63 protein-coding genes and 1 tRNA gene (2 of these 64 cut by a window edge) are annotated in these 56,661 nt (G+C 28.7%); 21 read left to right on the top strand and 43 right to left on the bottom strand.

All coding sequences use genetic code 11. The features are described from left to right. Both thrC and ACTT9L_RS06920 read left to right on the top strand, forming a co-directional pair. On the top strand, positions 1 to 50 hold the end of the coding sequence (thrC, locus tag ACTT9L_RS06915; RefSeq protein WP_440928572.1) for a threonine synthase. Its footprint begins 1,333 nt before the window's first position; 50 of the gene's 1,383 nt are visible here — the last part of the coding sequence; the start codon falls outside the window, past its left edge; it ends in the stop codon at positions 48 to 50. After that, positions 47 to 535, top strand: coding sequence for a redoxin family protein (locus ACTT9L_RS06920; RefSeq protein ID WP_440928573.1), 489 nt, complete (start codon positions 47 to 49; stop codon positions 533 to 535). Before thrC ends, ACTT9L_RS06920 begins: the two co-directional genes overlap by 4 nt. Here the strand turns inward: ACTT9L_RS06920 and rnhA are convergent. From rnhA to ACTT9L_RS06995, 15 genes are read right to left on the bottom strand one after another with little or no spacing between them, the layout of a single operon-like run. Further along, positions 527 to 952, bottom strand: a complete 426-nt coding sequence (rnhA, locus tag ACTT9L_RS06925; protein ID WP_440928574.1) for a ribonuclease HI — start codon at positions 950 to 952, stop codon at positions 527 to 529. The genes ACTT9L_RS06920 and rnhA overlap by 9 nt on opposite strands. Beyond that, complete coding sequence (locus ACTT9L_RS06930) at positions 952 to 1,917, bottom strand: homoserine kinase (RefSeq protein WP_440928575.1); 966 nt, start codon at positions 1,915 to 1,917, stop codon at positions 952 to 954. Before ACTT9L_RS06930 ends, rnhA begins: the two co-directional genes overlap by 1 nt. Before the next feature lie 2 nt (positions 1,918 to 1,919). Beyond that, positions 1,920 to 2,864, bottom strand: a complete 945-nt coding sequence (gene ispH, locus ACTT9L_RS06935) for a 4-hydroxy-3-methylbut-2-enyl diphosphate reductase (protein WP_440928576.1) — start codon at positions 2,862 to 2,864, stop codon at positions 1,920 to 1,922. After that, complete coding sequence (locus tag ACTT9L_RS06940; RefSeq protein WP_440928577.1) at positions 2,854 to 3,789, bottom strand: Brp/Blh family beta-carotene 15,15'-dioxygenase; 936 nt, start codon at positions 3,787 to 3,789, stop codon at positions 2,854 to 2,856. The genes ispH and ACTT9L_RS06940 overlap by 11 nt, the downstream gene beginning before the upstream one ends. Position 3,790: 1 nt before the next feature. Next, on the bottom strand, positions 3,791 to 4,855 hold the full coding sequence (locus ACTT9L_RS06945) for a lycopene cyclase family protein (RefSeq protein ID WP_440928578.1): 1,065 nt from the start codon (positions 4,853 to 4,855) through the stop codon (positions 3,791 to 3,793). Beyond that, a complete protein-coding gene (locus ACTT9L_RS06950) occupies positions 4,842 to 5,693 on the bottom strand; it encodes a phytoene/squalene synthase family protein (RefSeq protein ID WP_440928579.1) in 852 nt (283 codons plus the stop codon). Before ACTT9L_RS06950 ends, ACTT9L_RS06945 begins: the two co-directional genes overlap by 14 nt. Further along, the gene (gene crtI / locus ACTT9L_RS06955; RefSeq protein ID WP_440928580.1) at positions 5,693 to 7,153 is read right to left on the bottom strand and encodes a phytoene desaturase family protein; all 1,461 of its coding nucleotides are present in this window, start codon (positions 7,151 to 7,153) and stop codon (positions 5,693 to 5,695) included. Before crtI ends, ACTT9L_RS06950 begins: the two co-directional genes overlap by 1 nt. A gap of 39 nt (positions 7,154 to 7,192) precedes the next feature. Continuing rightward, on the bottom strand, positions 7,193 to 7,705 hold the full coding sequence (locus ACTT9L_RS06960) for a F0F1 ATP synthase subunit B family protein (protein ID WP_440928581.1): 513 nt from the start codon (positions 7,703 to 7,705) through the stop codon (positions 7,193 to 7,195). After that, positions 7,680 to 8,270: a F0F1 ATP synthase subunit B family protein gene (locus ACTT9L_RS06965; protein WP_440928582.1), complete on the bottom strand. Its 591-nt coding sequence runs from the start codon at positions 8,268 to 8,270 to the stop codon at positions 7,680 to 7,682. Before ACTT9L_RS06965 ends, ACTT9L_RS06960 begins: the two co-directional genes overlap by 26 nt. Before the next feature lie 4 nt (positions 8,271 to 8,274). Continuing rightward, positions 8,275 to 8,502 (bottom strand): F0F1 ATP synthase subunit C, encoded by a 228-nt coding sequence (locus ACTT9L_RS06970; protein WP_006997791.1) that lies wholly within the window; start codon positions 8,500 to 8,502, stop codon positions 8,275 to 8,277. A 17-nt stretch (positions 8,503 to 8,519) separates the two neighbouring features. Then, positions 8,520 to 9,254 carry a F0F1 ATP synthase subunit A gene (locus ACTT9L_RS06975; RefSeq protein WP_440928583.1) on the bottom strand — a complete coding sequence of 245 codons (735 nt, stop codon included), beginning with the start codon at positions 9,252 to 9,254 and terminating at the stop codon, positions 8,520 to 8,522. A gap of 9 nt (positions 9,255 to 9,263) precedes the next feature. After that, a complete protein-coding gene (locus ACTT9L_RS06980; RefSeq protein ID WP_440928584.1) occupies positions 9,264 to 9,539 on the bottom strand; it encodes an AtpZ/AtpI family protein in 276 nt (91 codons plus the stop codon). A gap of 9 nt (positions 9,540 to 9,548) precedes the next feature. Continuing rightward, the gene (locus ACTT9L_RS06985) at positions 9,549 to 12,122 is read right to left on the bottom strand and encodes a chromosome segregation SMC family protein (protein ID WP_440928585.1); all 2,574 of its coding nucleotides are present in this window, start codon (positions 12,120 to 12,122) and stop codon (positions 9,549 to 9,551) included. 8 nt (positions 12,123 to 12,130) lie between these two features. After that, positions 12,131 to 12,709, bottom strand: a complete 579-nt coding sequence (locus ACTT9L_RS06990; RefSeq protein WP_440928586.1) for a thioredoxin domain-containing protein — start codon at positions 12,707 to 12,709, stop codon at positions 12,131 to 12,133. After that, on the bottom strand, positions 12,706 to 13,194 hold the full coding sequence (locus tag ACTT9L_RS06995; RefSeq protein ID WP_440928587.1) for a DUF721 domain-containing protein: 489 nt from the start codon (positions 13,192 to 13,194) through the stop codon (positions 12,706 to 12,708). The genes ACTT9L_RS06990 and ACTT9L_RS06995 overlap by 4 nt, the downstream gene beginning before the upstream one ends. On the opposite strand from ACTT9L_RS06995, the gene ACTT9L_RS07000 reads away from it, so the two are divergent. Continuing rightward, positions 13,195 to 14,181 (top strand): A/G-specific adenine glycosylase, encoded by a 987-nt coding sequence (locus ACTT9L_RS07000; RefSeq protein WP_440928588.1) that lies wholly within the window; start codon positions 13,195 to 13,197, stop codon positions 14,179 to 14,181. Beyond that, entirely contained in the window at positions 14,178 to 15,320 is a 1,143-nt protein-coding gene (locus ACTT9L_RS07005) for an FAD-dependent monooxygenase (protein WP_440928589.1), read from the top strand. The genes ACTT9L_RS07000 and ACTT9L_RS07005 overlap by 4 nt, the downstream gene beginning before the upstream one ends. On the opposite strand, the gene ACTT9L_RS07010 is transcribed toward ACTT9L_RS07005, so the two are convergent. From ACTT9L_RS07010 to ACTT9L_RS07020, 3 genes are all read right to left on the bottom strand, one after another. Further along, on the bottom strand, positions 15,317 to 16,387 hold the full coding sequence (locus ACTT9L_RS07010) for a site-specific DNA-methyltransferase (protein WP_440928590.1): 1,071 nt from the start codon (positions 16,385 to 16,387) through the stop codon (positions 15,317 to 15,319). The two genes, ACTT9L_RS07005 and ACTT9L_RS07010, sit on opposite strands and share 4 nt — an antisense overlap. Positions 16,388 to 16,491: 104 nt before the next feature. Then, positions 16,492 to 17,052 (bottom strand): ribonuclease HII, encoded by a 561-nt coding sequence (locus tag ACTT9L_RS07015; RefSeq protein ID WP_440928591.1) that lies wholly within the window; start codon positions 17,050 to 17,052, stop codon positions 16,492 to 16,494. After that, the gene (locus ACTT9L_RS07020; protein WP_440928592.1) at positions 17,052 to 17,771 is read right to left on the bottom strand and encodes a uracil-DNA glycosylase; all 720 of its coding nucleotides are present in this window, start codon (positions 17,769 to 17,771) and stop codon (positions 17,052 to 17,054) included. The genes ACTT9L_RS07015 and ACTT9L_RS07020 overlap by 1 nt, the downstream gene beginning before the upstream one ends. Before the next feature lie 11 nt (positions 17,772 to 17,782). Between ACTT9L_RS07020 and ACTT9L_RS07025 the strand changes: the two genes are divergently transcribed. From ACTT9L_RS07025 to ACTT9L_RS07040, 4 genes are all read left to right on the top strand, one after another. Further along, positions 17,783 to 19,468, top strand: coding sequence for a tetratricopeptide repeat protein (locus ACTT9L_RS07025; RefSeq protein WP_440928593.1), 1,686 nt, complete (start codon positions 17,783 to 17,785; stop codon positions 19,466 to 19,468). Next, the gene (locus ACTT9L_RS07030; protein ID WP_440928594.1) at positions 19,469 to 20,314 is read left to right on the top strand and encodes a GHMP family kinase ATP-binding protein; all 846 of its coding nucleotides are present in this window, start codon (positions 19,469 to 19,471) and stop codon (positions 20,312 to 20,314) included. A gap of 33 nt (positions 20,315 to 20,347) precedes the next feature. Beyond that, positions 20,348 to 20,421, top strand: a tRNA-Gln gene (locus ACTT9L_RS07035). 3 nt (positions 20,422 to 20,424) lie between these two features. Continuing rightward, on the top strand, positions 20,425 to 21,699 hold the full coding sequence (locus ACTT9L_RS07040) for a CCA tRNA nucleotidyltransferase (protein WP_440928595.1): 1,275 nt from the start codon (positions 20,425 to 20,427) through the stop codon (positions 21,697 to 21,699). Here ACTT9L_RS07040 and greA read toward each other — a convergent pair. The 3 genes from greA to ACTT9L_RS07055 are packed head-to-tail and all read right to left on the bottom strand — an operon-like array spanning position 21,696 to position 23,477. Next, on the bottom strand, positions 21,696 to 22,172 hold the full coding sequence (greA, locus tag ACTT9L_RS07045; RefSeq protein ID WP_440928665.1) for a transcription elongation factor GreA: 477 nt from the start codon (positions 22,170 to 22,172) through the stop codon (positions 21,696 to 21,698). The genes ACTT9L_RS07040 and greA overlap by 4 nt on opposite strands. Before the next feature lie 2 nt (positions 22,173 to 22,174). Next, positions 22,175 to 23,002, bottom strand: a complete 828-nt coding sequence (gene hemF / locus ACTT9L_RS07050; protein ID WP_440928596.1) for an oxygen-dependent coproporphyrinogen oxidase — start codon at positions 23,000 to 23,002, stop codon at positions 22,175 to 22,177. Between the two features lies 1 nt (position 23,003). Then, a complete protein-coding gene (locus ACTT9L_RS07055; RefSeq protein ID WP_440928597.1) occupies positions 23,004 to 23,477 on the bottom strand; it encodes a tRNA (cytidine(34)-2'-O)-methyltransferase in 474 nt (157 codons plus the stop codon). A 92-nt stretch (positions 23,478 to 23,569) separates the two neighbouring features. Here ACTT9L_RS07055 and petA point away from each other — a divergent pair, with 92 nt between their 5' ends. The 3 genes from petA to ACTT9L_RS07070 are packed head-to-tail and all read left to right on the top strand — an operon-like array spanning position 23,570 to position 26,132. Beyond that, positions 23,570 to 24,079 carry a ubiquinol-cytochrome c reductase iron-sulfur subunit gene (petA, locus tag ACTT9L_RS07060; RefSeq protein WP_075485341.1) on the top strand — a complete coding sequence of 170 codons (510 nt, stop codon included), beginning with the start codon at positions 23,570 to 23,572 and terminating at the stop codon, positions 24,077 to 24,079. Positions 24,080 to 24,088: 9 nt separating this feature from the next. Continuing rightward, a complete protein-coding gene (locus ACTT9L_RS07065; protein ID WP_440928598.1) occupies positions 24,089 to 25,351 on the top strand; it encodes a cytochrome b in 1,263 nt (420 codons plus the stop codon). Between the two features lie 37 nt (positions 25,352 to 25,388). Further along, positions 25,389 to 26,132, top strand: a complete 744-nt coding sequence (locus ACTT9L_RS07070; RefSeq protein ID WP_440928666.1) for a cytochrome c1 — start codon at positions 25,389 to 25,391, stop codon at positions 26,130 to 26,132. Here the strand turns inward: ACTT9L_RS07070 and ychF are convergent. From ychF to lgt, 7 genes are read right to left on the bottom strand one after another with little or no spacing between them, the layout of a single operon-like run. After that, positions 26,109 to 27,182 carry a redox-regulated ATPase YchF gene (gene ychF, locus ACTT9L_RS07075; protein ID WP_440928599.1) on the bottom strand — a complete coding sequence of 358 codons (1,074 nt, stop codon included), beginning with the start codon at positions 27,180 to 27,182 and terminating at the stop codon, positions 26,109 to 26,111. The two genes, ACTT9L_RS07070 and ychF, sit on opposite strands and share 24 nt — an antisense overlap. Continuing rightward, a complete protein-coding gene (gene pth, locus ACTT9L_RS07080; RefSeq protein WP_440928600.1) occupies positions 27,182 to 27,742 on the bottom strand; it encodes an aminoacyl-tRNA hydrolase in 561 nt (186 codons plus the stop codon). Before pth ends, ychF begins: the two co-directional genes overlap by 1 nt. A gap of 41 nt (positions 27,743 to 27,783) precedes the next feature. Continuing rightward, on the bottom strand, positions 27,784 to 28,497 hold the full coding sequence (locus ACTT9L_RS07085) for a 50S ribosomal protein L25/general stress protein Ctc (RefSeq protein ID WP_440928601.1): 714 nt from the start codon (positions 28,495 to 28,497) through the stop codon (positions 27,784 to 27,786). A 44-nt stretch (positions 28,498 to 28,541) separates the two neighbouring features. After that, entirely contained in the window at positions 28,542 to 29,474 is a 933-nt protein-coding gene (locus ACTT9L_RS07090) for a ribose-phosphate pyrophosphokinase (RefSeq protein ID WP_440928602.1), read from the bottom strand. A 9-nt stretch (positions 29,475 to 29,483) separates the two neighbouring features. After that, a complete protein-coding gene (gene pgeF / locus ACTT9L_RS07095) occupies positions 29,484 to 30,242 on the bottom strand; it encodes a peptidoglycan editing factor PgeF (RefSeq protein ID WP_440928603.1) in 759 nt (252 codons plus the stop codon). Beyond that, on the bottom strand, positions 30,239 to 31,291 hold the full coding sequence (locus ACTT9L_RS07100) for an SAM-dependent methyltransferase (RefSeq protein ID WP_440928604.1): 1,053 nt from the start codon (positions 31,289 to 31,291) through the stop codon (positions 30,239 to 30,241). The genes pgeF and ACTT9L_RS07100 overlap by 4 nt, the downstream gene beginning before the upstream one ends. After that, the gene (lgt, locus tag ACTT9L_RS07105) at positions 31,278 to 32,048 is read right to left on the bottom strand and encodes a prolipoprotein diacylglyceryl transferase (protein ID WP_440928605.1); all 771 of its coding nucleotides are present in this window, start codon (positions 32,046 to 32,048) and stop codon (positions 31,278 to 31,280) included. The genes ACTT9L_RS07100 and lgt overlap by 14 nt, the downstream gene beginning before the upstream one ends. Positions 32,049 to 32,080: 32 nt before the next feature. Between lgt and ACTT9L_RS07110 the strand changes: the two genes are divergently transcribed. Continuing rightward, positions 32,081 to 32,332, top strand: coding sequence for a hypothetical protein (locus ACTT9L_RS07110; RefSeq protein WP_440928606.1), 252 nt, complete (start codon positions 32,081 to 32,083; stop codon positions 32,330 to 32,332). Here the strand turns inward: ACTT9L_RS07110 and ACTT9L_RS07115 are convergent. Genes ACTT9L_RS07115 through ACTT9L_RS07125 form a run of 3 tightly spaced genes read right to left on the bottom strand, consistent with a single transcriptional unit; the run spans position 32,310 to position 34,717 of the window. Beyond that, the gene (locus ACTT9L_RS07115; RefSeq protein ID WP_440928607.1) at positions 32,310 to 33,629 is read right to left on the bottom strand and encodes an ATP-binding protein; all 1,320 of its coding nucleotides are present in this window, start codon (positions 33,627 to 33,629) and stop codon (positions 32,310 to 32,312) included. The genes ACTT9L_RS07110 and ACTT9L_RS07115 overlap by 23 nt on opposite strands. Next, positions 33,610 to 34,287 carry a response regulator gene (locus ACTT9L_RS07120; RefSeq protein ID WP_440928608.1) on the bottom strand — a complete coding sequence of 226 codons (678 nt, stop codon included), beginning with the start codon at positions 34,285 to 34,287 and terminating at the stop codon, positions 33,610 to 33,612. Before ACTT9L_RS07120 ends, ACTT9L_RS07115 begins: the two co-directional genes overlap by 20 nt. Further along, positions 34,280 to 34,717, bottom strand: coding sequence for a MarR family winged helix-turn-helix transcriptional regulator (locus tag ACTT9L_RS07125; RefSeq protein WP_440928609.1), 438 nt, complete (start codon positions 34,715 to 34,717; stop codon positions 34,280 to 34,282). The genes ACTT9L_RS07120 and ACTT9L_RS07125 overlap by 8 nt, the downstream gene beginning before the upstream one ends. 73 nt (positions 34,718 to 34,790) lie before the next feature. On the opposite strand from ACTT9L_RS07125, the gene ACTT9L_RS07130 reads away from it, so the two are divergent. Continuing rightward, complete coding sequence (locus ACTT9L_RS07130; RefSeq protein ID WP_440928610.1) at positions 34,791 to 35,672, top strand: branched-chain amino acid aminotransferase; 882 nt, start codon at positions 34,791 to 34,793, stop codon at positions 35,670 to 35,672. Here ACTT9L_RS07130 and pgsA read toward each other — a convergent pair. From pgsA to uvrB, 6 genes are read right to left on the bottom strand one after another with little or no spacing between them, the layout of a single operon-like run. Beyond that, positions 35,669 to 36,253 (bottom strand): CDP-diacylglycerol--glycerol-3-phosphate 3-phosphatidyltransferase, encoded by a 585-nt coding sequence (gene pgsA, locus ACTT9L_RS07135; RefSeq protein WP_075485313.1) that lies wholly within the window; start codon positions 36,251 to 36,253, stop codon positions 35,669 to 35,671. The two genes, ACTT9L_RS07130 and pgsA, sit on opposite strands and share 4 nt — an antisense overlap. Positions 36,254 to 36,255: 2 nt before the next feature. Further along, complete coding sequence (uvrC, locus tag ACTT9L_RS07140) at positions 36,256 to 38,091, bottom strand: excinuclease ABC subunit UvrC (protein WP_440928611.1); 1,836 nt, start codon at positions 38,089 to 38,091, stop codon at positions 36,256 to 36,258. After that, positions 38,078 to 38,503, bottom strand: coding sequence for a dihydroneopterin aldolase (locus tag ACTT9L_RS07145; RefSeq protein ID WP_440928612.1), 426 nt, complete (start codon positions 38,501 to 38,503; stop codon positions 38,078 to 38,080). Before ACTT9L_RS07145 ends, uvrC begins: the two co-directional genes overlap by 14 nt. Continuing rightward, positions 38,503 to 38,649, bottom strand: a complete 147-nt coding sequence (locus ACTT9L_RS07150; protein ID WP_440928613.1) for a hypothetical protein — start codon at positions 38,647 to 38,649, stop codon at positions 38,503 to 38,505. Before ACTT9L_RS07150 ends, ACTT9L_RS07145 begins: the two co-directional genes overlap by 1 nt. Then, entirely contained in the window at positions 38,646 to 39,401 is a 756-nt protein-coding gene (locus ACTT9L_RS07155; RefSeq protein ID WP_440928614.1) for an SDR family oxidoreductase, read from the bottom strand. Before ACTT9L_RS07155 ends, ACTT9L_RS07150 begins: the two co-directional genes overlap by 4 nt. Then, positions 39,383 to 41,557, bottom strand: a complete 2,175-nt coding sequence (gene uvrB / locus ACTT9L_RS07160; protein ID WP_440928615.1) for an excinuclease ABC subunit UvrB — start codon at positions 41,555 to 41,557, stop codon at positions 39,383 to 39,385. Before uvrB ends, ACTT9L_RS07155 begins: the two co-directional genes overlap by 19 nt. Before the next feature lie 36 nt (positions 41,558 to 41,593). Here uvrB and ACTT9L_RS07165 point away from each other — a divergent pair, with 36 nt between their 5' ends. Continuing rightward, on the top strand, positions 41,594 to 42,793 hold the full coding sequence (locus ACTT9L_RS07165; protein ID WP_440928616.1) for a pyridoxal phosphate-dependent aminotransferase: 1,200 nt from the start codon (positions 41,594 to 41,596) through the stop codon (positions 42,791 to 42,793). Beyond that, positions 42,793 to 43,449: an NAD(P)H-binding protein gene (locus tag ACTT9L_RS07170; protein WP_440928617.1), complete on the top strand. Its 657-nt coding sequence runs from the start codon at positions 42,793 to 42,795 to the stop codon at positions 43,447 to 43,449. Before ACTT9L_RS07165 ends, ACTT9L_RS07170 begins: the two co-directional genes overlap by 1 nt. Here ACTT9L_RS07170 and ACTT9L_RS07175 read toward each other — a convergent pair. Genes ACTT9L_RS07175 through trxB form a run of 3 tightly spaced genes read right to left on the bottom strand, consistent with a single transcriptional unit; the run spans position 43,441 to position 45,833 of the window. Next, positions 43,441 to 44,463, bottom strand: coding sequence for an NAD-dependent epimerase/dehydratase family protein (locus tag ACTT9L_RS07175; protein WP_440928618.1), 1,023 nt, complete (start codon positions 44,461 to 44,463; stop codon positions 43,441 to 43,443). The genes ACTT9L_RS07170 and ACTT9L_RS07175 overlap by 9 nt on opposite strands. Positions 44,464 to 44,471: 8 nt before the next feature. Continuing rightward, positions 44,472 to 44,885 carry a hypothetical protein gene (locus ACTT9L_RS07180; RefSeq protein WP_440928619.1) on the bottom strand — a complete coding sequence of 138 codons (414 nt, stop codon included), beginning with the start codon at positions 44,883 to 44,885 and terminating at the stop codon, positions 44,472 to 44,474. A 3-nt stretch (positions 44,886 to 44,888) separates the two neighbouring features. Then, the gene (gene trxB, locus ACTT9L_RS07185; protein WP_440928620.1) at positions 44,889 to 45,833 is read right to left on the bottom strand and encodes a thioredoxin-disulfide reductase; all 945 of its coding nucleotides are present in this window, start codon (positions 45,831 to 45,833) and stop codon (positions 44,889 to 44,891) included. 21 nt (positions 45,834 to 45,854) lie between these two features. Here trxB and ACTT9L_RS07190 point away from each other — a divergent pair, with 21 nt between their 5' ends. Further along, complete coding sequence (locus ACTT9L_RS07190; protein WP_440928621.1) at positions 45,855 to 46,799, top strand: mitochondrial fission ELM1 family protein; 945 nt, start codon at positions 45,855 to 45,857, stop codon at positions 46,797 to 46,799. Next, positions 46,799 to 47,461, top strand: a complete 663-nt coding sequence (locus ACTT9L_RS07195; protein WP_440928622.1) for a hypothetical protein — start codon at positions 46,799 to 46,801, stop codon at positions 47,459 to 47,461. Before ACTT9L_RS07190 ends, ACTT9L_RS07195 begins: the two co-directional genes overlap by 1 nt. Positions 47,462 to 47,464: 3 nt before the next feature. Here the strand turns inward: ACTT9L_RS07195 and ACTT9L_RS07200 are convergent, their stop codons facing one another. After that, a complete protein-coding gene (locus ACTT9L_RS07200) occupies positions 47,465 to 48,190 on the bottom strand; it encodes a 20S proteasome subunit A/B (protein WP_440928623.1) in 726 nt (241 codons plus the stop codon). A 112-nt stretch (positions 48,191 to 48,302) separates the two neighbouring features. On the opposite strand from ACTT9L_RS07200, the gene ACTT9L_RS07205 reads away from it, so the two are divergent. After that, positions 48,303 to 49,748: a circularly permuted type 2 ATP-grasp protein gene (locus tag ACTT9L_RS07205; protein ID WP_440928624.1), complete on the top strand. Its 1,446-nt coding sequence runs from the start codon at positions 48,303 to 48,305 to the stop codon at positions 49,746 to 49,748. A 2-nt stretch (positions 49,749 to 49,750) separates the two neighbouring features. Here ACTT9L_RS07205 and carB read toward each other — a convergent pair whose 3' ends face one another. Together carB and carA are read right to left on the bottom strand one after the other, a co-directional pair. After that, positions 49,751 to 52,975, bottom strand: a complete 3,225-nt coding sequence (gene carB / locus ACTT9L_RS07210; RefSeq protein WP_440928625.1) for a carbamoyl-phosphate synthase large subunit — start codon at positions 52,973 to 52,975, stop codon at positions 49,751 to 49,753. Next, positions 52,953 to 54,149 (bottom strand): glutamine-hydrolyzing carbamoyl-phosphate synthase small subunit, encoded by a 1,197-nt coding sequence (gene carA / locus ACTT9L_RS07215; protein WP_440928626.1) that lies wholly within the window; start codon positions 54,147 to 54,149, stop codon positions 52,953 to 52,955. Before carA ends, carB begins: the two co-directional genes overlap by 23 nt. A gap of 126 nt (positions 54,150 to 54,275) precedes the next feature. On the opposite strand from carA, the gene ACTT9L_RS07220 reads away from it, so the two are divergent. From ACTT9L_RS07220 to rpoD, 3 genes are all read left to right on the top strand, one after another. After that, on the top strand, positions 54,276 to 54,737 hold the full coding sequence (locus tag ACTT9L_RS07220; protein ID WP_440928627.1) for a GatB/YqeY domain-containing protein: 462 nt from the start codon (positions 54,276 to 54,278) through the stop codon (positions 54,735 to 54,737). Further along, on the top strand, positions 54,737 to 56,515 hold the full coding sequence (gene dnaG, locus ACTT9L_RS07225; RefSeq protein ID WP_440928628.1) for a DNA primase: 1,779 nt from the start codon (positions 54,737 to 54,739) through the stop codon (positions 56,513 to 56,515). The genes ACTT9L_RS07220 and dnaG overlap by 1 nt, the downstream gene beginning before the upstream one ends. A gap of 66 nt (positions 56,516 to 56,581) precedes the next feature. Next, a protein-coding gene (rpoD, locus tag ACTT9L_RS07230; RefSeq protein ID WP_440928629.1) for an RNA polymerase sigma factor RpoD crosses the window boundary here: on the top strand, positions 56,582 to 56,661 show its beginning. 1,744 nt of this gene lie beyond the right edge of the window; 80 of the gene's 1,824 nt are visible here — the first part of the coding sequence; the start codon lies at positions 56,582 to 56,584; the stop codon falls past the right edge of the window.

Raw genomic sequence — 56,661 nt, forward strand, 5'->3', positions numbered from 1 at the left:
AAAACAATTTAGAAAAAATTAAAAACTATATTAAAGGTAAAATAAAATGAAGATTAAAGAGGGAGAACAACTTCCAAATTCAAAATTTTATTATTTAGACTCAAGTGGAGCAGCAAAAAAAATAACTACAGCAGAAATTTTTAAGAATCATAAAACAATTGTGATTGGTGTTCCTGGAGCATTTACAAAAGTTTGTTCCGCAAAACATCTTCCGGGGTACGTTAATAATTATGAGGAAGCAAAGAATAAAGGGGTTACAAAAATTATTTGTGTTTCAGTTAATGATCCAAATGTAATGAAAGCATGGGGTGATAGTCAAAAAGTTGAAGATAAAATATTTATGGCTGCAGACCCATATTGTGAATTTACTAAATCAATTGGAGCAGAAATAGATAGACACGATCGGGGTCAGGGAATGAGGTCAGCAAGATATACAATGTTAATTGACGACAATGTTGTAAAGAAAATACAAGCAGAAGAAGATACCGCCACTTGTGAAATTTCAGCAGCTCAAAATTTTTTAAAATTAATCTAAATTTGCTGCTTTTTTAGCTAGTAAGTCCACCTCTTCATTAAAAGGGTTTCCATCATGAGCTTTAACCCAATTCCATTGAATATTAAGTGATTTATTTAAATTATATAGATCAATCCATAAATCTTTATTTTTAACATCTTCTTTTTTTGAGGTTTTCCAATTATTAACTAACCAAGTATTAATCCATTCAGTTATTCCATTTTTTACATATTGAGAGTCAGTATATATTTTTATTTCAATACCAGGCCTCATATTTTTCAATGCTTTAATTGGGGCTAACAACTCCATTCTATTATTTGTTGTATTTTTTTCGTTACCACTAATTTTTTTTATTTCTTTTCCATCATTTATAATTGCAGCCCATCCACCATTACCTGGATTTGTTAAACAAGAACCGTCTGTATAAATTGTAATCATTAATTTAAATAATCTTTAAATGAACTTAAATTATTGTGAGAAAGTAATTTTTGATAATATTCATTAGGGTCTTTAATTTTAATCAATGCTGTTTTTGGTGTATTTGAGTAGTCATACAATCTTGTTAATAAATATCTTAATGCTGCACCTCTACACAAAATATTTATAGATTTTTTTTCTTTCATTGAAATTTTTTTAACACTTTCATACCCTTTGATTAAATTTTTAATTTTTTTCTTATTTAAATGGAATTTTCTCTTTTTATGATCAAAACAAAGAGCATTGATGCATATAGCAATTTCATACATAAAATAATCATTGGCGGCAAAGTAGAAATCAATTATTCCAGAAAGTTTATTTTTTTTGAAAAAGATATTATCTATAAATAAGTCACCATGGATAACACCTTTGGGTAATTGTTTAGGCCAATATCTATTAATATCTTTTAGGTTATTGTTTAAGAATACTTTTAAATTTGAAAACTTTTTTGACTTAAATTTAATACTTTCCAACAAAGGTTTTAAATTCTTAATACCCATCGAATTTTTTCGATTAAGCTTCATTTTATTTGTGACCATATGCATTCGAGCAATTGTTTTACCAACTGTATAACAATCATTTATATTTAATATTTTTTTATCTTTACCTTCTAAGAATGAAACAATACATGCAGTTTTATTTTTTAATTTAATAAGATATTTATTATTTCTAGTTTTAAGAGGCTTAGGACAATTTATTTTTGAATTATTTAAATTATCCATCAATTTCATAAAAAAAGGTATTTCTTTTTGTAAAACTCTTTTTTCAAATATAGTTAAAATATATTTTTTCTTTTTTGATTTAAGAAGATAGTTTGTATTTTCTATTCCTTGTTCGATACCTTTAAAACTTATTACTTTATTAATATTAAAATTTTTATTTATAATATTAATTTCTTTTTGATTTATTTTTGTATAGACAGCCATTTTTAATTTAATTTTTTGGGAGCTTTAAATACTACATCTTCTTTAATTATTTCAACTTCATCGATACTTATAGAAAATTTATTTTTTAAATCATTAATAAAATTTTCAACCAATATTTCTGGCGCAGATGCTCCTGAAGATATACCTATAGTATTGCAATTTTCTATTTGATCAAACGGTATTGAGCTTTCCGAATGAATAAGTTGTGAATTTTCACACCCTGATTTTTTTGCTACTTCAACTAGTCTAACAGAATTTGAGGAGTTCCTACTTCCAATAACAAAAAACATATCACAATTTTTTGCAATATTTTTTACTGCCATTTGACGGTTAGTAGTTGCATAACAAATATCTTCTTTCATTGGTTCTTTTAAGTTAGGAAAATTGGTTTTTAAAATTTTTATTATTTCTTTTGTATCATCAACTGACAAAGTAGTCTGAGTAATATATGCCAATTTTTTATCTAATTTATTTTGATAATTTTTAGCATCTTCCTCATTTTGGATTAGATCTATAGAACCTTGGATTAATTGACCCATAGTTCCAATTACTTCTGGATGATTTTCATGACCAATTAAAATTATATGGTAACCAGCTTTATTAAGATTTTCTGCTTCTCTATGAACCTTAGAAACAAGTGGACATGTGGCATCCACATAAGTCATTTTATAATTTTTTGCATCTTCAGGTATTTTTTTTGGAACACCATGTGCTGAAAAAATTACTGGTCTTGATTTATCTTTTATCTCCTCCAGCTCTTCGACAAATATTGCCCCTTTATTTTTTAAATCATCCACAACATATTTGTTATGGACTATTTCATGACGCACATAAACTGGAGCTCCAAATTTTTTTATAGATTTTTCAACTATTTCAATTGCTCTTTCTACCCCGGCACAAAATCCACGGGGTGCAGATAATAATATTTTTAATTCTTTATTTTTCATTTTTTTCTAGAAAATATTCCAGCAATATATGTGGAAAGGTTAAAGACGCCAAACCTATAAATATTATTTTTAAAATTGCACTATCCAAATTGTATGAATTTTCCAACAGATATAGAGCAATAAAAGAAAAAATAGCTGTCAAAATTGTTAATGGTAAAGCTTTTTTAATAAACAATCTAAATCCAGAAACCAAACTATTTGGATCAAGATCAATAGCTAGTGAAATTGAATGTCTAATCGAGTGTAAAAAACAGAAATAAACAGTAAAAGCAATTAGTGGCGATAAATAGTAATTTAAAATTAAAATAGAAAAATAATCTAAAAAAACTACAAATTTTTTGATTTCAAAATTCTTTAGGAAAAGAAAAATACTAGACAGGGTGCTACAAAATATTCCTATTTGAATTACACTATTTGTTTCAATAAAATTTAAACTTGAATAAAATGCCTCATTATCAATTAATAATAATTTAAAAATTGCTATTGTTTCCTGAAAATGAAAATATAAAGGAGCAAGTATAATTAAAAATCCCTTAAAAAAATAAAGTATTTGAGTGAAATAAGATCTATCATTAATCAAAAATTGTGTATCCTCTTTTCCAAAGTGATAGGAAGCGATCATTAAAAAAACAATTAAAGTTATTGATGGTAATATTATCCAAGTTAGTATTACTATTGCTGCAATTAAAAGATACGAGATATAGAATATATAAGTTGATTTTATATTAAATAATCTTAGCAGTTTTTTTCCCTTTATATGATCTAAAGATCCATGGGAAACACCTATAATTAAAATTAAAAGTAAACACAAAATTGATGAAATATTTAAATTATTAAACTTAAATAGCAAAATACAAAAAAGGTTTACAACAAAGAAAAAAATAAATGAATGGTTTAGATTTATTTTTTTTATTTTATTTATCATCTTAAATTAATTCTTTTAAAAATTTCCACTTTGGCATTTTTAGAATTACTTCTAAATCTTCAAAAAAACTGCTTTTATTTGATAAAAAATTGATAGCTGTTTTAGGTTTTGAATTAAAAACTTTAAAAAATATATTTCCCATTTCATTGGAATTGTTTTTAAGAACCCTCAATAAGATTTTATCTAAAAAATCATATTTTGAATTAATTTTAAATAGATTTACATTTTTTATATTTTCTATGTTTTCTCTTATATATCTGCTTTGTTCTTGAATATTTAGGAAAGTATAGCCCGTACTTAATCTAGTCATTCCTCCTGCTGAGCCTATATAAATTTCATTAAATTTATTTACATTTTTTTGTCTAAAAAGTGGGATTGCTCCAGTTTCTTTGAAATTAATTTTACAGTTTCTAATATTTAAATGTTTACTCAAATAATCATCAATTTGTTCATCATAATCTTTTAGTTTTTCATTATTTAGTTCAGATATCCAAGTAGTTTCAACTAAGGCGTTTCTTTTTGTAAATGGTAGCGTATAAAAAAAATGAACTTTATTTCTTTGATCACAAGCAAAGTCCATCAAATTGAATATTTCCTCATCAAAGAAGTCTTTATCTGTTTCTATTTCAACTCCACAAAAGTGTTGCCATAACTCATTCTGTTTATTCTCAAAACTAGGTACACTATTAAATACAATTGAATTTGATTTATCTATTTGATCAATACTTTTAAAAAACTGAATATTTTTATTTAATTTAAGTTTTGAAAGTATTTTTTCGTAGAACATGCCACTATCTATCGTTTGATATGGTGTAGGTTCGCAATCTACATATTTTGTATTATTGGGTGTATTTATTGTAAAATTATTCCAACTCTTTTTGACACATTCATCGAAGTTATGTGAAAAAACCTTCCAAAATGACCAAGTTTTATCTCTTTTATAATCTTCTCTTGGCTCAATAATTGCTAAAGTTTTATCTTTTAATTTATCATAAACTTCCAGCTCATATGCTAATGAAAGGCCTGCGCAACCTCCACCTATAATTATGTAATCAAATTCTTTCATTTAAATTTACTTCTTCATTAATTAAATTATGATCATGATTAATATTATCATCGTTTTTATTTATAAGTGATAACTTAATTAAGTCAAAAATAGATAAAAAAGTTTCAATAATTTTTTCAATATTTGAAACATAAATTTTTCCTGACTTTTTATAATTTTCTATATTTTGTTTATTTAAAATTTTATATCCTATTTTTCTATAAACTCTTCTTGCAACTAAAATAGAAAATCTGAAACTTAAAGGTATTTCTTTTATTGAGTAAAATGAGTTTTCATAAAACTTCTCCGAAAGTTCGATTGTAGTCTTTATGTCCTCAAAACTTTCATTGATATAAAATCTATTACTTTTTTTATCTTCCATAACATCCCTAGAAATATTTGTTAATTGCATAGCAATTCCAAGATCAATAGCTGATTTAAGAGATTGTTCATTGTGAACATTCAATATTTTAGCCATCATTAATCCAACTGTACCAGCCACCCTGTATGAATATATTAATAATTCTTTTTTTGAGTTAAGTTTAACTTTTTCTTTAATATCAGAATTAATACCCTCAAATAAATCGTCAACAATTTTAGTGGATATACTAAATTCATTAATAAGATCCCACATGTTTTTAATGACTGGATCACCGTAATTTTTGTCTACAAAATTCTTTTGAAATTTAATAAAATTATCTTTTTTTATTTCAATCTTGTTTTCATCATCAGCAATATTATCTACTTCTCTACAAAAATCATAAAGCGCGGAGCATTTTTGATAGGTTTTTTTTGGTAAAAAAAAACCTGCCCAATTAAAAGATTTTGCATAAATAGCTAAATAATTCTTTGTTAACATTAAAATAATTTATCTAAAACCTTCGCTGAAGAGAGAACACCTGGAACGCCAGCCCCAGGATGTGTACCCGCTCCAACAAAGTACAAACCATCATATATTTCTGATTTATTATGAAATCTAAAGTATGCGGATTGTGTAAATTTAGGTTGAATTGAAAAACCTGATCCAAATTTTGTATTTAACTCTTTTTCAAAGTAATCAGGTGTTAGATAAAAATCTTCAACTAAATTATTCTTAAGATTCGGCATTAAGTCTTTTTCCATTTTTTCAATTACAAGATTTTTCATTTTCTCACCTTCAGTTTCCCAATTTATTTTTGACTGATTGTTAGGAACAGGCACTAACACATAAAAACAATCATTTCCCTCTGGGGCCATAGTTTTATCGGTCGCTGTGGGTCTGTGAAGATAATAGCTAATATCATTATTTAATTTTTTCTTATCAAATATATCATCAAGATGTTCTTTATATTTGTTTCCAAACTTAATTGTATGATGTTCAACATTCTCATATTTTTTTTTTGTACCAAAATAGTAAACAAATAAACCCATAGAATATTCCATTCGATTTTTTTTCCAATTAAATAACATAGAACTTTCGTTGCTTCTGCTTAACATCTTCTCATAAAATGCAGGTGGATCTGCATTACAAACAACATTATCTGCACCAATTTCATTTTCATTATTTATTTTCACACCACTTATTTTATTATTTTTTGTTATAATTTCAGTTACTTCAGTGTTTTTTAATATTTCTATACCAACCTCATTCATTAACTTTTCAAAACCTTTAATTATATTTCCTGTTCCTCCAACGGAATAGTGTATTCCCCATTTTTTTTCTAAATAAAGAATTAATCCATAAATAGATGTTGTAGTGAAAGGATTTCCCCCAACCAGTAAAGGATGCATGCTAAGCATTCGTCTTAATTTTTCATTTTTTATATAAGATGAAACAAGTGAGTAAACTGATTTATAACTTTTAAGTTTTAAGAGAGCAGGTAATTGTTGCATCATTACAAAAGGCTTATCAAATGGCACATCTGCAAGTTCTAAAAAACCTTTATCAAATATCTTTTTTGTGAAATTAACTAATTTTTCATATCCATTGACATCTTCTTTGCTAAGCTTCTCAATTTGGCTTTTCATTTCTATTTCATCACCAGAGTAATTAAATTTAGTTTTGTCCTCAAAAATAAATTGGTACCAAATTTTAAGTGGGGTTAGTTCTATATAATTCTTGGGATCTTTTTTGAATAACTCAAACAATTCATTAATTAAATATGGCGCAGTAATTACTGTTGGCCCTGCATCATATATAAATCCATTTCTTTTAAAGACCCTAGCTCTACCACCTAGGTCTGGGTGCTTTTCTATTAATTTTACTTTATGTCCTTTTGCCTTAAGTCTTAGTGCTGCTGCGATTCCACCAAATCCTGATCCAATTACTATAGAATTCATTTTAATAATTTATAGCTTTTTTTTAAAATTGTAAGTGTATTATGAGTTTATTTTTTTTAACTCTGCTTTAGTTTCATCTAAATTTTTTTGAAATACTGCATCTAATTTTGACTTGTCTACAGATGTAGTTATTATTTTTTTAACTGAGTCTACGGCAATCTTTATTGATATATCCTTAATTTCTTTTAAAGCCGCTTCTTTCATCTGACTTATTTTATTTTCAGCTAAATTTTTTTTAATTTCTGATGATTTATGAAACTTATCATTCATCTCAATTATTAATCTATCTGCATCTTTTTTGGCGTTCTCAAGAATTTCGTTACTAACAGACTGAGCTGTATCTAATTTTTTTTGTGAGTTATCTAATAGAGTTTTTGCCTCGGTTCTTAATTTTTCACTTTCATCAATTTCATTTTTAATGTCAGATATCATTTTATCTAACATTTCAGAAATTTTTTGAGGAATTTTAAGGTAAATTAACGCTCCAAAAAAAATAATAAATGATACGGCTACCCAAAATGTTGCATCAATTGCCATAGTATTTATCTCCATTTCTTTTGGATAGATCGTCAACAATTGCAGATATACTACTATTATTTACTTCAGCTCCAATTAGTTTTTGCAATAACTCAGACGAAGTCTCAATAGCAATTCTATTTATTTTATCTGGTGCTTTTTTTCTTAATGCATCTATTTCTTTTTCAGCCTCAGCAATTTCATTATCAATTTGCTTATCAAGCACTTCTCTTTTTGCACCAATGTCTTTTAATGCTTTTTCTCTTGCTTGATTGAAAATACTATTAGCCTCAAGTTTGCTTTTAGATATGATTTCATCGTATTCTTTTAGTTTTGCATCACTATCTTCTCTTTGTTTCTCAGCAGCCTCAATATTTTCTAATATTTGAGATTTTCTCGATTCTAAATTGTTACTAATTTTTGGTAGTATTAGTTTAGATAAAACTAAATACATAATACCAAAAGTAAGTATTAGCCAAAAAATTTGAGAAACCCAAAACTCTGGATTTAATTGGGGCATACCTCCACTTTCAGCTGTAAAAGCTTCTTTAATAAAAAAGAAGCTGAAAAATATTGACTGAAAATATATTTTTTTAACCATCAATTTAAAACGCAAAAAGAATGATTAACGCAACTACCAATCCGAATAATCCTGTAGCTTCTGCAAGTGCGAAACCTAAAAGCAAGTTAGGAAATTGTTTTTGTGCTGCAGATGGATTTCTCATTGCACCAGACAAATAATTTCCAAAAATTATTCCAATACCAACACCAGCTCCAGCTAAAGCAATTGCTGCTAAACCTGCTCCGATCATTTTTGCTGCTTCTAATTCCATTATATCCTCCTCTGTTATTAATGGTGTAAATTTAATGCATCATTTAAATAGATGCAGGTTAAGATTGCAAAAACATAAGCTTGAAGAAAAGCAACTAAGATCTCCAAACCAGTTAACGCAACCGAAAAACTTAGTGGAAGCCACCCACCAACTATTCCAAGGCTAATTACAAAGCCTCCGAATACTTTCATCATTGTATGACCAGCCATCATATTAGCAAATAATCTAACTGATAAACTTATAGGCCTACTTAAATAAGAAATAATTTCTATAACAACAATTAAAGGGAGTAATACTGCAGGCACTCCACTTGGAACAAATAATTTTAAATACCCAAATCCATGTTTAATAAACCCAATTAAAGTCACCCCAATAAATATAAATGCTGCGAGCACAAATGTTACAATGATATGACTGGTTACAGTAAAAGTATAAGGTATCATTCCAAACATGTTACAAAATAAAACAAACATAAATAGAGAAAATATAAATGCGAAATATGGTTTAGCTTTTGATCCAGCTGTATCGCTAATCATTTTAGATACAAAGGTGTAGCTAAGTTCTGCTAATAATTGAATTTTGTTTGGTAGTATTGAAGTTTTTTTTGATCCTAAATTAAAGATTAACAAAATAGATACAGTACTTAAAATCATAAACAAACTTGCGTTCGTAAATGATATGTCAAATGCTCCAACTTTAATTTCAGGTCCAATTCTATAAACATCGAATTGAGACATAGGATTTGCTGCCATAATACTTATTTATTTTTGCATTTTTTTTGCAGATCTAATCACATTGATTATTCCAGCAACTACACCAACAAAAAAAAATATTAATATAAACCAAGGTTTAGTACCAAAGGTCTTGTCAAAAATAAACCCAATAATTGTCCCCACAGCCACTGCAGAAACAAGTTCTGTACTCAATTTGAATGCAGTTCCTATAGGTGATGGGTCATTCTTCTTATTGTAGAGATTTTTCTTTGAAATCTTGCTTTTTGCAATCTCTAAGCGAGTTTTGAAAGGGTCTTTTGGCATTTATATAGTTTAAGCAACCATACTCTCTGCTTTTTGTAAATCAACAGCTACAAGCTGACTAATTCCTTTTTGAGGCATAGTTACCCCATATAGTCTGTTCATTTTTGACATAGTTAAAGCATGATGAGTTACAATTATGAATTTGGTGTTGGTGATTTTAATTAGTTCCTCAAGTAAACTACAAAATCTTGTTACGTTAGCATCGTCAAGCGGTGCATCAACTTCATCTAATACACATATAGGTGAAGGGTTTGTTAAAAATACTGCAAATATTAATGAGAGAGCAGTTAATGCTTGCTCACCTCCAGATAACAAAGTTATAGACTGAAGTCTTTTTCCCGGAGGACTAACCAACATTTCTAAACCTGCTTCAAGTGGATCATCAGAGTCCACCAATTCTAGTTTGGCATTTCCACCATTGAAAAGTTTTGTATAAACTTCATTAAATTTTCTATTAACTTTTTCAAAGGCTTCAATCAATCTTTCTCTTCCTTTTTCATTAAGTTCATTGATGCTATCTTTCAGTTTCACAATCGCGGTAACAAGGTCGGCACGATCCTGTTCCATTTTTTTTATCTCTTCTTCATATTTACTTGTTTCTTCATCTGCTTTTAAATTTACAGATCCTAATTTTTCTCTTTCTTGTTTTTTCTTATCTAAAGCATCTTCTTGATCAACTGGGTTTGGAAGCTCTTCTACTCCGTTTAAATTTGAATTTTCCAAAATATTATCTTCATTCAAATTTAACTCAGAACTAATTCTATCAAGGAGATCACTTTTTCTTTTTTGCAAGCCTTCAACTGTAGCTCCTGAACTTGCTTTTCTTTCTCTGATTTGAATCGATTGTTCTTGAATTTCATTTAATTGCGTTCTTAACATTTCAATTTTTTGATCAGTTTCATCTATAATCGCTTCATTATCAATTTTTTCTTTATCTGAAATTCTTAAATTTTCTGAAATTTGACCTTTTCTTTCAGCCTGTACTCTAGGTTGGTTTTCTAAATCACTTAATTGTTTTGACAATTTTTCTTTTCTTTGTGTTAGTTCATTAACCATTTTTTCTGAGTTAGTTAGTAAATTTTTCCAACTTTCAATTTCTGTTTCAATGGTTTTAATTCTTTCATTTCTTTTTATAGACTCATTTTTAATTGATTGATTTTTACTATATGCATCAGCATATTTTTCTTGAAGTAATTTTATATTTTTTGATTTTTCACTAACTCCTAATAATTCACTTCTAGATCTCTCATTTTTTAAATCATTTAAAAAACTATCTAGCTCCATATTACATCTATCTAGAAGTGTTACTGCTTGATTTATTTCGTTGCTGTCTATTAATTCTTTTACCCTTGATATTGTATTTTTTATATTTTTTATTGGACCAACACTTATATTTACAGTTTCGTCAGCTAAATTATTTACAACTGCATCAACAGCTTTTTGTTCTTCTTTAAGTTTATCTTTTGCGCTTTCTAACTCTTCATTAGATAATTTTTCTGTTTCAAAATACTTTGAGTCTGTCTCAATTAATTCAGTTTTTTCTTCCTTCAATCTTTTTTCATTTGAGTTAGCGTCTATAATAATCCCTTTTTCTCTCGTGATATCATCATCAATTGTTTGAATGGATTTTTTGATGCTTTCTATCTCATCTTGAATTCTAGTATTTTCCTCATCTAAACTTTGAAGTTCTAGATTAAGTCTTTGTATCCTAGATAAATTTTCTATATTTTTCTCTCTCAATGGATTTACTTTATCTGTAAAAATTTTAATTGAATTTTCTAATTCAGATATTTTGTTATTAAATCCATCTACTTCCCCTTCTGCCTCAGTATTTATTTCATTTTCTATTCTAATTTCTTTGTCTATTTCTATTAATTTTAAATAATATAAACCTGCTTCAATTTTTTTAATTTGATCTGAAATTAGTTTGTATTTTGTTGCCTCTTCAGCTTGTTTTTGAAGATTTGCTAATTGTTTTTCTTGCTGTCTTCTTAATTCATCTGCTCTTTTTAAATTATTCTCAGCCGCACCTAATCTTAATTCAGCCTCATGTCTCCTAACGTGTAAACCAGATATTCCTGCAGCTTCTTCTAAAATAGCCCTTCTATCAGTTGGTTTCGCAGTTACTAGTGCACCTATTCTTCCTTGGCTAATCATAGATGGAGAGTGTGCACCAGTCGAAAGATCTGCAAAAAACATTTGCGCATCTCTTGCTCTTACTTCTTTATCATTAATGTAAAATTTAGATCCTCTATCTTTTTCTATTTTTCTTCTAACTTGTATTTGCTCTAATTCACGGTATTGGATAGGGCCTTCTTTATCTTTATTTTCAACTTCGATTGATACTTCTGCAATATTTTTTGATGCTTTATTGGATGTTCCTGAAAATATAACATCCTCCATACCAGATCCACGCATACTTTTTGCAGAGGTCTCACCCATTACCCATCTTAAAGATTCTACAATGTTAGATTTCCCACAGCCGTTAGGACCCACTATACCAGTAAGACCATCCTCAATTAAAAAGTTGGTTTTTTCAGCAAAAGATTTAAATCCGTTTAATTGGATTTTTTTAAACTCCATGTACTAACTTATATCAGTTTTTCTAGCGCTTTTTTTAAATTTTTATAATTTAGAGTTTTTTCGAATTTTTCGTCGTTAATAATTATCGTAGGAGTTGCGTTCACTTTGAAGTTCTTTGCTCCATCGATTCGATCGTTTAATACAAAATCTTCAATTTCCTTATTATTTATACAAGTATCAAAATCAACACTAAATCCTTCACCTTTTAAAAATTTTTGTAAGTTCTTATTTGCCTCCTGTATTGAACTTCCCTTTACCCATTTTTGTTGATTAGCATATAAACTTTCAAGGATATCCGAATTTCCATCATTCTTACACTGAGAAACTTTAGACGCATTAAAGGCCGCTATGTCTAATGGAAAATGTCTAAATTCTATTTTAGCGAGTCCAGTATCAAGATACTCTTCCTTTAATTGAGGATAAACATTTTTATGAAAATTAGCACAATGACTACAAGTTAATGATTCAAAAGCTATAATAGTGATTTTTGCATCTTTGTTACCAACAGTTATCCTTTTAATTTCCTCAGCCTGTACATTTAAGACTGTAGTAAAAAATATTAATATTAAGAATATAATTTTTTTCATTTCTCTCTAAAAACCTTGGTTAACTCTGTTAATGATTTTTTAATTTTTTCGTTTTTAACACCTTTAATTTTATCTTGATATTTACTAATTGCCACATTTTTTACTTTTGTTTCACCTGAGCCCGTCATTTCATGTTCATCATCAAAACTTATGAATTTAAGCTTTTCAACAACTGAGTATCCAAAAAAATTATTCATTTTATCTAAAATATCTTTTTTAGAATATTCTACGTCAACTTCATGTCCTCGCTTGACCATAACCACTAAGGTACTAACACCAAATTTATTTGAATTTTTAAATTTTTTTGGATAGCAAATTTTAAATAATTCGCTTCCAACCAAATATTTCCAATTACTCAGCGTTTCTGAATATACATGACCTTTTTTATTTATTATTTTTTTGACATTTTTTGGCAAAGTGTCTTTGAAAGATCTTAATCCTTGAATGCTAGCGTTTCTCTGCTTAGTATTATTTTTAGATTGCATATGAAAGATCTAATAATAACAAATAAAATTCTTAATTGGTATGATTTAAATAAAAGATCTTTACCTTGGAGAAAGAATGTTTCTCAAACAAAAAAGCAATACTTCACTTTAATAAGTGAATTTATGTTGCAGCAAACACAGGTTGCAACGGTAATACCTTACTTTAATAGATTTATAAAAAATATTCCCACAATAGAAAAATTATCTAAATATGATGATAGAAAATTAATTAAACTTTGGGAGGGTCTTGGATACTATTCAAGAGTAAGAAATTTAAAAAAAACATCTCAAATAATTGTTAAAAACTTTAATAAAAAAATACCTAGAAATTTTGTAGATTTAAAGTCTCTTCCAGGAATTGGAGATTATACAGCAAGTGCAATTTCTGCAATTGCATTCAATGAACCAATAATTCCTCTAGATGGTAATATTGAAAGAGTGCTAAAGAGATACTTATTTCTAAAAAAACAAGATCAAATAAAAAAAGAAAATTTACACGAGAAGAAAAAAATTTTTGGATCATCTATCAAACGGTCTAGTGATTATGCTCAAGCTTTAATGGAATTAGGATCACTAATATGTAAACCTGTTAATCCTAATTGTAAGAACTGTCCATTAGTAAAAAAATGCAAATCATTTAAAAATAAAAATTTTGATTTAGTAAAATTTAAAAAAAAAGATAAGGAAACTTTTTACAAGCTAAATGTTTATAAAAAAAATAATCATTATTTATTAATCAAAAATAATAAATTTAACTTTTTGAAAAATTTTAATATCTTCCCGATGGAGGAAGTAAATAATCCTAAAAATTTTGATAAAGATTTGAATTTTAAAATGTCTAATATGAGTATGAATATTAAAATTGAATTTAAAAATAAATATAATTTAAATAAAAATAATTATTGGATTGATCCAACAAAGCTTCAAAATTATACACTGCCAACATTTACAAAAAAGATAGTTAAATTTTTAGAAAGTCATAAATGAAAAAAATTGCAATAATTGGTGCTGGAATTTCTGGTTTGTATATTGCCAATTTATTCAAAGATCATAAGGATTATCAGGTTACGATTTATGAAAAAAGGAATTCAATAGAAATGGAAGAAGGCTATGGTATTCAGTTGTCGGTAAATAGTGTAAAGCTTTTAAATAAAATAGGCTTCACTTCTTTCACTAATGAAGAAAAATTTAATCCAAAAAAAATTGATTTTTATGAAATTAAAAATTCAAAAAAAATTTGTGACTTAGACATTTCAAAATTTAATTCCGAAGATTGTAAATACACAACATTGAAAAGATCAAAATTGCTTCAATTTTTAAAAAAACAAATAAACGAAGATATAATTAAATATAACCATAATATTGAACAGATTGTTTACGATAAAGATTCAATAAAATTAATATTTGATAAAAATAATATAACTTGTGATTACTTAATTATTTCAGATGGTGTGTTTTCTAAAGGGAAGTTATTAATTTCAACCAATAAATCAAAACCAATTTACAATGATACGATTGCTATTAGAGGAACTATGTCGAGAGAAAATTTTCAAAATATAAATGAAGAAAATATTTCTTTGTTCTTAGGACCGAATTTTCATTATGTTGTTTATCCAATTAATAATGAGAAAAATTTAAATTTTATTGGCATTTTAAAACATAAATTAAATTTAAATGAGCAAGAAGACCATAATCTTTTTACCGAGAGTTCTTTTATAAAAAATATTAAACTTAAATTATCTCAAAAAGTTTCTCAAAATTTTTTGGAAAGTCTTCAAAATATTAAATTATTTCCAATATTTGTAAGTAAAAACTTATATAATCCTCCAAAAAATACATTCCTTGTAGGAGATGCATTTTTTGCTTTTTCACCTTCATTTGCGCAGGGAGCTTCCCAATCAATTGAGGGGGCTAATGAATTATATGAAAGTTTAATAAATAATAATAATTTTTATGATATCAGATTAAAGAGAGTAAAAATGATTAACAGTAGATCTAATTTCAATCAATTTGCCTTTCATTTATCAAATCCAATCATGATCATATTTAGAAATATTTTTTTAAAACTTTTAACTAAAAATAAAAAATTTTTAGAAAGTTATTTGGGTAAAATTTATAAAAGTTAATTTTTAGAAATTAATCTTTGTCTTAGATAATCAATAGGATAAGTTCGTCCATTTATATCACAGTGCCAAAAAGTCCATCCATTGCAACTTTCAGATCCTAAAATAGTAGCAGCAACTTTGTGTATAGAACCCTCTGCTTGATTATTTTTTATACTGCCATCGGCCATAATTCTTGCTGTTATTTTTTTCTTATTATCAAAAATATTAGTTCCAGGTTTAATTATTCCAAGCTCAACTAATGAACCAAAAGGAATTCTTGGTTTTGATCTATTATTTTTTAGCGTATCTAATAAATCGTCCTCAATAGGCTTTGTAGCTTTTATGCGTTTTTCAGCAGCTTTAAAATAATTTTTTTCTCTTTCTATTCCAAAATAATTTCTTCCTAGTTTTTTTGCTACTGTAGCTGTTGTTCCTGATCCTAAAAAAGGATCAAGTATGAGGTCATTTTTATTAGATGTAGCTAGTAAAATTCTATGTAATAGCGCTTCTGGTTTTTGTGTGGAGTGAATTTTTTTTCCATCCTTTTTAAGTCTTTCAGAACCATTGCATATTGGAAGATCCCAATTAGATCTCATTTGCAAATCATCATTTAAACATTTTAAAGATTGATAATTGAATGTGTATTTTGATTTTTCACTTTTAGAAGCCCATATTAAAGTTTCATGAGCGTTAGTAAAACGTGTTCCTCTAAAGTTTGGCATTGGATTATTTTTATTCCAAATGACATCGTTTAAAATCCAGAAACCTAAATTTTGGATTGCCGTGCCAACTCTAAAAATATTATGGTAGCTTCCTATAACCCAAATAGCTCCATCTTTTTTTAAAATTCTTTTACATTCACTAAGCCATTCATAGGTGAAATCATCATATTTTTTAAAATTTTCAAATTGATCCCACTTATCATTCACCGCACTAACCTTTGATCTATCAGGTCTAGTTAATTCACTTTTTAATTGTAAGTTGTAAGGAGGATCAGCAAAAATTAAATCAAAAGTTTCACGTGGAATTTTTTTTAATTCTTCGAGACTATCTCCATTAATTATTTTATTTTTGAAATCAGTTTTCATTTGTAAATATTAATTAGACTCCAAATGGATTCTTCGGTCAACCTGAGATTGAAAAATCTGGATTCGATTAGTGTTTCTAAATTACAAAGTAACTAGATGTAGTGTTAATTTATTTTAGATATAGGTGAAAAAGTTTTTCTATGATGTTTAGTAATACCTAATTTTTTCAAAGCTTTTAAGTGCTGTTTTGTTCCGTACCCAAAGTTTTTATCCCAATCATAACCTTTATTTTTTTTTGACAAGGTGGTTATAAATTTATCTCTTGATACTTTTGCAATTATAGAAGCTGCCGAAATAGAGGGGATTTTTTTATCTCCTTTAATAACTGATTTTAAATTATAATTCTCTAATTCTGGAGTTTTATTTCCATCTATCAGAACGTGTGTTGGTTTTCTCTTAAGTTTTTTGATGGCTCTTTTCATAGCCAGCAAACTTGCTTGAAGTATATTTAGCTTTTCTATTTCTTTGACAGAAGCTTTGCCTATGGACCAAGTAGAATTTTTCTTTATATATGTACACAGATACTCTCTCTCTTTTTTACTTAATGATTTTGAATCTTTTAACAACTTTGAATTAATTGATTTTTTTAAAATTACTGCTGAAGCATAAACAGGCCCAATTAAACTTCCTCTTCCAACTTCATCAACCCCAGCAATTATCTTCATCAAATTTTTAACTTCAGATCTTTGATTTTGTCTCTAATTTTCTTTAAATCTTCCCATGAGTGTTTTTTATTTTCTGGAAAACGGATTAAATAAGATGGATTAAAAGTTATCATTAAAGGGAATGTTTTGTTTTTTAAAATCACTTCCTTCCAATGTCCTCTTTCAGTAGTTATTTTTTCACTTATTCCTGTTACAGCCTCCATTGCTGAACTACCCATCAAAACAATAATCTTTGGGTTTATAATGGATATATGCTCCTTCAAAAATATTGAGTATCTTCTAATTTCAGTTAAGGTTGGTTTTCTGTCATCAGGTGGTCTAAAATTGATTGCATAACTAGTGTAAATATTTTGTCTCTTAATATTGATAGCTATAAGCATTTTGTTAAGAAGTTCGCCAACTTCACCTTTAAATGGGACACCCAATTTTTCTTCTTCAGCCCCAGGAGATTCTCCAATTAACATCAAAGGGCTATTTATATTTCCCTCACCTAAAATGATTTTGTTTGAATTTTCTTTCAATTTACAATTTTCAATTGAATTTATTTGATCTTTTAAATTTTTAAGTAATTCTTCTTTATTAATTTGCAGGGTGTCATTGTCCGTTTCTAAAATATTAAATCTATTTATTGGCTTATCTGCGAATATAAATTTTGGCTCAATAGTATTAATTAGTTCTTGGTTTAATTTGGTATTTTGATTTATCACTTTTTTAGTCATAGTATGATTACATGTTCCTAAAATTTCTAAAATTAGTACTATTAATATTCATATCTTATCAGACACCTTTGTATTCTAAAAGTGCTACTTTTAATGATTTCAACTCAAGAGATTTATCAAATTATTTTTCTGGAATTGTTGCATTTGAAAATCGAGATAACTCAAAAGCTTTAAAATTTTATAACTTAACCAAAGTATTAATTAATAAACATGACAGTTATTTAAAAAGATATGTAAACTCCTTAGTTTTAGATAACAAAGTACCTCAAGCAATTAATGTATTAAATAACAATGCAAACAAATCTAATTCAAATTTTTATGATGCGTATGTAATTTTAATAATTGATAGTTTAAAAAAAAATAACTTTAAAAAGGCTGAAGAATATTTAACACAAAGTTTAAAATTTCAGGATGAAGATAGGATTAATCTAGTTATATTTGAAACTCTAAAACAGTACATTTATACATTTAAAAATAAAAAAATATTAGATAACAAAAAAAATTTTGGGAACCTGTCTCTTATAGCTGAGACTTTTCAAAGATGTTATATTGAGGATAAAAGAACCTCATCATTTTTTCTTAATTTAATAAATAATCAACAAGGTGATTATTCAAGATACATTTTTTTTTATCTTAATCATTTAATAGACAACAACAAATTAAATGAAGCAAGATTAGTTGTTAAGCAAATTGATTATATAAATTCAACACTTTTACTTTCACAAAGTAAAAGTTGGGTAGATAAAGAAAAATTCGATGATTTTGGAAAAATTTTTTCATGCAAAGATCATAATGATCTTGTAAGTGAGTTTTTATTTTTAATCTCTAATCTTTATTCATCCCAAGATAATTTTGAAAAATCAAATTTTTATTTAAATTTGTCAAACTATTTAAATCCTAAGTTTGAATTTAATCTGTCATTGGTTGCAGAAAATTTTTATCTTAATGATGAATTTGATAAAGTACAAAGAATCCTAAAAAACTTTAAAAAAGAAGATGAATTTTATTATTGGTTTAGATTAAAAAAAGAAGCTCAAATAATAATTCAAGAGCAGGATTATGAAAATGGAATTAAATATATAGATTCAAAATTTAATAAAATTGAAAATCCAAATATAAAAATGATTTTTGATTTAGCTAATTTTTATAAAAATTCTAAAAATTATGAAAAGGCAATAGATCGTTATACAGAAATTATTTTAACACTGGATGACAATTCACTAATTAAATCAGATGTATTGTATCGTAGAGGTGGTAGCTATGAAAGAATGGGTAATTATGAAAAGTCAGATGAAGATTTATTGCACGCACTTAAAATTGATCCTAGTGATGCATATATTTTGAATTACCTTGCTTACTCTTGGTTAGAGCGTGATTATAAAATTAATGAAGCAATGGATATGTTGAAAACAGCATATGATTTAAAAAGCAATGATCCATATATTATTGATTCAATTGGATGGGCTTATTTTTTAATAGAGGATTATGTAGAAGCAGAAAAGTATTTAAAAAGAGCTGTAGAATTAATGCCAGATGACCCAATCGTGAATGATCATTATGGAGACATTTTATGGAAATTAAATCGAAAAATTCAAGCAAGATATTTTTGGAACAACGTATTAACTTTTGATGACACCGAGGATGATATGATAGAAAAAATCAATATTAAAGTAATTGAGGGTCTTAAAAATTCCTAAATGAAAATTAATAAAATTAAATCTAATGCAAAGTTAAATTTAGCACTAAATATCACTGGAAAAAAAAAGGTTTTACATAAAATTGAAAGTATAATTGGTTTCATAGATTTACATGATGTTATTTCGATAAATCAATATAATGGAAAAAAACACCAAATTTCTTTTTATGGAAAGTTTTCAAAAAAAATTGGAAAAAAAAATACTGTTCAAAAACTATTTCAAATTCTAGATAAAGAAAATTTATTAAAAAATAAAAAATTCAAAGTTAAAATTAAAAAATTAATTCCGCAAGAAGCTGGGTTGGGTGGGGGATCGATGAATGCCGCTAGTGTGTTTAATTATCTGGTTAAAAAAAAAATTATTAATCCTGATCATCAAAAAACTCAGAGTATCTGTGACTTGGTTGGTTCAGATGTTATTTTAGGGACTATTTCATCCAGCTGTGTGTTGTCATCAGATGGTAGAATTAAAAAGATTTATAATACTCCAAAATATTACTCTATTTTAGTAAAGCCTGATTTTGGGTGCTCAACTAAAAAAATATATTCTGCAGTACGAAAGTATACAAAATCAAAATATAACAAACCTAAAAAAAACATGTTTGGAGTAAAATATTTGATTGATCAACAAAACGCCCTTGAAACAATAGCACTAAAAAAATATCCAAAACTCAAAAAAATAAAGTTAATCTTAGAAGGTATAAATAATCCATTATTTGTAAGAATGACTGGCTCAGGATCAACAATTGTTGCCTATTATAATTCATTAAAGAGTTGTAAATTGGCAAAAGCTAAATTTAAAAGAAAATATAAAAATTATTGGTGTGTTACAGCAAAAACTATATGAATTTTATATTTTTATGTTATAGGAAGCTAGTATTGGGGCGTAGCCAAGCGGTAAGGCACGGGTTTTTGGTACCTGCATCCTAGGTTCGAATCCTAGCGCCCCAGCCATTTATGAAAAATTTTTTAGATAAATTTTTTTCCCGATCAAAAAATCTTGATTATATCAGTCAAAATTTAAAACAAATTACTTTAACAACACCCGCAAATAAAATTTTTAAAGCAATTAATAATTTTTCAGAGAAAAGCGAAATCAGATATGTGGGTGGGTGTGTAAGAAAAGTAATAAAAAAAGAAAATGTTGATGATATTGACCTAGCAACAAATTTAACACCTCTGGAAGTTTGTGAAGCTCTTAAAAATGAACAAATAAGTTATTACGAAACAGGAATTAAACACGGAACTATAACTGCAATAATTGACGAGTATAAATATGAAATTACTTCTTTAAGAAAGGACATCTCAACTGATGGAAGACATGCTGAAGTAGAATTTACTTTAGATTGGAAGGAAGATGCCTCTAGAAGGGATTTTACCATTAATTCAATTTATGCAGATGGCGATGGAAATTTATTTGATCCATTTAACGGAAAAAAAGATTTAGAGGAGGGTTATATTAATTTTATTGGTAATGTGGAAAAAAGAATTCAAGAGGATTTTTTACGCATTTTAAGGTATTTAAGATTTTATTTAAATTACTCAAATCATAATCACCAGTCAAAAATAATAAAAGATATAAAAAAAAATGTTGATGGGATTTCAAATATATCATCTGAAAGGTTAATTGATGAACTAAAAAAAATAACGAGTTCAAACGGATTTTTAAAACTGTTTAAAGATAAAGAAAGTTTAGAACTAATAGAAATAATTTTCCCTCAATTAAAAAATATTAAAAATTTTAAAAAACAAAATTCTTATGCTGCAGAGAATTTTTTAAAAATTGATTTTATATTTTTAATTGCACTTTTAGTGATTGATGGGACTGATAATACTGATTATTTTATTTATAAATTTAAAATATCTAACAAAGACAAGAAGAGACTAAAATTGATAGAAATTTATTACAAAGAAAAAGTAACTGTAAACAACTTTACAGAGAAAAATTTGAATAAATTTTTTTATTTTAATGGACGACAGGCTGTAATAGATATAATTAATTTTAAAATTTTTACCTCAAACAAGGTAGAGAAAAAACTAATCAAACTATTAGATACTTATAAAGAGAAAGTAATTCCAACTTTGCCAATAGGGGCCGATCTACTAATGTCTAAATTTCAAATTCCTGAGGGTAAAACTTTAGGTAATAAATTAAAAAAGATAGAAGAAACTTGGGTTCAAAACGGATTTCAAATTTCAGATAAACAACTACAACAAATAGTTAAAAGTTAAATATATTTAACATCTTTGATTTCAAAATTTTTTGTACCGGAGGGTGTATTTATTTCAACTAAATCACTTTTATTTTTTCCAATTAGACCTTTGCCAATTGGTGATTGAAAGAAAATTAGTTTTTGTTTTAAATCTGCCTCATCTCTTCCTACAATTTTATAATTAATTTTTTCACCTGTATCTAAATCCTCTAAATAAACTGTTGATCCAAAAATTACTTTTCCCTCATTATTTATTTTTGTAACGTCAATAACATTTGCTCTTGCGATAATGTCGTTGATTTCGGTTATTCTTCCCTCATTATGAGATTGTTCTTCTTTAGCTGCATGATATTCAGCATTTTCTTTAAGATCTCCATGAGATCTTGCTTCAGCAATTGCCGCTACTATTTCAGGTCTTTTTTTTTCTTTTAAAAAAACTAATTCTTCTTTTAGTTTATTTAATCCGTTAGATGTTATTGGCTCTTTATCCATTTTTATTTCCATTTTGCAATTGGAGGTAATGACATTAAAATTCCTTCAACATTACCACCTGTTTGTAGTCCAAATTTTGTTCCTCTATCATAGAGTAAATTAAATTCTGCGTATCGACCTCTTTTAATATACTGAAACTCTTTATCTTTTAAAGTCCATTTTCTTTTTATCTTTTTTTTAATTATTTCATTAAATAGCATTTGAAATGTAACACCAACATCTCTGACAAATTTAAAGTCATTTTCAAAATTATCATTTTTATAGTCAAAAAAGATTCCACCTATACCTCTTGCTTCTTTTCTGTGAGGTAGATAAAAATATTCATCACACCACTTTTTATATTTTTTATAATAATTTTTATTATGTCTATCGCACATTGCTTTTAATATTTTATGAAAGTTTTTCTTCTCTTTTTCATCTTTTATTGCTGGGGTTACATCCATCCCCCCACCAAACCAATTCTTTGTTGTACAAATAAATCTGGTATTAAAATGCATTGCAGGAATATGGGGATTCTGCATGTGCATAACTATTGATATTCCTGATGCCCAAAATCTAGGATCTTTACTTGCGCCTGGTATATTCTTTTGAAATTGCCTAGGAAATTTTCCATAAACATTTGAAAAATTTACTCCTACTTTTTCAAAAATTTTTCCATTTTTAAGAATTCTATATTCACCACCACCTTCATCTTTTTTATAGCTTCTTTTCCAAGAAGTTGATTCAAAATTTACTTTATTTTTTTCAATTTTTAAAATGTCGTCGCTTACTGCATCTTGTAATAACTTAAACCAGTTACTCGCTAAGTCTTTTTTGATTGATATATCCATTTTATATTAATTCTATTTGACGCAAACTTTCTGCCAAAACAATGGCAACAGATGATGCAATATTAAGAGATCTTACTTGATTATTCATTGGTATTTTTAAACGATTTTTAATTATTTTATGAACCTTTTCAGGCACTCCAGCACTTTCTCTGCCAAACAATATAGTATCGTCAGGCTTAAATTTAAATTTTGTATAATTTATTGAACCCTTCGTTGTCATCAATATAATTCTCTGTTTTTTTTTTGCTTTAAAAAATTTTTCTGAACTTTGATAAAACGTTATTTGACTATAGTCCATATAGTCCATAACCACTCTTTTAAAGCGTTTGTCTGATAATAGAAAGCCACATGGTTCTATTATTTCTAGTTTAGCACCCAAACAAGCACAAGTTCTAATGATTGCAGCAGTATTCTGCGGTATATCAGGCTCATACAAAGCTATTTTAGGTCTTAAAATTGTTGAATTATGTGTCATTCTTTCAGTAGCAAAATAATTATTTTATATTATATGAATTCGTATATTAACTGTTTTAAATCAAAAAGAGATAATAACAAAAGCTACTAAAAGTGTCTGAAAAAAAAACAAAAAGAAGAGATTTTTTATTTACAGCTACTACAGCGGTAGGAGCTGTTGGAGCCGCTGCAGTGGTGTGGCCAATGATAGATCAAATGAATCCAGATGCTTCTGTCAAAGCATTAGCTAGTACAGAGGTTGATGTAAGTTCATTAACACCTGGAAATACTTTAACTGTTTTGTGGAGAGGGAAACCAGTATTTATTAGAAGAAGAACCCAAGAAGAAATTGATGAGGCAAGATCTGTGAAGATGGAGGATTTAATTCATCCTGAAAAAGATGAAGATAGAGCAAAAAATCCAGAGTGGCTTGTTATGTTAGGTGTATGCACTCACCTTGGATGTGTACCTCTAAATGATAAAGGTGATTATAATGGTTGGTTCTGTCCATGTCATGGATCTCATTATGACACCTCTGGAAGAATAAGAAAAGGACCAGCACCTTGGAATATGGAAGTGCCCAAATACGAATTTGTTAATGCAAACACAATTAAAATTGGATAAAGAAAAAAAATGAGTGATCACGATTACAGACCTAAATCGAAAGTAGGACAATGGTTCAATGATCGATTGCCGTTATTAACTCTTGCAAATCATTTAACAGATTATCCAACTCCTAAAAATTTAAATTATTGGTGGACATTTGGCGGAATTTTAACTTTTTGTTTAATCACTCAAATTGTAACAGGATTAACTCTTGCAATGCATTATATTGCTCATGCTGATATGGCTTTTGAAAGTGTAGAGCACATCATGCGTGATGTTAACTATGGATGGTTAATTAGATATATTCATGCAAACGGCGCTTCAATGTTTTTCTTAGCGGTGTATATTCATATATTTAGATCATTATTTTATGGATCTTATAAATCTCCAAGAGAAATAATATGGATTTTAGGGATAATAATTTATTTATTAATGATGGCTGCAGCATTTATGGGTTATGTGTTGCCATGGGGTCAAATGAGTTTTTGGGGAGCAACGGTTATTACAAATTTATTTAGTGCTATTCCACTGGTAGGAGAGGGAATAGTTACCTGGTTATGGGGTGGTTATTCAGTTGACAACCCTACGTTAACTAGATTTTTTACTTTGCATTATTTAATTCCATTTTTAATTTTAGGATTAGTTGTTTTACATATATGGGCATTACATGTTCCTGGTAACAACAACCCAGTTGGAATAGATATAAAAAAACCATCTAAGGACACTGTGCCTTTCCATCCTTACATTGTAATTAAAGATGGTTTTGCTTTATTAATGTTCATGATTGTGTTTGCTTTCTTTGTATTCTATGCACCAAATATTTTGGGACATGCAGACAATTATATCGAGGCTAACCCAATGGTAACACCTGCACACATTGTTCCTGAATGGTATCTACTTCCTTTTTATGCAATATTAAGATCAGTTCCTGATAAATTGTTGGGAGTTGTGGCTATGTTATCTGCAATATTAATCTTAGCTGTCTTACCTTGGTTAGATACCTCAAAAATAAGATCTGCAGTATTCAGACCTTTATACAGACAATTTTACTGGATATTAGTTGCAGATGTTTTGATACTTGGTTATGTCGGTGCGATGCCAGCTGAAGGACTTTACTTGTTGATAGCAAGAGTTGCTACGGCGTATTACTTTTTACATTTTTTAGTTATTCTTCCTGTTTTAGGATTTAAAGAAAAAACTTTACCAGTGCCTCTAAGTATTACCGAACCTGTTCTCGGTGGTTCACCGAATTTAGCTGCCGCCAGAAATAAAGAAAGTAAATTAGAATAAGGTGAAAAATTTATTTAAATTATTTTCTATAATAATCATCATTATTACCTCAAATACGTATTCTTTTGCTGCAGAAAAAGTGGAATATCTAAAAACTGATTGGAGTTTCAAGGGTCTATTTGGAAAATTTGATAGAGCTTCTCTACAAAGAGGTTATCAAGTTTATACTGAAGTATGTGCTTCTTGTCATTCGATGAAGTATTTAAGTTACAGAAATTTAGCTGAGCCAGGTGGGCCAGAATTTTCTGAAGCTCAAGCCAAAGCTATAGCAGCTTCATTTGAAGTAACTGATGGTCCTAATTCTGATGGGGAAATGTTTACAAGGCCAGGTAAATTATCTGATAAATTTGTAATGCCATATGACAATGTAAAAGCAGCTCAAGCTGCAAATGGTGGTGCATATCCTCCTGACATGTCTGTTTTGGTTAAAGCTAGAGGTGGTGGTGTTGACTATATCTATTCCTTATTACAAGGATATGAAGAAGCTCCTAGCAACGTATCTTTAGATGATGGAGTTTATTACAACAAATATATGTATGGTAAGAAAATTAGAATGGCTGCTCCATTATCAGATGGATTAGTAGAGTATGGTGACGGAACAAATGCAACAGTAGAACAGATGTCAAAGGATGTAACGACTTTTTTAATGTGGTCTGCCGAACCCCATCTAGAAGCTAGACATCAGATGGGCTTTAAAGCGATTGTCTATTTAATTATTCTTACAGTTTTAGTTTACTTTAGTATGAAAAAGATATGGTCACGTGTTGAATCTGAAGTTTAGTACGTCTCCATCTTTCACAATATAATCTTTACCTTCTAATCTCATTTTTCCGTTAGCTTTAGAATTTACCCATCCATCATTATCTACGAAATCATCAAAAGATATAGTTTCAGCTCTAATGAAACCTTTTTCAAAATCTGTATGAATTTCTCCTGCAGCTTTAGGAGCGGTACAATTTTTCTGTATGGTCCAAGCTCTTGTTTCTTCAGGTCCAGAGGTAAAATAAGTATCAAGCTCTAATATTTTATAGCCTTTTTGAATTAACATGCTAAGACCTGTATCCTTTAAACCAATCATATCCATATAATTTTTTTTTTCATCTTCTGCTAATTCATTTATTTGGTTTTCTATGTCTGCAGAAACAATCAGGGTGTTATCTTTTCCAAATTTTTCAATAAAGTTTTTAGTATATTTATTTCCGTCCTGTAGGCTTTGCTCATCCACATTACACACAAAAATCTTTGGCTTTATTGATAAAAGGCCGCTTTGATTAAGTTGTTTTGTTTCAAATTGAGATTTTAATACTGATATATCTTTATCATTATTAATGCAGTCTAATGCGACCTCTAAAATCTTAAGCTGATCTACATCTACATTTTTCTTATTATTTTTTTCAAGTCTTTTTTGAATAGATTCTAGGTCAGCCAACATCATCTCAGTTTCAATGATTTCAAGATCTCTTATAGGATCAACGTCTGGGTTAACATTTTGTATATCGTTTGAGTCAAAGCATCTAATCATATGAATAACGGCATCAACTTCCCTTATGTGTGCCAGAAATTTATTGCCTAATCCTTCACCTTTAGAAGCACCTTTCACAAGACCGGCTATATCTACAAATGAAATAGTTGTATTTATTTTTTTTTTGGATTTTGAAATTTCTGATAATTTGTTCAATCTTTCATCTGGAACGGGTACTACTCCTACATTAGGATCTATCGTGCAAAATGGAAAATTTGCAGCTTGTGCTTTGCTAGAATTTGTCAGAGCATTGAAGAGTGTAGATTTACCTACATTAGGCAAACCAACAATTCCACATTTAAAACTCATTATTTATTATTTATGGTACTAGAAAATAAATCTAATTTTTTGTCGATAAGTATCGAAATAGAATCTGTGATGTTGTTTTTAATTTTTTCCAATACAAGCATTTCATCCTCATCAAAATTTTGAAGAACAAAATCACTAACCTCCATTTTATCTTTTGGTTTACCGATTCCTATTCGCACTCTTGAATAATCTTTACCAATAAATTTATCTATTGATGCAATTCCGTTGTGTCCTGCATTAGATCCACCAAATTTTGCTTTTATCTTTCCAAATTCTACATCTAGATCGTCATGAAAAACGATAACATCCTCAGCATCTAATTTGAAATATTCAATTAATTCTCTGATACAAATTCCAGAATTATTCATGAATGTTAAAGGTTTTATTGCGTAAACTTTTTGGTCTCCTACATTACCAGTTGTGAGAAGTCCTTTGAATTTTGGTTTTTGTTTTGATAGTCCAAATTTTTTATTTATTGCATCTATAATCTTGAAACCAATATTGTGTCTATTGTTTTCACTGTCTGGGGTTGGGTTACCTAATCCGACAAGTAGAAGCATAAAATATTAATATTGGAGGATAAAATTCAATTTTAATTAACTTATTTTTTTTCTTCAGCAGGTTTTTTATCTTCACCTTCTTTTTTGTCACCTTCAGCTGCTGGCTTATCTCCACCTTCAGCTGCTGCCGCTTCTGCTCCTTCAGCACCTTCTCCCTCAGTTGGTTCAGCTTCTGCAGGTTTTTCAGGTTCTTTCATAACAGTCGGAGCTGCTAGAGTTGCAATTACGAAATCTCTTCCTTGAATTGTAGGAGTAACGTCGCTGTCAAGATTTATAGAAGAAATCTTAAAACTCTCTCCAATATCAACTCCATCAAGATCTATTACAAGATTTTCAGGAATTTTTTCGCTTGGGCAATTAAGTTCAACTTTTCTTCTTACAATATTTAAAACTCCACCTCTTTTCAAACCAGGAGATTTTTCATGATTTAAAAATTTTACTGGAACTTCAATTCTAACTTTTATCCCTGCAACTATTCTTAGAAAGTCTACATGAATTGGCTCATCAGAAATAATGTCATATTTTATTTCTCTTGGCAGAACTTTTTGAGTTTTACCATCAACATTTAAAGATATGATGCTCGATAAAAAGTTTTCTTTTTCAATTAAGGACTTGAGTATTTTTTTAGATATTGAAATTTTCTCGTTTTGAGCCTCTCCTCCATAAATTATACCGGGAACATTACCGTTATCCCTCAAAGAATTTAATTCACCCTTAGTTTTGGTATTTCTGATGTTGGCGTCTAATGAATTCATAAAAACAGGGGTTTTAGCTCAAGTTCCTCAATAACTCAAGGTATTTATTTAAATAAATCTGATACTGAGGTTGAATTAGATATTCTTTTAATCGCTTCTCCCATAAGCCCCGAAATTGATAGAACCTCAATGTTTTTAACACCTTTAGTTCTGCTAATGTTATCGATTGTATCAGTTATCACTAAATTTTTTATTACAGATTTTTTAATTTTTTTTACAGCTTCACCGCTGAGTACACCATGAGTTATATAAACATAAACTTCTTTAGCTCCTCTATTTTTAAGAGCTTTTGCTGCATTTACTATTGTTCCACCAGAATCGATTATATCATCTACAATTATGCAAGTTTTACCTTTGACATCTCCAATTACGTTCATTACTTGAGATTGACCTGGTTTTGGTCTTCTTTTATCTACAATTGCTAATCCAACATTTAAGAGTTTACCTAGCGCTCTTGCTCGCTCAGTTCCACCTACATCTGGAGCGACGCAAATAAGGTTTTTACTTTTTATCTTTTTTTTTACATGTCTTGCAAAAATAGGTGTTGCAAACAAGTTGTCTACTGGAATATCAAAGAAACCTTGAATTTGACCTGCGTGTAAATCTACAGTAACAACTCTGTCAGCACCTGCTTTTGTGATTAGGTTCGATACTAATTTTGCAGAAATTGATGTTCTAGGTACAACTTTCCTGTCCTGTCTAGCATATCCAAAATATGGAATTACTGCAGTTATATTTTTTGCAGAAGATCTTTTTAGTGCATCAATACACAACAAAAGCTCCATCAAATTATCGTTAGCAGGCGAAGATACAGATTGAATTATAAAAATACTGTTTCCTCTAATATTCTCATTTATTTCAACATAAATTTCTCCATCAGAAAAATTTCTAATACTAGAGTTAACCAATTTAGATTTTAGATATTTAGCAATATTCTTGCTTAAGGGTTTATTGCTATTTCCGGATAATAATTTCATTAAAAAAGCCTAATTAAGCATAATTATTGAAATATTTCTACCATAATCATCATGATTTAGCCTTAACGCTCTCCTTGCACTAAAAAAATTATTATTAACATCAAATGTATCAATATTTAAAGACTCAATATTTTTTATTTTATTCTTTAAAAGACAAGATTTTACATATTTAGGTAAATCAAAATAAAGTTTTTTGTATTTAATTTTAAAAAATTTATTATTTTTTTTATCCTTTTTTATAAATTTTCTTTTAAAATTTTGTTTGACTTCATAATTTTTAGCTGAGATAGCAGGTCCTATAGCTGCAGTAATATTTTTAGGATTAGATCCTTTTCTGATCATAAATTGAATTACTTTGCTAATTATATCTTTGTATGCACCTTTCCACCCTGCATGAATTGCTGCAACTAATTTTGTTCTTTCATCACATATCAAAATTGGCACACAGTCAGCAGTTAAAACACCAATTGGTATGTTTTTTTGGTTTGTAATTACTGCGTCTGCTTTTGGTTTTGATCTAAATTTATTTTTTTTATTAATATAAACAAACTTATTACTATGTATTTGATGAAGTAAAAAAATACTTTTAGCAGTGCTTTTTATTTTTTTTTTAACTATTTGTAAATTTTTTTTAACATCTGTGGGATTATCTTTAGAACCAGGACCACAGTTTAAACTTTTATAAATTTTTTTTGATTTACCACCAGTTTTATTAAAAAAACCATGTTTAATTATTTTTATTTTTGAAAGTTTTTTTGATTTTATCAATTTTGAAAACCTGTTTTAAAATTGTTTCTTTTATTTTTTACAAGCATGACTTTGAACAATTCACCCATTTGATTTTCATCTATTAAACGTCTTACTCGATAAAATAAATCTACTTTTTTAGAAAATGCTATATTTTTGGTAATTATTTCTGCTCTTTGAAGAATACCCATATTTGTTAAAAATTTTTTTTGATTTGTGAAAATTGAATTAATTTCTTTAAACTGTTTTATAAATTTTTCAAACGAGTGAAAGTTTATATTGTAAGTAATATCAGAGTCTCCAATATTTTCTAAAACGTTAGAATATTTATGATTATTTACTGCCTGAAGAGTTTCATGCATTTTACTATCTGCATAACCATAATCAATAACTAACATTCCTCCATCATTTTTTTGTATTAAGTCACAAATTGTTCTTAAATATTTAAATGTATCTGGCGAGTATTCTATAACGCTCTGATCTTTTGATATTTTGAAATTAAGATGTTGTTCAATTGTTTCTATATCAATTTTTTCTTCTTTAAATTCAGCTTTGTTTGGATCACTCAAATTCACAAATCTTTCAAACCAACTATCTTTTTTTTTAAAAAATTGTTTGATTGGTATAGCATCAAAGAATTCATTAGCTAAAAAAATTGTTGGGTTTGAGTTTATTTTTTCGATGTTTTTTAACCACGAAAATTTTTTAGAATTTAAATTTTTTTTTTGTTCATTTAATAAAAAATCACTTTTTTCATGAATTACAAATCTGCAGGCATGGTAACACTCGGGAAAATTTATAAGTGTTTCATCTATTACTTTCATCATTTCACCATTTCCAGCTCCCAGTTCAAGCAAATTAAATTTTTTTGGAGAGCCAATGCTTTTCCAAAAAGTAATCGTCCAAATTGCAATAATCTCTGAAAATAATCTTGTGACATTGGGAGCAGTAATAAAGTCTCCATCTTCACCAAAAGGATTCTTTTTCATATAAAAACCTCTATCCTTATCGTAAAGAGCAAAATTTATAAATTGATCTAATGGTAAATTATTTCTTTTAGCGAGTTTCATATTTTAAATAAAATAAGATTACCCCTGATATTATAAATATTAAACTTACTACTTGCCCCATCGTTAAATTAAAAAGTATATAACCAAGTTGTTCATCTGGTACTCTATAAAATTCAATTATAAATCTGAAGATTGAGTACATTATTAAAAATAATCCTGAAATCACACCAGGTTTGTTTGAAAATTTATTTCTAAAATAAATTAATAATAAAAATAAAAATAAACCTTCTAATAGTGCTTCATACAATTGCGAGGGATGCCTAGGAATATTATCTATCTTAATAAATGTTACTGCCCAGGGTACATTAGTTATAGTTCCATATAACTCTGAATTTATAAAGTTTGCTATTCGTCCAAAAAATAACCCGACTGGAGCTACTAAAGCGACAATATCCATATATAAAAAGGGATTTTGATTGTTTTTTTTTGCAAAAAATATAGATGCCAAAATAACTCCAATTAAACCACCATGGAAGGACATTCCTCCTTGCCAAATTTTAAATATATCTAATGGATTATTAATATAAAAACTTAAATTATAAATAAAAATATAGCCAAGTCTTCCTCCTAAAATTATACCTATAATTAAATAAGTTAAATAATCATCAAATTTATTTTTAACTTCTATTTCTTGAATAAATAATTTTTTAGCTAGCATCCAGCCCAATATAATTCCAAATATATAAGCTAAAGAATACCACCTGATTTCTAAAGAAAAAATTTCTAAGGCTACTGGGTCAAAATTATTAATGAACATTTTTAATAATACTTATAATGTATATCTTAATTATGAAAAATTCTAAATTTATAATTGATAAGTTTGCTAAATTAATAGAGCAGGGACTAGTATCCTCAAAAGACTTAACTACTGAATTACTTAATATCTTAAAGTCAAAAAGAGATGAGTTTGTTTTTAAAATGAAACTTACAAGTAAGGATGAGTTTGAAGTACTCTCAAAACGTGTTGAAAATCTTGAAAATAAAATAAACAAACTTGAGAAAAAAAAAAATAAAAAAGTTAAACAGGTAAGAAAATCTTAACTCTCAAACCATCCATCTTTGATTTTTCTAACATTATATTTCCTCCATGAGATTTGATAATGTCTGATGAAATTGATAAGCCAAGACCAACACTTGATTTAGAGTCTGCTCTACCCTTATTTATTTTATAGAAAGGTTTAAATACATTTTCATACTCATTTTTTGGTATTCCAGGACCATCATCATCAATAATTATGAATAAGTTTATATTTTTTTTGCTTAAGCTTATTTCAACTTTATTTGCATATTTCAGTGAATTATCGATTAAATTATTTAGACATCTGTTGATTAAATTTTTCCTACCATTAAAGTAAATTCTTGGTGTTAAGTTTTGTGAAATATTTTCATTATTATATTTTTCAATAACTTCTGAGATTAATTCAGAAAGATTAAACATTTCATCTTTTTCAACATATGATGAGCTGGTGAATTGCAAATATTCATTTAACATTTTCTCCATTTCATTGATGTCATCAGTCAATTTATTTACAGTTTCTTTATCTTTGATAAAAGCTAATTGTAGTTTCATTCTTGTTAAAGGTGTCCTTAAATCATGACTTATTCCAGATAACATTTCTGTTCTTTGATTTATGTGTCTTTCAATTCTCTTTCTCATTTTATCAAATTCATGTCCTGCTTGTCTTATCTCAAGGGCTCCAGAAGGTTTGAATTCTTCAATTTTTTCTCCTTTACCAAACCTTTCAGCCGCACGAGCTAGATTTGTGATGGGTCTAGTTTGATTCTTCAAAAATATTAAAGAAATTATAACCATTATAATTGCAGGTACTGTGATCCAAAGTGCAAATATTCTTGCTGAAGAACTTGCAACTCTATCTTTAGGTACTAAAAATTTAAAATAACCATCTTCATATTTAATTCTTAAATCAATTAATTCTTTATAATTTGTTGTATCAAACCAGTATTCATTTAATCCAAATTTAGATTTTAACTCCCTTCTTAAAGTTCTATCTATAGGACTAAACCATCTTTCATTATCCATATTTTGTAATTTTTCGTTATTGGTGAATTCAATATTTAAATCTAAAAATATAGAAAAAAGATCTAGCAACTCTTGTTTGTTTTCTTGTTCACTTTCATAAGCTTCAACAAATGTACTAATTTCATTTACTAAAGTTCTCGTCATACCCTTGTTTGTTTTGATCCAAAGGCTATCAAAAAAAACAATTGTAATTACTAGTTGTAGAACCAAAACTGGAATAGCAACAATAAGAAGCGCTCTATAAAATAATCTTTTTGGTAATATTTTTTTTAAGTAATTACTCAATCCAGAGAACATATCCTGCACCTCTTATTGTCTGTAAAAATTTTGGATTTTTTGGATCAATTTCAATCTTTTTTCTAAGCCGAGTAATAATAACATCTATTGATCTTTCTTTATTTAGATTAATTAATTGACCAATATCTTCCCTAGAAAATGTTTTACCCGGTTTATTAATCATTTTTTCTAAAATTGTCTTTTCAGTTGCATTAATCTTGAATTCTTTATTGCTTTTAAATATTAAAAGTTTGTTCAAATCAATTTTCACATTTTCAAATTCTATGACCCTTTTTTGATCTGTTTTTATAGTTTTATTTAATATGTTTTGTATTCTTAAAATTAATTCTTTTGGTTCAAATGGTTTTGGTAAATAATCATCAGCACCAATCTCTAACCCTTCGACCCTTTCATTTGTTTCACCTTTAGCTGTCAGAAGTATAACTGGTGTATCTAATTTTTTTTTATTTTCTTTTAAAAATTCAAGCCCACTTTTACCTGGCATCATGATATCTAAAACTATCAAATCAAACTTGATTATTTTTATCCTCTCTAATGCATTTTCTGCATTTTCTGCAGTTGTGACTAAGAATTTATTTTCATTTAAATACTTTTTTACAAGAGATCTTATCCCATCATCATCATCAACCACTAGTATATGTGCGATAAACTTATCCATTAATTATTTTACTTATTACATTATCAAAATTTATGACTTCTTCAGAACTTGAATTAAGCAAAGCATTATAAATTCTCTTTTTTTGTAAATTGAAAATTTCGTTAAAAATTTTTTTACCTTTTTCATTAAGAAAAACATGCTTTACTCTTGTGTCTTGATCATCTTTTTTAAAAATAATGATTTCAAGTTTAATTAAATCTTTAAGAACCCGATTTAAGCTTTGTTTTGTGACTTTTAATCTCTTAAGCAGCTCAGAAATTGAGATCCCCTCATACATTGACAATAAATGAATAACTTTATGGTGAGCTAAGCCAATTGAATATCTGTCTAATATTTTTTTAGAGTCAGAAAAGGTTTCTCTGTAGCTAACGAATAGTTTTTCAATTAGGTCTTTAAGCTGGTCATCTTTTAAATATAAAAGTTCTTTCATAATAGGTAAGTTATATTGACATATTAAAGATACAAAGATATTTTTCAGTTATAAATTAAAAAAATTTTCACACATGATACCTTACGACAAAAGATCTGGAAAAATATGGTACAACAATGAATTAGTTGATTGGGCTGATGTTAAACTGCATGTTTTAAGCCATGGTATGCATTATGCTAGTTGTGTATTTGAAGGTGAAAGAGTTTATGATGGTTCAATTTTCAAATTAGAAGAGCACACAGCTAGATTTTTTCATTCTGCAAGAAGAATGGGTTTTGAAATTCCATATACAGAAGAAGAAATCAATAATGCATCAAATAAAATTATAGCAACTCAAAAAGTAGAAAATGGTTATGTAAGACCTGTTGCTTGGAGAGGTAGTGAGATGATGGCTATTTCTGCACAACAAACAAAAATACATGTTGCTATTGCAACATGGGAATGGGGATCATATTTTGATCCAAAACTTAAAGTAGAAGGAATTAGATTAAATATTTCAAATTGGAGAAGACCAGCGCCTAATACAATCCCATGGGATACGAAAGCATCAGGTCTTTACATGATTTGTACTCTCTCAAAACATGAGGCAGAAAAGCAAGGATACACAGACTCTTTAATGCTTGATCATGAAGGGAATATTGCTGAAGCAACTGGAGCAAATATTTTTTTCAAAGATAAAAACGGGGAGATCCACACTCCAATACCAGACTCTTTTTTAGATGGTATTACAAGAAGAACTGTAATTGGAATTGCGAAATCAAAAAATATAAAAGTACATGAAAGAAAAATAAGCCCAAGTGAATTACCGAATTTTGTTGGATGTTTTTTAACTGGAACAGCAGCAGAGGTAACACCAGTATCTTGTATTGCTGAAAATCAATTTAAAGTTTGTGATACTATTATTGATTTGAATGAAAGTTATCAGGTGTTAGTTAGGAAGAAAAAAGCGGCCTAGTCTTTACTATCCTCAGACATAGCGTGATCAATACCTTTTCTCATATAATCATAAGCAGTAAAAAGTGTTAAAGCAGCGGATAACCACAAAAGAATTATACCTATAGTTTGAGCGTTATAATCTTGGAAATTAATTATTTTATTTCCTGTATCTCCAGACAATAAAAGAGCAATTGATACCATTTGCAATACTGTTTTAAGTTTAGCAAGGTTTGAAACAGGAAGTTTTATTTTTCCCTTTGCTAAAAATTCTCTTAAACCTGAAATTAAAATTTCTCTTGTAAGAATTATTATTGCTGCTATTACCTCATAATTTCTGATTGTTCCATCCATAACCAGAAGTATTAATGCTGTAGCAACAATGATTTTATCAGCTATTGGATCTAACAATTCACCCAGTTTCGACTCTACCCCAAACATTCTAGCCAACATACCGTCCAAAAAATCTGTAAATGATGCAACAATAAACAATATTAAAGCAGTAAGATCACCATAAAATCCTGGAAGATAAAAAGCTAAAACAAAAAAGGGAACAATTATTATTCGCCCTATCGTTAATATGTTTGGAATTTTTTTTAACATACTTATTCGTGAAAAAAGTTATATATCTTTTTTGCAACTTTTTCTTCAACACCTTCTACAGATTTAATTTCATCTAAGCTGGCAGACTCAACTGATCTTGCAGATCCAAAATGATTTAATAAAGCCCTTTTTCTTATAGCCCCTATACCTTCTATTTGGTCTAATAAAGATTTGCTAATACCCTTTTTCCTCTTTGCTCTATGAACGCTTATGGCAAATCTATGTGATTCATCTCTTATTCTTTGAAGAAAAAATAGGGTAGGGTCGTTTCTCATAAATTTATATTCTTTGCCATTGTGAAAAAAAGTTTCATTTCCACTATTTCTAAATTTACCTTTTGCTATTGCAATAATTGGAATGTCGTGAAGCCCTAGTTCGTTAAGGCTTTCTCTAGCAACAGAATATTGACCTTTTCCTCCATCTACTACAACTAAATCTGGAAAAGTAAGGTAGCTGTCTTTTTCTTGAACTGCTCTTTTAAACCTTCTATTCAACACTTCTCTCATCATTCCATAGTCATCTTGCTCATTTTTTTTGTGTTTAATATTAAATTTTCTATATCTTTTTTTAATAAATCCTTCATCACCGTATGCTATTAAAGCTCCAACACTATTCGTACCTTGTATATGACTATTATCGTAAACCTCAATTAAATTTATATTGTTTTCCAAATTAAATTTTTGAGCTACTGCATCGAACAATTCTTTATTATTCTGACTTTCATAAAGTTTTCTATTAAGACTATCTTTAGCATTTTTTATTGCTTGATTAATAACCTTTAGTTTTGATCCTTTTTTTGCTACTGAAATATTTATCTGTTTACCTTCTTTTTGTGTCAAAGTTTTTTCAATTAGTACTTTTTCTTTTATTTCTTCTGAAAGAATAATTGATGAAGGAACACTTTTATTTTCATAAAATTGAGAGACAAATGAATTTAGGATTTCACTAAATTTTTCATCTGGATCATGTTTTGGAAAAAAAGCTTGATTACCCCAATTTTGTTTTGATCTATAAAAAAATACTTGAATACAAGTTTTTCCAGATTCTTTATACCCAGCAATAACATCTGCCTCAACTAAATTTGCTTCATTAATTCTCTGTGAAGATTGAATTATGTTTAACGCTTTAATTCTATCTCTTAATATTACAGCTTTTTCAAAATCAAGATCATCACTTGCTTTTTCCATCTGATTAGAAAGATTTTTTTGAATTTTCCTAGATTTACCTGAAACAAATTCAATAGCGTCGTTTACTGTTTGATTATAATCCTCTTTTTTTACGTAACCAACACATGGTCCAGAACATCTTTTTATTTGATACAAAATACATGGTCTTTCTCTATTTTTAAAAACGGTGTCATCACAAACTCTTAAATGAAAAATCTTTTGGATCATTTTGATTGTCCAATTAGCAGAACCAGCAGAAGCAAAAGGTCCAAAGTAAAAACCTTCTTTTGTTTTTTTACCCCTATGTCTTTTTATTTGGGGCCACTTATCTTTGTTGCCTATAAATATAAATGGAAATGATTTATCATCACGAAGCAAGATATTGAATTTTGGTTTATACTTTTTAATTAAATTCGCTTCTAAAAGTAGTGCTTCACTTTCATTAGATGTTGTTGTTATCTCTAGCTTCCTAGTTTGAGATAACATTCGTTCAGTTCTAATTATATGATTTTTTTCAGCAACGTAACTCTTTAATCTGTTTGGTAGATTTTTAGCCTTACCTACATAAAGAATTTCATTTTTCTCATTAAGCATCCTGTAAACTCCAGGAAGTTTAGGCACTAAAGGCAATTCTTTTTTAATTACGTCTTTTCCTAATTCAGAACTTATCATTGCTTCTCTTTTTGGTAATTTGAATACCAACAGATGAACACTGTTTTAAGATTTCTAATTTTTCAATTTTTAACATTATTTTAGCAATTCTTTTGTCTTTAAATAATTCATCAAAAACAGCTTCTGCCAAGGTTTCTAAAAAGTTATAATGTTTCTTTTTTACAAGTTTAGTAATTAATTTCACAATTGTTCCATAATTTACAATAGATTTTATATCTTTATCGCTAGAAGGGTTTTTATCCTCATAGTCTATTTCAAGACTAAATTTTACTTTTTGTGATTTTTCTTTTTCAGAGTCGTAATAACCAAGTTTTAAATCTAAAATTAACTCATTAATTATTATTTTTTTCTCATAATTAAATAAAGTTTTATTTTTATCTATTTTAACAATTTTTAAATTATTTTTTTTCATTATTTAGTTCCAAAAATAGTAAGATTCCAACATACATTCCCATCCTCAATACGAACATAGCAACCAAAAAATGACATTATTTTAAATGCAAAAAAACCACCAATTAAAATTATTGCTGCCGCAAGAAAAGGATTAATTTTTTTCATTCTTTCCCTCTCATTATATCTGGTGTTTGCCAGTTTAAATTCTGTCCACTATCTATTGCTAAAACTTGTCCTGTAATAGATATATTTTTTATAAAAAAGTCAACAGCATTACATATTTGTTCTACATCAACTTGTCTTTTTAAAGGGGTTGCTAAGAATTGTTTTCTAAAATGTTTTTCAGATTGTCTTTGATTTTTAATAGTTGGACCAGGTGCTATACCGTTTACTCTAATCTTTGGAGCCAAACTCATAGCACTAGTTTTAGTTAAAGTATAAAGTCCAGTTTTACTAATTGTGTAAGAAAAAAAATAGGGAGTCAGTTTAAATACTCTTTGATCAATAATATTAATTATATTGTTATTTTTTCCTTTAACATTTTTTGCAAATTCTTTAGACAATAATGCAGGTGTTCTTAAATTTGTTCTTAAATGTTGCCCCCAACTATCTGTTGTAAAGTTTTCTAATTTATCATTTTCAAATAAAGAAGCGTTATTAATTAGACAATCAAAATATTTAAGTTTTGATTTTGCATATTTTACAATTTTATTTACATCATTTTCTTTACTCAAATCACCTTTAACCAAGTAAACTTTAGTACCACCATTTGACAGTTCTTTTTTTAACTTCTTAGCTTTTAATTTTGACTTATTAAAATGAATGAGAATTTCTTTATTAGGGCCAGATAATTTTTTTGCTATAGCAGCACCAATTCTTGTTGCTCCGCCTGTAATAATTATTTTCCGTGCTTCCATTTCTTATCTTTTTTTTTTGTGACTTTAGTACCTGGCATACCCATAGTTGATCTGCCTTTTGGATAAAGCTTATTCTTTACATCATACTGTCTTATTTTTGGATTTAATGTAATTTCTAACTCAGTGCTTTCCAACTTTCTTATTTCATCTCGTATTTTAGCTGCTTCCTCAAATTCTAAATTTGACGCTGCGTCTTTCATTTTTTTATCCAAACCTTTAAGATGTTTTTTAAGATTGCCACCAATATTTGAACCTTCACTTATTTTGACATAGTCCTTTTCATAAACACTCTCTAAAATATCGCTAATTTCTTTTTTTACCGACTTTGCATCTATTTTGTGTTTCTTGTTGTAAGCTAATTGAATTTTTCTTCTTCTTTCAGTTTCTGCAATTGCTTTTTTTATACTTTTTGTCTCTTTGTCGGCATACAAAATGACTTTACCATCAACGTTTCGTGCTGCTCTTCCTATTGTTTGAATTAAAGATGTTTCAGATCTTAGAAAACCTTCTTTATCAGCATCTAAAATCCCAACTAACGCGCATTCAGGAATATCTAATCCTTCCCTTAACAAGTTAATTCCAACCAAAACATCAAATACACCCATTCTTAAATCTCTCATTATTTCAATTCTTTCTAATGTATCGATATCTGAGTGCAGGTATCTTACTTTTATACCATTCTCATGAAGGTATTCTGTTAAATCTTCGGCCATTTTTTTAGTTAGTGTTGTTACTAATACTCTATGATTATTTTCAATTACTCTCTTACATTCATGCATTAAATCATCAACTTGATTTTTTGCAGGTCTTATTTCTACAGGAGGATCAATTAATCCTGTTGGTCTAATTACTTGATCTATAAAATTACCTTTTGTTTGTTCCAATTCCCATGGACCTGGAGTTGCTGAAACGAAAACAGTTTGAGTTCTCATTAAATCCCATTCTTCAAATTTTAATGGTCTATTATCCATACAAGAAGGAAGTCTAAATCCATATTCTGCTAAAGTACTTTTTCTTGATCTGTCTCCTTTGTACATTCCATTTAGCTGAGGGACTGTAACGTGACACTCATCAACAAATATTAAAGTATTATCAGGAAAATATTCAAATAAAGTAGGAGGGGGCTCACCTGGTTTTCTTCCTGACAAAAATCTTGAGTAATTTTCAATTCCAGCACATGAACCTGTTGCTTCAATCATTTCGAGATCAAATTTCGTTCTTTCTTCTAATCTTTGCGCTTCTAATAATTTATTTTCAGCACGGTGTTTTTTCAAAGTAACCTCTAATTCTCTTTTTATATTTATTACTGCTTGTTCAATTGTTGGTTTTGGAGTGATATAGTGACTATTGGCATAAACTTTTACTAAACTTAATTCTCTTACTTTATCACCAGTTAGGGGGTCAAACTCTTCTATCTGTTCAAGTTTATCTCCAAATAAACACAATCTCCAAGCTCTGTCCTCTAGGTGTGATGGAAAAATTTCTAAGTATTCTCCCCTTGCTCTAAATGTTCCTCTATAAAAATTTTGATCGTTACGTTTGTATTGAAGAGCAACCAAAGACTTAATTATTTCTTCTCTGTTATAATCATAATTTTTCTGGAGCGTTAAAGTCATTTTGCTATATGCTTCGACAGACCCAAGACCATAAATACAAGAAACGCTTGCAACAATTAATACATCATCTCTTTCTAAAAGAGATCTGGTTGCTGAGTGCCTCATTCTATCAATTTGTTCATTAATAGAGGCTTCTTTCTCGATATATGTATCTGATCTTGGTACATAAGCCTCAGGAGTATAATAGTCATAGTATGAAACAAAATATTCAACAGCATTGTCTGGAAAAAAGGTTTTCATTTCCCCATAAAGTTGAGCAGCAAGAGTTTTGTTTGGAGCTAAAATCAAGGCAGGTCTATTGGTAGCTTCAATAACTTTAGCCATGGTAAAAGTTTTTCCAGATCCTGTTACACCAAGTAAAACTTGGTTAAATTGATCTTTGTTTGCACCATTTACCAATTTTTTTATTGCCTCAGGCTGATCACCAGCAGGTTTAAAATCAGATTTAATTTTGAATTTTTTTCCACCTTCCAGTTTTCCACCTATTTTAGGATTTTTACTCTGAATATCTGTAATTAAATCTTGATAAGTATTTTCCATATATTAAACAACGTAGTAGAATTTATTTATATTTCAATGAGCATAATATCAGACAGTTTAAAGAAGATTAAACCATCACCCACTATTGCTGTTACTCAAAAAGCAAGAGAATTAAAAGCTGCTGGAAAAGATGTTATTGGACTTGGTGCAGGGGAACCAGATTTTGATACTCCAGATAATATTAAAGAAGCTGCAATCAAAGCCATCAATGAAGGTGACACCAAATACACAGCAGTTGATGGAACACCCGCATTAAAAAAAGCAATTGTAGAAAAATTTAAAAAAGAAAATAATTTGGATTATACCACTGATCAAATTACTGTTGGAGCAGGAGGAAAGCACGTTATTTATAATGCCATGATGGCAACACTTAACGATGGAGACGAGGTAATAATTCCAGCTCCTTATTGGGTGTCTTATCCTGATATAGTTTTATTGGCTGGTGGAAAACCAGTTATAATGGAATGTGGCGAAAAACAAGGCTTTAAAATAAATCCTTCAGATTTAGAAAAATTTATCACTCCAAAAACGAAATGGATTATTTTAAATTCACCATCTAATCCAACCGGAGCCTGTTATTCTGAAAAAGATATAAAAGCAATTGCTGCTGTTTTAGAAAAATATAATCACATTTATATTTTAAGTGATGATATTTATGAACACGTGATCTACGAAGGGTTTAAATTTTTTACTATTGCGCAAATAGAAAGTTTAAAAGACAGGGTTCTTACAATGAATGGTGTAAGTAAAGCTTACTCAATGACAGGATGGAGGATAGGGTATGCAGCTGGTCCAAAAAATATTGTTAAAGCTATCGCGAAAATTCAATCACAATCAACAACTAATCCTTCGTCAATTAGTCAAGCAGCATCAGTGGAAGCACTAAGTGGGACACAAGATTTTATTAAAAAAAGAGCTGACTCTTTTCAAGAAAGACGAGACTTTGTAGTAAAAGCACTAAATGATATTGATGGCATCAACTGTTTAAATCCTGACGGAGCATTTTACGTTTTTCCCAGTTGTAAAGAATTAATGGGAAAAAAAGATCCTAGTGGAAAAGAAATTAAATCAGACACTGATTTTGTTCAATCTCTTTTAGAGAATAGTGGTATTGCTGTTGTTCAAGGTTCTGCATTTGGTTTAGAAGGATTTTTTAGAATTTCATATGCAACTTCAATGGAAAATCTAAAAAAAGCTTTAGAAAAAATTTCCTCTTTTTGTAAAAGTTTAAATTAATGAAAACAGCCATAGTATTTGGTTCCACTGGATTAATTGGCGGCCATTTAATTAATCAATTAATTCAAGATAATTATTACACTAAAATTAAGATTTTCGTTCGCTCTCAAACTTCAATTAATAATGAAAAAGTTGAGGTTATAATTATTGATTTTAATAATTTAGCAAATCATAAAACTGAAATTACAGGGGATGATTGTTTTTTTTGTATTGGTACCACAAAGCAAAATTCTCCTGATAAAAATGATTACCAAAAAGTAGAGTTAGATATTCCAAAGGAAATTGCACAAATTGCAAAAGCTAATTCAGTTAAGTCATTTATTTTTATTTCTTCAATATATGCTAATCCGAATAGTTCTGGGAATTATGTGAAATTTAAAGGTTTAGTTGAAGAAGAATTAAAAAGATTAAATTTCTCTAAATTAGGAATATTAAGACCTTCTTTTTTAATGGGGAAAAGAAAAGAGAACAGAGTAGGTGAAAAAATAGGTATTTTTGCTTTTAGCGCATTGTCGCCTTTGTTATTTGGGCCATTTAAAAAAATGAGACCAATCAGTTCAGAAAATGTTGCAAAAGCAATGATAAAAATTGCTAATAGCAATTTAGAAAAAACTGTTTTTGAATCTAATGAAATAGTTGAATTAACTTCAAGCTAAATTAAGTCTTATTAACGATTTTGCTGCATCAACAACTGCAATTTCAGATGCTGTAAACTTTATTTGAAGAATCTCTTCTGCATATGTTTGGTCCGTTTGCATTTTAAGACCTAAATCAGGAACCATAGTTTTTGCACTTGAGTCTATATAACTTATAAGTTTCACCATAAAATTTGGCAATTCTCTTTTAGGAAGTTTTTTTGCATGACTTGGAATATTTTTGGCCATTATTTTTGATAATTCAAGGATACTTCTTACTTCTGATCCAACAATCAATCTCCTGCCTCTAGCTTTTTTATTACTTAAAGATAGAACATGCGCTTTTGCAACATCTTTTACGTGAGATATCATTACTGAAAATTTTGGAGCAGCTGGATATTTTCCTTGAAGCAATTGTTTTGCGTATTCCATAGAAGTACTTGTTTTCTCATTTAAAAAATCTCCCAAAACAAAACCAGGATTGATACACGTTAGACTATTTCTAAGACCTTTACTTTTCATAAGGTCCCAGGCAGCCTTTTCAGCTCTAGTTTTAGATACAAAATAATCTGTAGTTTTATCCCACTCTAGATCAGTCCAATCATTTTCACCAAATGTATAGGGGTTGGATCTATTTGGTTTTCGATACATGCATACTATAGAGGAAGTTTTTACGAAATGTTCAACTTCCGCATTAATTCCAGCGTTTAATACTCTTAAAGTTCCATCTTTTGCTGCTGGGGTGAGTGACTCCCTATCATTTGAAACTTTTAAAGGAAAAGGAGAAGCTACATGGATGATATATTTGCATCCTTCTGCAGCTTCATTCCAGCCTTCATCCTTTAATAAATCTAACTTTATAAAGGATAATTTTTCAGTTGAAACATTATTTTCCTCTAACGTTTTTTTTGTTTGATCAATTGAACTCGAATTCCTAACAGTCCCTAAAACTTCGTAACCTGAATTTAGTAATTCAATAGCAACATGTTTTGCAACAAACCCGCTAATACCAGTGAGTAATACTTTTTCTGACACTTTATTTTTTAAAATTTAAAATATTCTTTTGTATCTTTTTGAAATAATAGGAAAATACAAGAAATCTGTAATAAAGTATTTAAAATTAAAATAGATCTTACTGCCAATTCATTAAATCCTATTTCTGGTATAGGTCCATAAGGAGCAGCAAAACTTACATTTATTGCACCAATTAAATCTAACAAACCAATTACATTCCAAGATAGCAAAAGACCCCATAATATAGAACTTGGTTTTTTTATAATGTAGTAAACTAAAAATAAAGCAGTTGTCCCAATAAAAAAGTCACCCACAAAAGGAACTATCCATTCAGATGGTGCCGAACGTTCATTACCAGAAAAGATCCAAAACAAAAATAAACCAGATCCAACTGCTCTAAACGACATCCATCCAGTCACAAAAATGATCCAATTTATTTTCATTTTTTAGTGTGATAAAAACTTTTCAGCTTCAAGAGCAGCCATACATCCCATACCTGCAGCGGTTACAGCCTGTCTAAATGTTTTGTCTTTTACATCTCCAGCAGCATAAACTCCAGGAACATTTGTTTCAGTCGAGTCAGATTTTGTAATTAGGTATCCTTCTTTATCCATTTCCAATTGATCTTTAAATAGCTGCGTTGCCGGATCGTGACCAATCGCAATAAATACTCCATCAAGTTTTATTTCCTCTACATTATTTGTTTTAACATTTTTAATTTTTATTCCTTTTACATTTTTGGGATCTTTGTCACCGATTACATCCTCAACAACAGAGTCCCAAATTATTTCTATTTTTTTATTATCCATTAATTTTTTCTGAAGCATTTTTTCAGCTCTCAAACTATCTCGTCTGTGAATCAATTTAACTTTTGATGCAAATTTTGTTAGAAACATTGCCTCTTCAACAGCAGCATTTCCACCACCGACTACCGCAACCTCTTTATCCTTGAAAAAGAAACCATCACATGTTGCACAAGCTGAAACTCCAAAGCCTCTAAATTCTTGTTCTGATTTTATGTTTAACCATCTTGCTTGAGCACCTGTTGAAATAATTATGCTATCAGCACTATATTTTTGTCCACTGTCTCCGATTGCTTCAAATGGTTGTGATTTCAAATTCACAGATGCAATATGATCCTCAATCATTTCAGTTCCGACTGCTTTAGCTTGTTCTTTCATTTGATCCATTAACCAAGGACCCTGTATAACCTCTGCAAATCCTGGAAAGTTTTCAACATCAGTCGTTGTTGTTAATTGACCACCTGGCTCAGACCCATGAACTAGAATTGGATTTAACATAGCTCGAGCCGCATAAACTGCAGCTGTGTATCCGGCAGGACCAGATCCAATTATTAACACTTTTGTGTGTTTAGTTGGATTTTGACTCATATGAAAGCTATATAGTGATTAATGACTAAATTAAAAGGTATTTTATTAACTCAAGGCATGCATGGAATGATAAGTCAAGTTGAGGGATTGGCCAAAGCTCTGGAAATTGAATTCACACACCATAAGGTTGAACTAAATAATTTTTGGAATTTATTACCACCAAAATTTACTCCAGTTTCACAAAATGTTTATAAAAAAATAGATCATTTGGATTTTGATATAATTATATCTTGTGGAAGAAAGAGCGTAATTCCGTCAATTCATTTAAAAAGTATTTCAAATAAAAAGGTGTTTAACATCCATATCCAAGATCCAAAAGTAGATTTAAATCATTTTGATTTCGTAATAGCTCCTGAACACGATGGAATAAAAGGTTCAAATGTAATTTCCACCAAAGGGGCCATACATTATCTTACAACAAACGAAATCGAGGACAACAAGCATTATTTAAAATCATTTATAAAAAAAGATGATAGAAAAATTTGGTCTTTAATTTTGGGTGGGCCTAACAAGTATTATGATTATTCAACAAAAAATATGAAACATATTTTTTCAATTTTCTATAAATTGCTAAAGAAACATAACTTTCAACTTGTTGTAATTCCTTCAATGAGAACACCATTGAATACGATCCATTATGCTAAAGAATTTTTTGGAGAAAATCACACTATTATAATGGATGTTGATAAAAAAGCTTATTTATCAGCACTTGGTTTGTCTGAAAATATTGTAGTTACCTGTGACTCTAGCTCAATGATATCAGAAGCAGCTTTGACTGGTAAACCTATTTATGTAGCAAATATTCTACCGAAAAAAAATGATAAGAGATTCCAAAACTTTAGAAATTTATTCAGAGAATTAAATATAACAAGAAATTTGGGAGAAGAAATCGAAAATTGGAACTATGAAAAACTTGACGAAACTAATAGAGTTGCAAAAATACTAAAAAGTAAAATTCAAAGTTAATGTCATTTTTAAATTCAATTAAAAATAATTCGAAACAATACAATTTCCCTTTTGATCATTGGGAATATAGCAATGCTTTATCAGAGGAAGCAATTGATGAAATAGTGAAAGCAGATATTCCTGATGTGAGTAAACACAATCTATATTACGATGGTACTAGAGCGATAGATGGTGGAGCTGCAGAATTTAGGGAAGGAATAGCCTCTGGAGGACAAGCAATAAAATTTAGATGTTTTATAAAAAAAGAAAATTCCACTCAATTTCCAAATTTAGTAAAATTTATAAACGAGCTTCAATCTAAAGAAACTTATGAAACAATATCTAAAATGATAAATAAGGATTTATCAAATTCTTATGTAAGAGTTGAAGTTATATGTGATCGAGAAGGTTTTTGGCTTAAACCTCATTGCGATATAAAAGAAAAACTTATGTCAGGGTTGATATTTGTTAATAAAACAAATGAGTCTGAGGACTTAGGAACAGATTTTTATAATGAAAAATTAGAGAAGGTTAAGACACTTCCTTATAAACATAATTACGGTTATCTTTTTACCAGTGGACCTAACACTTGGCATGGTATGGAAAAGAAAAAAATTGTTAAGGAAAGACGGTGTATTCAAGTAAATTATGTTACTTTTGAAACTGATTGGAGAGTTGAATAGTTTTTATTTTTCCCAATCAAACCTTGGAAAAGAGTCGAAAACTTTAAAAATACCCTCAGACCATTGATTACAAACCTTTGAATAATTTTCATCCGTAATATTTAAACACTCAAGTGTAGATAGATTATCTGCATCTTTTTTTAGCACTGCAAAATCTATTGGAGGCCCAACAGTAAGATCACTTTTTAATGTAGAATCCATTGAAATCAGAGCACATCTTGATGCATCACCAATTGAAACATTTGGTTTAATAACCCTATCAAGAATTGGTTTTCCATATTTGACCTCCCCAATTACAAGATACGGTTTACTGTCAGCTGGCCTTATATAATTTCCTTGAGGATAAACTAAATATAATTCATGTTGCTGGCCCTTAATTTGTCCGCCAACTATAAATGTTGAACCAAGTAAGACATTATCTGTATTAATTCCTTGAGGTGATGAGTGCTCAATATTTAAAGATCCTATATAAGAAGCGATTTGTTCAAAATCATTACACGTGTTTAAATTCATTATACCTGTTGTGCTTTTTAAGTCTTTTTCAATTGATTTATAAACTGCTTGAGAGGTACCTAAATTCCCAGAAGTAACTATTACAACTGTTCTATCACCTACATCGTGAGTCATCATTTTAGAATAAATATTTACATTATCTAATCCAGCATTTGTCCTTGAGTCTGAAGCAAACACAAGACCGTCATTTGTTTTAATTCCTATGCAGTAAGTCATTCAGTAAAATAATTAGTTAATTATAACATTTTTTTAAAATCAATTAAAAGCATAACAGATATATCTAAAATGCATTTGCTTATTTTATTTAAGTATTAAACACTATAGTACTATGGTCTCAAAACTTTGGAAAAACTATAACTCAAGCCATGCTTATGATGGTTATTTTACTAAAGATAATAAACTTCGAAAACACGCTGCAATAATTTCATCAATTTTAGAAAGATACGGTAAAAAAAAACTTCAAGAAATTGAAAAAAATTGTCAAAGTACAATTAGTGCTAGAGGTATAAATTTTAGAGTATATGCAGCTAACAATAGGGCAGAAGAAAAAAAATGGCCCCTTGATATAATACCAAGAATAATACCAAAAACACAATGGAACAAAGTTTCAAAGGGTTTAAAGCAGCGTGTAAAGGCGTTAAATTTATTTATTGATGATGTTTATAATCAAAAAAAAATATTCAAAGATAAAGTAGTACCAAATGAAATTATTTTTAATTCTCCATTTTATGTAAAGGAATGTGAAGGTTTTTCTCCTAAACACAAAGCTTGGTCAAATATTTCTGGAATTGATTTAATTAGAAATACTAATGGTGATTATTTAGTTTTAGAGGATAATTTAAGAGTACCCTCGGGTGTATCTTACATGCTTGAAAACAGGATGGTGATGCGAGATGTATTTCCTGAATTGTTTACAAGATATAAAGTTGCATCAATTCATCAATACACAAATAAATTATTTAACTGCATGGTTGAATGTATTCCAAAAAAAACTTCAAACCCTCATATGGTAGTTTTAACACCTGGTATATATAACTCTGCTTATTTTGAGCACTCTTTCCTAGCTGAACAGATGGGCATTGCTTTGGTTGAGGGAAAAGATTTATTTGTTGAGAACGATATTGTTTATATGAAGACTGTCAAAGGTCCATTAAAGGTTGATTGTATCTATAGACGTCTTGATGACAACTTTTTAGATCCAAAAGTATTTTTCAAAAATTCACTGATTGGGGTGCCAGGATTATTTAAAAGCTGGCGCAAAGGAAATGTTGGTATAATCAATGCAATTGGGACAGGTGTTGCTGACGACAAGGTGGTTTACTCTTATGTTAACAAAATGATTGTTTATTATCTAGGTGAACAACCTATCTTAAATCAGGTAGAAACTTACTTATGTCACAATAAAAATGAGAGAAACTATGTTATTGAAAATATTTCTAAGTTAGTCGTTAAACCTGCTAACGCATCTGGTGGTTATGGTATAATGATTGGTCCTAAAGCAGACAAAAAAGAAAGAGATGAGGTAATAGCTAAAATCAAAAAAAATCCAAGAGAATATATTGCACAACCTCTTGAAACTCTTTCAACTGCACCGACAATTACTGAAAATGATATTGAACCAAGACATCTCGATTTAAGACCATTTGTACTTAGTGGAAAAACTACATATGTCAGCACAGGTGGATTAACTAGGGTTGCGCTTAGGAAAGGGAGTACAATTGTAAATAGTTCACAAGGTGGAGGGTCTAAAGACACTTTAATTGTTGATGTATAGATTTATATATCTTGAAGAGAATTAACTTTTAATTTTTTTGTTTTAAGTGATTTGATTGCCTCCAGACATGCTTGAGCTGTTGACATATTAGTGCAATAAGGAACTTTATTTTTAAGTGTTGCTCTTCTTAATGCTATAGCATCACTTAATCGATATTCAGTATTTCCACCTCCGGTATTTATCACTAATGCAATTTTTTTAGAGTCCAAAACATCGACTATATGAGGATTGCCACTGCTAACTTTATTAATAATTTTACATTTCATTCCATGTTTTCGGATATATTTGGCAGTTCCTTTAGTTGCACATAATTTGAAGTCAAGTTTAAGAAGTGTTTTTGCCAAATCTAATCCCTCGTCTTTATGTGAGTCTTTAAGAGATATAAAAGCCAATCCTTTCTTTGGTAATGAGTTGGCTGCTGCTATTTGACTTTTGGCAAAAGCCATTCCAAAATTTTTATCAAATCCCATAACTTCACCTGTTGATTTCATTTCAGGCCCTAACAATAAGTCACTGTTTGGAAATTTATTAAATGGAAATACAGCTTCTTTAACTGCGTACATACCTTTAGATTTATCTTTTAAATTAAACTTAGATAGTTTTTCACCAGCCATTATTCTTGATGCAATTTTAGCTAGGGGCAACCCTTTTGCTTTTGATACAAAAGGAACTGTTCGACTGGCTCTTGGATTAACTTCAATCACATAAATTTCATCTTTTTTTATTGCAAATTGTATATTCATAAAACCTTTAACATTTAATGCTATTGCTAATTTTTTTGTTTGATTTTCAATTTCTTTAAGAAGGTATGGTTTTATAGACACAGGGGGAAGGCTACATGCTGAGTCTCCTGAATGAATTCCAGCCTCCTCGATATGCTGCATAATACCTGCAACATGAACTTGTTTTCCATCTGATATGGCATCCACATCTACTTCCATTGCATGATCGATAAACTTATCAATTAAAATTGGATTTTCTTCTGCAGCTTTAAATGCTTCTACAACAAATTTTTTAAGTTGATTTTTTTCATGAACAATTTCCATTGCTCTTCCACCTAAAACATAAGAAGGTCTTACCATTAATGGCAATCCTATTTTATCTGCAATTTTTATTGCCTGATTAAATGTCTTTGCAATTCCACTCTCCGCCTGTTTAAGCTTTAATTTATTTAATAAACTTCTAAATCGGTCTCTATCTTCTGCTAGATCTATAGAAGTATATTGTGTTCCTAAAATTGGAAGATTATTGTCATGTAAAAATTTAGCAAGTTTAATTGGAGTTTGGCCACCAAATTGAGCTATTACACCTATAAGATTTCCTTTTTCTTGTTCTTTTTTAATTATGTTAAAAACGAATTCTTCTTTTAAAGGTTCAAAGTATAATCTATCACTTGTATCATAATCTGTTGAAACCGTTTCAGGATTACAATTTACCATTATGGTCTCAAAACCTGCATCTTTTAATGAAAAACTTGCCTGGCAACAGCAATAATCAAACTCAATTCCTTGACCAATTCTATTTGGTCCTCCTCCAAGAATAATTATTTTTTTCTTATTGGATGGATCAGCTTCACATTCTGAGTTAATTGAAAAATTTCTTTGGTAAGTTGAGTACATATAAGGAGTGAAAGATTTAAATTCAGCTGCACAAGTATCTACTTTTTTATAAACCGGAAGTATTTTAAGTGCTGATCTTTTTCTTCTAACAATTTCTTCAGAAGTTTTAGTTAATTCTGAAAGTTTTTTATCTGAAAATCCTATCGATTTTATTCTATTAAATTCTGAAAAATCCCTAGGAAGTCCTTTAGTTTTTAACTGTGTTTCACAATCAACTATCTCTTTAATTTGTTCTAAAAACCAAGGATCAATTTTAGATAAATTATATATTCTCTTTAAGTCTATTTTTTTTCTAATTGCTTCAGCGACTAGCAATATCTTATTTGGAATAGTTTCTTTAAGTTTCTTTTCAATTTGCTTTTTATTTAAATCAAAAATTCTGTCTAAACCTGAAAAACCAGTTTCAAGAGATATCAAAGCCTTTTGTAAAGACTCTTTAAAGTTTCTTCCAATAGCCATTGCCTCACCTACTGATTTCATTGATGTCCCTAAAGTTGCAGGAGAAGTAGAAAATTTTTCAAATGTAAATCTTGGAATTTTAGTCACTACATAATCTATACTTGGTTCAAATGATGCAGGAGTAACTTTAGTTATTTCATTTTTTAATTCATCCAGAGTATAGCCAACCGCTAATTTTGCAGCTACTTTCGCAATTGGAAATCCAGTTGCTTTTGATGCAAGTGCTGATGATCTTGATACACGTGGATTCATTTCAATGACAACCATTCGACCATTTTTAGGATTGATTGCAAACTGAACATTTGATCCTCCAGTTTCAACTCCAATTTTTCTCAAACATGCAATAGATGCATTTCTCATTACTTGGTATTCTTTATCTGTAAGTGTAAGAGCTGGTGCAATTGTTACTGAGTCACCCGTATGAATTCCCATTGGATCTATATTTTCAATCGAGCAAATGATGATACAGTTATCTTTCTTATCTCTTACAACCTCCATCTCAAATTCTTTCCAGCCCTCTAAACATTCCTCTACAAGAACTTGGCTTACTGGAGATTCATGCAATCCATTTTTAACAATCTTGAAATAATCTTTCCTAGTTTTGGCTATTCCCCCACCAAGCCCACCAAGTGTAAAAGCAGGTCTTATAATTGCAGGTAAACCAATTTTTTTTAATACTTTTGTTGCTTGATTATTATTATTTACGATTTCTGATTTTGGTAAATCTAAACCAATATCTATCATATTTTTTCTAAATTTCTTTCTATCCTCTGCATTGGAAATTGCTTTAGAATTCGCCCCGATCAAATCAATTTTGTATTTTTTTAGAATTCCTTTTTTCTCTGCTTCCATTGCAAGGTTAAGTGCAGTTTGTCCTCCCATTGTTGGAAGAATTGCATTGGGTTTTTCTTTTTTTAGAATTTTTTCTAATACATCTAGTGTAATTGGTTCAATATAAGTTTTATCCGCAACATCTGGATCAGTCATAATTGTTGCAGGATTCGAATTTATTAAGACTACTTTATATCCTTCATCTTTAAGGGCTTTACATGCTTGTGTCCCTGAGTAATCAAATTCACATGCTTGTCCTATAATTATTGGACCAGCTCCTACAACTAATATTTTTTTAATATCTTTTCTTTTTGGCATTTTTTTTCATGTTATTAATAAATTCTTGAAACAAATAAACACTATCTTGGGGTCCAGGATTAGACTCTGGATGATATTGAACTGAAAATATTGGTTTATTTTTAAGCTTTATTCCTTCAATAGTATTATCAAAAAGAGACTTATGAGTTACTTCAATTTTTTTTGGTAAAGTTTCTTCAACTACTACAAACCCATGATTTTGACTGGTAATCTCAACTTTGTCATGAACTAAATTTTTAACAGGATGGTTCGCACCTCTATGTCCCAACTTCATTTTTTTTGTTTTACCACCTAAAGCTAATGCCAAAATCTGATGACCTAAACAAATACCAAATATAGGTAAATTATTTTTAATTAGATCATTAATAATTTCTATAGCATATTCCCCTGTTGCAGCTGGATCACCAGGACCATTTGATAAGAATATTCCACTTGGTTTTAGAGCTAAAATTTTGTAGGCACTAGTTTTGCAGGAGACAACTGTTACTTTACAGTTGAAATCAGAGAAATATCTTAAGATGTTTTTTTTAATTCCATAATCAATTGCAACAACATGAAATGAGTTTTTTTTATTTTTTTTATATCCAACCTCTTTTTTCCATGTTTTAAAACCTTTCCAAATATAATTTTTTTGGGTTGAAACTACTTCTGCAAGATCAAGATTTTTTAATCCACTCCATTTTATTGTAGAGTTGGTCAATTTATTAATATTAAATTTTCCTTTTTTTGAATAACTAATAGTACCTTTGGGGGCGCCTTTGTCTCTTATAAAGCTTGTTAGGCTTCTGGTGTCTAAGCCAGTAATTCCAACAATTTTATTTTTCTTTAGCCAAGAGTCTAAATGTAGAAAAGATCTATAGTTTGATGGTGAGGTTATTTCTGAGTTAATTATTACTCCTTTTGCCCATATTTTATCAGATTCATGATCCTCTTTATTCGTCCCAACATTTCCTATATGAGGAAAGGTAAAGTTGATAATTTGACCCGCATATGAAGGATCAGAAATAATTTCCTGATATCCTGTTAATGATGTATTAAAGCAAACTTCGCCTGTAGCTTCTCCTTGATAACCAATTCCAATTCCTTTGAATATCTTTTTATTTTCGAGAACTAAAACGCCTGTATTGATTTGAGATTTTATTTTTGAGTTAGTTTTTTTTGATTTTTTGTTCAATTACAACTCATGAGTTAAAGGTTAATACAATAATTGCTTTATTATCGCAACAGAGATGTAATATAAAATTGTAAAAAAACAATTTTTCTTTTGAAGAATTTTTTCTTTAAAGTAGATTAAAAAATTATGTCATTAAAACAGACCATCGAAAACGAATATAAAAATGCTCTAAAATCAAAAGATAAAAATAAAATATCAACCTATAGGTTAATATTATCTTCTATTAAGGATTTGGACATTGTTAACAGATCAGGCCCCAATAAAAAGGAGACTGATGATGAGGATATTAAGAAACTTTTGAAAAAAATGGTTAAGCAGCGGGCCGAATCAATTGATATTTACAAAAAAAATAACAGAACAGATCTTTTAGAGGTTGAACAAAATGAATATGACATTTTAAAAAGTTTCTTGCCAAAACAGCTTAGTGATGACGAGACTAAGAAAATTTGTGCAGATGTTATTTCGAAAATTGGAGCAAATTCATTAAAAGATATGGGAAAAGTTATGGGTGAACTTAAAAAAACTCATGCAGATGAAATTGATTTTTCTAAAGCAGGATCAATGATCAAAGAATTGTTGAATAAATAATGAAATACCCAAAAGAGTATCTTGATGAAATTAAAAATAGGCTGAAAGTCTCAACGGTAGTATCAAAGTGTGTTTCATTGAAAAAAAGAGGTAAAGAATTTGTAGGTTTATCACCTTTCAAAAATGAAAAAACACCCTCATTTACTGTAAATGATGAAAAAGAATTTTATCATTGTTTTGCAACTTCAGAGCACGGTAATATTTTTGATTTTGTGATGAAAACTCAAAATTTAAAGTTTGGAGAGGCAGTTAAATACTTAGCTCAATTAGCAGGAATGCAACCTTATATGTTTTCAAAACAAGATGAAGAAAGAGAAAAAAAGTGGAATGAGTATAAAACCATTTTTAATCAATATGTTGACTTTTATCATAATGAACTTTTAAAAAATGAAAATCATACAATTGCTAGAGATTATTTAAAAAATAGATCGTTAAGTAAAGATGAAGTAAAAAAATTTAAAATAGGATATATAGAAAAAAATCCAAATTTTTTTGAAAAATTAAAAAAAGATTATAGTGAACAAACTTTAGTCGAGACTGGTTTATTCTATTTAGATGAGAAAAAAAAAATTTATGTAGAAAGATTTAGAGGTCGATTAATATTTCCAATCAATAATATTTCGGGTCAACCAATTGCTTTAGGTGGGAGAATTATTGAAAATTTAGATTATTTAGCTAAATATATAAATTCACCTGAGACCAATTTTTTTAAAAAGGGATCAAATTTATATAATTTAGATCTAGCAAGAAAACTTTCAAATAAAATTGATCATATATATCTAGTTGAAGGATACATGGATGTTGTAGGCCTAAGCAAAAATGGAATTGATAACGTAGTGGCAAATCTTGGAACGTCTTTAACTGACAAACAAATTTTAATTTTAAATCAATTTTTTGATGATATCATAATATGTTTTGATGGTGACGAAAGTGGATACAAAGCTGCTGTTAGAGCAGCAGAAAACTCAATTAAGGAACTAAAACCAGAGAAACAAATTTCTTTTTTATTTTTGCCAGATAAAGAGGATCCTGATAGCTATGTAAACAAAAATGGAAAAAAAAATTTTGTAGGTTTTACAAAAGAAAGCAAATTATCAATTCATCAATTTATTTTTAGTCATTATAAAAAACAAACTAAAAATAATCCATCATCGATGGCTATTTTTGAGAAAAAACTTAGACAAATTACAAATACAATTAAAGATGATTTTATAAAAAAATATGTTTTGGAATATTTTTTAGAAAAAATTGCTGAGTTAACACCACATTATTCTAACCAAAATAATAAAAGATTTTATTCAACGAAAACAAAATCTTTAGAAAGTACAAGAAAATATTTTAAAGAAAGTCAGTCTTTGACTGGAGTTGAATTAAAAGAACTTTCTTTATTATATTTGGTAATAAATAAATTAGATTTGTTGCAAGCAAATATTCATTTGATTGAAAATATAAAGTTATTTACTGAGTTTAATAAAAAAATATTTGAAATTATTCTTGAAAAATTAAAATCTGGTTCAAAAATTAAAATTCAAGATCTTAATCTGGATATTCAAGTAATAGAAAAAATAAATAAATTTGCTCCGATTAAACATATTCTAAAAAATCAATCTGAAAATGATCAAAAAATAATAGAATTATTAGAGGATATCTCTAGAGATTTAATGAATTATGATCTTGAGTTCAGGATTCAGGAATTAGAGTCGAAGTTTTCAGTTGATATGAGCGAGACTACATTTAATGAGCTAAAAGAGCTAAAAAAAAAGCAGAATCTCAATTAAACTGACTAAATTAGTAATAGATTTTTGTATAATTGACATTATATAAGACCCCTAAACTCAAATATTGTGGAAAGAATTATTACAAAATCATTTGCAAGACTAATGGGTCGAGGGATCCATCGAGGATTTATTACTTACGATGAATT

It is taken from the genome of Candidatus Pelagibacter sp. (assembly GCF_052049675.1).
In the GTDB taxonomy this organism is placed as follows: domain Bacteria; phylum Pseudomonadota; class Alphaproteobacteria; order Pelagibacterales; family Pelagibacteraceae; genus Pelagibacter.

Bases quoted from the DNA above. Each gene is read 5' to 3' on its own strand.
- ACTT9L_RS06920 (WP_440928573.1), top strand. From the start codon at position 47: ATGAAGATTAAAGAGGGAGAACAACTTCCAAATTCAAAATTTTATTAT.
- rnhA (WP_440928574.1), bottom strand. From the start codon at position 952: ATGATTACAATTTATACAGACGGTTCTTGTTTAACAAATCCAGGTAAT.
- ACTT9L_RS06930 (WP_440928575.1), bottom strand. From the start codon at position 1,917: ATGGCTGTCTATACAAAAATAAATCAAAAAGAAATTAATATTATAAAT.
- ispH (WP_440928576.1), bottom strand. From the start codon at position 2,864: ATGAAAAATAAAGAATTAAAAATATTATTATCTGCACCCCGTGGATTT.
- ACTT9L_RS06940 (WP_440928577.1), bottom strand. From the start codon at position 3,789: ATGATAAATAAAATAAAAAAAATAAATCTAAACCATTCATTTATTTTT.
- ACTT9L_RS06945 (WP_440928578.1), bottom strand. From the start codon at position 4,855: ATGAAAGAATTTGATTACATAATTATAGGTGGAGGTTGCGCAGGCCTT.
- ACTT9L_RS06950 (WP_440928579.1), bottom strand. From the start codon at position 5,693: ATGTTAACAAAGAATTATTTAGCTATTTATGCAAAATCTTTTAATTGG.
- crtI (WP_440928580.1), bottom strand. From the start codon at position 7,153: ATGAATTCTATAGTAATTGGATCAGGATTTGGTGGAATCGCAGCAGCA.
- ACTT9L_RS06960 (WP_440928581.1), bottom strand. From the start codon at position 7,705: ATGGAGATAAATACTATGGCAATTGATGCAACATTTTGGGTAGCCGTA.
- ACTT9L_RS06965 (WP_440928582.1), bottom strand. From the start codon at position 8,270: ATGGTTAAAAAAATATATTTTCAGTCAATATTTTTCAGCTTCTTTTTT.
- ACTT9L_RS06970 (WP_006997791.1), bottom strand. From the start codon at position 8,502: ATGGAATTAGAAGCAGCAAAAATGATCGGAGCAGGTTTAGCAGCAATT.
- ACTT9L_RS06975 (WP_440928583.1), bottom strand. From the start codon at position 9,254: ATGGCAGCAAATCCTATGTCTCAATTCGATGTTTATAGAATTGGACCT.
- ACTT9L_RS06980 (WP_440928584.1), bottom strand. From the start codon at position 9,539: ATGCCAAAAGACCCTTTCAAAACTCGCTTAGAGATTGCAAAAAGCAAG.
- ACTT9L_RS06985 (WP_440928585.1), bottom strand. From the start codon at position 12,122: ATGGAGTTTAAAAAAATCCAATTAAACGGATTTAAATCTTTTGCTGAA.
- ACTT9L_RS06990 (WP_440928586.1), bottom strand. From the start codon at position 12,709: ATGAAAAAAATTATATTCTTAATATTAATATTTTTTACTACAGTCTTA.
- ACTT9L_RS06995 (WP_440928587.1), bottom strand. From the start codon at position 13,194: ATGCAATCTAAAAATAATACTAAGCAGAGAAACGCTAGCATTCAAGGA.
- ACTT9L_RS07000 (WP_440928588.1), top strand. From the start codon at position 13,195: ATGAAAGATCTAATAATAACAAATAAAATTCTTAATTGGTATGATTTA.
- ACTT9L_RS07005 (WP_440928589.1), top strand. From the start codon at position 14,178: ATGAAAAAAATTGCAATAATTGGTGCTGGAATTTCTGGTTTGTATATT.
- ACTT9L_RS07010 (WP_440928590.1), bottom strand. From the start codon at position 16,387: ATGAAAACTGATTTCAAAAATAAAATAATTAATGGAGATAGTCTCGAA.
- ACTT9L_RS07015 (WP_440928591.1), bottom strand. From the start codon at position 17,052: ATGAAGATAATTGCTGGGGTTGATGAAGTTGGAAGAGGAAGTTTAATT.
- ACTT9L_RS07020 (WP_440928592.1), bottom strand. From the start codon at position 17,771: ATGACTAAAAAAGTGATAAATCAAAATACCAAATTAAACCAAGAACTA.
- ACTT9L_RS07025 (WP_440928593.1), top strand. From the start codon at position 17,783: ATGTTCCTAAAATTTCTAAAATTAGTACTATTAATATTCATATCTTAT.
- ACTT9L_RS07030 (WP_440928594.1), top strand. From the start codon at position 19,469: ATGAAAATTAATAAAATTAAATCTAATGCAAAGTTAAATTTAGCACTA.
- ACTT9L_RS07040 (WP_440928595.1), top strand. From the start codon at position 20,425: ATGAAAAATTTTTTAGATAAATTTTTTTCCCGATCAAAAAATCTTGAT.
- greA (WP_440928665.1), bottom strand. From the start codon at position 22,172: ATGGATAAAGAGCCAATAACATCTAACGGATTAAATAAACTAAAAGAA.
- hemF (WP_440928596.1), bottom strand. From the start codon at position 23,002: ATGGATATATCAATCAAAAAAGACTTAGCGAGTAACTGGTTTAAGTTA.
- ACTT9L_RS07055 (WP_440928597.1), bottom strand. From the start codon at position 23,477: ATGACACATAATTCAACAATTTTAAGACCTAAAATAGCTTTGTATGAG.
- ACTT9L_RS07065 (WP_440928598.1), top strand. From the start codon at position 24,089: ATGAGTGATCACGATTACAGACCTAAATCGAAAGTAGGACAATGGTTC.
- ychF (WP_440928599.1), bottom strand. From the start codon at position 27,182: ATGAGTTTTAAATGTGGAATTGTTGGTTTGCCTAATGTAGGTAAATCT.
- pth (WP_440928600.1), bottom strand. From the start codon at position 27,742: ATGCTTCTACTTGTCGGATTAGGTAACCCAACCCCAGACAGTGAAAAC.
- ACTT9L_RS07085 (WP_440928601.1), bottom strand. From the start codon at position 28,497: ATGAATTCATTAGACGCCAACATCAGAAATACCAAAACTAAGGGTGAA.
- ACTT9L_RS07090 (WP_440928602.1), bottom strand. From the start codon at position 29,474: ATGAAATTATTATCCGGAAATAGCAATAAACCCTTAAGCAAGAATATT.
- ACTT9L_RS07100 (WP_440928604.1), bottom strand. From the start codon at position 31,291: ATGAAACTCGCTAAAAGAAATAATTTACCATTAGATCAATTTATAAAT.
- lgt (WP_440928605.1), bottom strand. From the start codon at position 32,048: ATGTTCATTAATAATTTTGACCCAGTAGCCTTAGAAATTTTTTCTTTA.
- ACTT9L_RS07110 (WP_440928606.1), top strand. From the start codon at position 32,081: ATGAAAAATTCTAAATTTATAATTGATAAGTTTGCTAAATTAATAGAG.
- ACTT9L_RS07115 (WP_440928607.1), bottom strand. From the start codon at position 33,629: ATGTTCTCTGGATTGAGTAATTACTTAAAAAAAATATTACCAAAAAGA.
- ACTT9L_RS07120 (WP_440928608.1), bottom strand. From the start codon at position 34,287: ATGGATAAGTTTATCGCACATATACTAGTGGTTGATGATGATGATGGG.
- ACTT9L_RS07125 (WP_440928609.1), bottom strand. From the start codon at position 34,717: ATGAAAGAACTTTTATATTTAAAAGATGACCAGCTTAAAGACCTAATT.
- ACTT9L_RS07130 (WP_440928610.1), top strand. From the start codon at position 34,791: ATGATACCTTACGACAAAAGATCTGGAAAAATATGGTACAACAATGAA.
- pgsA (WP_075485313.1), bottom strand. From the start codon at position 36,253: ATGTTAAAAAAAATTCCAAACATATTAACGATAGGGCGAATAATAATT.
- uvrC (WP_440928611.1), bottom strand. From the start codon at position 38,091: ATGATAAGTTCTGAATTAGGAAAAGACGTAATTAAAAAAGAATTGCCT.
- ACTT9L_RS07145 (WP_440928612.1), bottom strand. From the start codon at position 38,503: ATGAAAAAAAATAATTTAAAAATTGTTAAAATAGATAAAAATAAAACT.
- ACTT9L_RS07150 (WP_440928613.1), bottom strand. From the start codon at position 38,649: ATGAAAAAAATTAATCCTTTTCTTGCGGCAGCAATAATTTTAATTGGT.
- ACTT9L_RS07155 (WP_440928614.1), bottom strand. From the start codon at position 39,401: ATGGAAGCACGGAAAATAATTATTACAGGCGGAGCAACAAGAATTGGT.
- uvrB (WP_440928615.1), bottom strand. From the start codon at position 41,557: ATGGAAAATACTTATCAAGATTTAATTACAGATATTCAGAGTAAAAAT.
- ACTT9L_RS07165 (WP_440928616.1), top strand. From the start codon at position 41,594: ATGAGCATAATATCAGACAGTTTAAAGAAGATTAAACCATCACCCACT.
- ACTT9L_RS07170 (WP_440928617.1), top strand. From the start codon at position 42,793: ATGAAAACAGCCATAGTATTTGGTTCCACTGGATTAATTGGCGGCCAT.
- ACTT9L_RS07180 (WP_440928619.1), bottom strand. From the start codon at position 44,885: ATGAAAATAAATTGGATCATTTTTGTGACTGGATGGATGTCGTTTAGA.
- trxB (WP_440928620.1), bottom strand. From the start codon at position 45,833: ATGAGTCAAAATCCAACTAAACACACAAAAGTGTTAATAATTGGATCT.
- ACTT9L_RS07190 (WP_440928621.1), top strand. From the start codon at position 45,855: ATGACTAAATTAAAAGGTATTTTATTAACTCAAGGCATGCATGGAATG.
- ACTT9L_RS07195 (WP_440928622.1), top strand. From the start codon at position 46,799: ATGTCATTTTTAAATTCAATTAAAAATAATTCGAAACAATACAATTTC.
- ACTT9L_RS07200 (WP_440928623.1), bottom strand. From the start codon at position 48,190: ATGACTTACTGCATAGGAATTAAAACAAATGACGGTCTTGTGTTTGCT.
- ACTT9L_RS07205 (WP_440928624.1), top strand. From the start codon at position 48,303: ATGGTCTCAAAACTTTGGAAAAACTATAACTCAAGCCATGCTTATGAT.
- carB (WP_440928625.1), bottom strand. From the start codon at position 52,975: ATGCCAAAAAGAAAAGATATTAAAAAAATATTAGTTGTAGGAGCTGGT.
- ACTT9L_RS07220 (WP_440928627.1), top strand. From the start codon at position 54,276: ATGTCATTAAAACAGACCATCGAAAACGAATATAAAAATGCTCTAAAA.
- dnaG (WP_440928628.1), top strand. From the start codon at position 54,737: ATGAAATACCCAAAAGAGTATCTTGATGAAATTAAAAATAGGCTGAAA.